This window comes from Halopseudomonas salina, assembly GCF_008641105.1.
This window is the reverse complement of the sequence record NZ_VTTI01000012.1, coordinates 1-56953: the sequence shown is the minus strand read 5'-3', so window position 1 is coordinate 56953 and position 56953 is coordinate 1. Positions and strand designations below refer to the sequence as shown.

Here is a 56953-nt window from a genome sequence, read left to right as displayed (position 1 = left end):
AATGAAGCCACCGGCCTCATCGACGCCTTCAGTTTCAACGCAGGCGGATACCACCTGCTTGAGCCGGTCGCGCTCGGCTTCATCTTCTATCTTGAGGGAAATGCCCACATGGGGCGTGCGCGGCATGTAAACCAGAAAACGCGAGGGAATCGACAGATGGGTAGTCAGGCGAGCACCCTTGGTGCCTATCGGGTCCTTGGTTACCTGAACTACCAGACCTTGGCCCTCATGCAGCAAAGCCGTTATCGCCTCGACAGCCTGGCCCTCGCGGTCGGACACTTCGGATGCGTGAATAAATGCAGCGCGCTCCAGTCCGATATCGACAAAGGCTGCCTGCATTCCAGGCAATACTCTGACCACCTTGCCCTTGTAGATGTTGCCGACAATGCCTCGGCGCAATGTACGCTCGATATGCACTTCCTGCAGCACGCCATTCTCCACCAGGGCGACCCGGGTTTCCATCGGCGTGATATTGATCAGTATCTCTTCGCTCACAGGCTCTGCTCTCCACACCAGATCACCAGGAAGCGGTGTTGATCGCGGTACTCTGACGACCTGGATTTATGCTTGCGTTAGTCCGGATGGGGACTCCGCCTGACGCCCCTGCCAACAATCGACGCCAAAGCTGGACAAAAGCTGTGCCGTCTCCGCCAGAGGCAGCCCGACTACTGCGCTGTAACTCCCCTGAATCATAGCTACAAAAACCGCCCCCAGGCCCTGAATGGCATAACCACCAGCCTTGTCTGCGGGCTCACCTGTCATCCAGTAAGCCTGGATTTCGGCTGCCGCGATCGGTCGGAAACTGACATCAGTATCCACCCGAATCACTTCGATTCGCTCACCGCAGGCTACAGCAACTGCCGTGATCACCCGGTGCGTCCGCCCGGACAGGGACCGAAGCATGACCGCTGCGTCATCGGCATCCATCGGCTTGCCCAGGATCCTGTCGTCTATTACGACCGCCGTATCGGCAGCCAACACTACCGCCCCATCGGGGGCCTGGTGCTGCCCCGCCAGGGCCTTGGCCCGGGTGACGCGCTCCACATAGTCCACAGCCCCCTCTCCAGCTCGCACGCTTTCGTCGATACTGCAGGCAAACTGACGGTGTACTACGCCGATCTGGGTCAACAACTCACTACGACGCGGTGAGGCCGACGCCAGATAGAATGGTGCAGTCTTGGGTTCAGAGTACATGAAACCGCTTCCTGACGCCGCGCAGTACCGAATATACCCATGGCCAGAGAATGGCGCTGACAAAGGCCGGTAACAGAAAGAGTAATGTTGGTGGACGATTGCCGGTCAGGCTGTTGAGCCAAAGCAGCAACATCTGGGCGATACCCAGTACCGGCAGCATCACCAGACTCTGTTGCCACAGGGGGAATCGACGAATGCGCTGATGTAATAACAGCATCATCCAGGCAACCATTGTCATGACCAACGCATGCTGGCCGAACAACTGGCCATAAAGCACATCGGTTGCCAGCCCCATGATCCAGGCAGTCAACAGGCCTACCCGATGTGGCAGGGCCATTACCCAATAGGCCAATACCATGGCCAACCACATAGGGCGGCCCAGCTCCAGCATGGTGGACATGGGCATCACACTGAGCAGAAGTGCGACGACAAAGGTAAGGCCGATAATAAGACTATTGCGCATCTGCACCCTCCCCGGAGACGGGTGCGACGGTATCAGCGTCTGCTTTCTCGGCTGCAGCGCTCTCATCCGGAGCGGTTGCTTCAGACTGCGGCTCATCCAGCTCGAGAGCGGGCACAATCTCCCCGTATCCGGACTCGGCACTGAAGACCAGCAGCATGTATCGACTGCGATTGAGCTGAGCAGTAGGAGCCACACGCACATCAGCGAATGGCTGAGCCGGATCCTGGCTGACCGAAACCACTCTACCTACCGGATAACCTGCAGGGAAACGTTGACCCAGACCCGAACTGACCACTATGTCGCCTTCACGAATATCCGCGGTATCGCCGATAAAACGCAACTCGAGCAACTCGTTATTGCCGGTACCGCTGGCAATCGCGCGCAATCCGTTCCGATTGACCTGAACCGGCAGACTATGGGTGGCGTCGGTAATCAGCAGCACGCGTGCTGAATAAGGCATGACTTCTACCACCTGCCCCATCAGACCAGTGGCATCAAGCACTGGCTGACCAAGGAATACTCCGTCACTTTCACCCTTGTTGATCAGGATACGCTGGGTAAAAGGATTGGGATCAACGCCTACCAGCTCGGATACCAGCACCCTTTCATCGACCAGGGAGGAAGAGTTGAGCAATTCGCGCAGCCGCACGTTCTGCTCCGTAAGGGTAGCCAGTTTCTGCAGTTTGCGCTTGGTCAGCAGAGCCTCGGCGCGCAAGCGCTCATTCTCGGCAAGCAGGTCAAGCCGACTGGCGACCAACTGGTAACCGGTATCCCAGGCGCGCACGGGTAAGTCGGCCATGTAATAGACCGGCGTCAGTAGCAGGCTCAGATTCGAGCGTAGCGGCTGCAGGGCAGCCACACGAGCATCGACCACCATCAGCGCAATCGAGAGCACTGAGAGGACCAAAACTCTTACGCCCAGTGAAGGACCTTTGATAAACAGCGGTTTGATGGCGAGCTCCTCGCAGCTGCAAACCTTGGCCCGTCAACAGCAGACCAGGCAGGTAGGGGCTACCTGCAGGTGCGTTGACCGGCTTCCGGTCACTCGGTAGAGAGCAGATCCATGGTGTGCTGGTCCATCATTTCCAGTGCCTTGCCACCACCACGGGCAACACAGGTCAAAGGTTCTTCAGCAACAATCACCGGCAGTCCGGTTTCCTGGGTCAGGAGCTTGTCCAGGTCACGCAGCAAGGCACCACCACCAGTAAGGATCAGGCCACGCTCGGCAATATCGGAAGCCAGCTCTGGCGGAGACTGCTCAAGTGCGCTCTTGACTGCCTGAACGATAGTCGCCAGCGACTCCTGCAGTGCTTCGAGAACTTCGTTGGAGTTCAGGGTAAAGGCGCGAGGTACGCCCTCGGCCAGATTCCGGCCGCGAACGTCGACTTCAAGCACTTCACCACCGGGGAATGCAACGCCGATTTCCTGCTTGATGCGCTCGGCAGTGGACTCACCGATCAGGCTGCCATAGTTGCGGCGCACGTAGGTCACGATCGCTTCATCGAAGCGGTCGCCGCCCACCCTGACGGACTCGGCGTAAACCACACCGTTCAAGGAAATCAATGCGATTTCGGTAGTACCACCACCGATATCCACAACCATCGAGCCACGTGCTTCTTCCACCGGCAAGCCAGCACCGATAGCTGCGGCCATGGGCTCCTCGATCAGAAACACCTCACGGGCACCGGCACCGAGTGCCGACTCGCGAATGGCGCGGCGCTCGACCTGGGTAGACTTGCACGGCACACAGATGAGAACCCGCGGGCTGGGCTGAATGAAGCTGTTCTCGTGCACCTTGTTGATGAAGTACTGCAGCATCTTTTCACAGACACTGAAGTCGGCTATGACGCCGTCCTTCATGGGACGAATGGCCTGGATATTCCCTGGCGTGCGGCCCAGCATGCGTTTGGCGTCGGTACCGACGGCCACGACGCTTTTCTGGTTGCCATGACTACGAATAGCCACTACGGAGGGTTCATTGAGTACAATGCCGCGGTCGCGGACATAGATAAGCGTGTTGGCAGTGCCCAGGTCGATGGACAAATCACTGGAAAACATGCCACGAATTTTTTTGAACATGCGTTGAGTACACCCTAGGACGCGTGGGTTAAATGAAAAAGAAACACTGATAAGCAACCTGCTTCAGCGCTTGACCAGCCGCGGAATCGATCCGGGGCGACGAGCGGCCGAACTGGCAGGGCGGCGGTGATGAATGCACTCGCAGGTAACTGATCGGTACTTCCAGAAGTGTCGCAACTCTAACAACGGCGGGGTTTTTGGGCAAGGCGAGACTGTGGTAAATTCGTCCCTTTGTCCGGTTTTGCGCGACAAAACCCCCTTATGTTGAGCACATCGGGTAAATTCACTCCGCTCAGCCTTGTTTCACGGAGAACAGTACCATGGCATTAGACCGCAAAGCGGTGGAAGACATTGCCCACCTGGCCCGGATCGCTCTGAATGAAGAAGATATCCCCGCCACCACAACCAAGCTCTCCGGCATTCTCGATCTGATCGACAAGATGCAGGCGGTCAACACAGACGGCGTCGCGCCTTTGGCACATCCGCTGGAAACCACGCAGCGCTTGCGGAGCGACGCAGTGACCGAGTCCAACCAGCGCGACGCGTTGCAGGCCATCGCGCCCGCGACCGAGGACGGGCTCTATCTCGTGCCCAGAGTTATAGAGTGAAGTGCTCCAGGACCCATCGAGCCACAGTCAGCAAAGCCATGCCATTACGCATCCGGCCAAGCCCAGCAATGAGATCATCCCATGCATGAGAATACCCTGGCCCAGCTCTCGAAGGCCTTGCAGAGCAAGACGCTATCCAGCGTCGAACTGACCGAACATTACCTCAAGCGTATCGAACAATTGGATCCGCTGCTCAACAGTTTCATCACCGTGTCACCCGAGCTGGCCCTGGCCCAGGCCAAGGCAGCCGATGCCCGTATCGCCGGTGGCACAGCCACTGCGCTGACCGGCATTCCGCTGGCGCACAAGGATCTGTTCTGCACTACCGGCCTGCGCACCAGCTGCGGGTCGAAGATGCTCGACAATTTCACAGCGCCCTATGAATCCAGCGTCACCTCGCGCTTTATCGATGCGGGCGCAGTCACCTTGGGCAAGACCAATATGGATGAGTTCGCGATGGGCTCCTCCACCGAGTCGAGCTTCTACGGTCCAACGCGAAATCCCTGGAACACTGAACACGTACCGGGTGGCTCCTCTGGCGGTTCGGCCGCGGCTGTGGCTGCACGCCTGTGCGCCGCATCGACCGGCACAGACACCGGCGGCTCGATCCGCCAGCCCGCCGGCTTTACCGCCCTGACCGGGCTCAAGCCGACCTACGGCCGTGTATCTCGCTGGGGCATGATCGCCTACGCTTCCAGCCTGGATCAGGCCGGGCCGATGGCGCGCACCGCAGAGGATTGCGCCCTGATGATGCAGGTCATGGCCGGGTTCGACGAGCGTGATTCGACCAGCGTTGACGAGCCAGTCGCCGATTACAGCGAGGGCCTGAACGACTCGTTGAAAGGCCTGCGCATCGGCCTGCCCAAGGAGTATTTCAGTGATGGTCTGGACGCCTCCACCGCCGATGCTATCCATGCCGCGGTAAAACAATTCCAATCCCTGGGCGCTGAAGTGAAAGAAATCAGCCTGCCCAATGCCGAACTGGCAATTCCCGCCTATTACGTTATTGCTCCGGCGGAAGCCTCCTCCAACCTCTCGCGCTTTGATGGCGTGCGCTTCGGTTACCGCTGCGAAAACCCGGCGGATCTGACCGATCTGTACAAACGCTCGCGCGGTGAAGGCTTCGGACCGGAAGTCAAACGGCGCATCATGGTCGGCGCGTACGCGCTATCGGCAGGTTATTACGATGCCTACTACCTGCAGGCACAGAAGATTCGAAGGCTGATCAAGAACGACTTCATGGCGGCCTATGAGCAGGTTGATGTGATCCTCTGTCCGACGTCCCCCACCCCCCCCTTCAGGATTGGTGAGAAGATCGACGACCCCGTCAGCCTGTATCTGACCGACATTTACACTATCACCGCAAACCTGGCCGGCGTGCCGGGAATCGCGTTGCCAGCCGGCTTTGCCAACGGGCTGCCATTGGGCATGCAGTTGCTGGGGCCCTACTTCAGCGAAGCGCGCCTGCTGAACATCGCACACCAGTACCAGCAAGTGACTGACTGGCACAGCCGCGCCCCAGCGGGCTACTGAGAGGATCGAGAACAGACTATGCAATGGGAAATTGTTATCGGCCTGGAAATCCACGCCCAGCTCACTACCGCTTCGAAGATTTTCTCCGGCAGCGCCACCACCTTCGGTGCCGAACCCAACACTCAGGCCAGCCTGATTGACCTCGGCATGCCAGGCACACTACCGGTTCTCAACGCCCAGGCCGTGCGCAATGCGGTCAAGTTCGGCCTGGCGATCAATGCCGAGATTGCGCCGACCAACGTCTTTGCACGCAAGAACTACTTTTATCCGGACCTGCCAAAGGGCTACCAGATCAGCCAGATGGACCTGCCGATTGTCGGCAAGGGCTTCGTTGATATCACCCTGGACGACGGTACCATCAAGCGCGTAGGCGTAACCCGCGCACACCTGGAAGAGGATGCCGGCAAGAGTCTGCACGAAGACTTCCAGGGCATGAGCGGCATCGATCTGAACCGCGCCGGCACGCCCTTGCTGGAGATCGTTTCAGAGCCGGACATGCGCAGTGCCAAGGAAGCGGTAGCGTACGCCAAGACCATTCACTCGCTGGTGCGCTATCTGGGCATCTGTGACGGCAACATGGCGGAAGGCTCGCTGCGTTGCGATTGCAACGTCTCAGTCCGCCCCAAGGGTCAGGACGAATACGGCACACGCTGCGAGATCAAGAACGTCAACTCCTTCCGCTTTATCGAAAAGGCGATCAACACCGAAGTCCAACGCCAGATCGAGCTGATCGAGGATGGCGGCACAGTGACTCAGGAAACCCGCCTGTACGATCCGAACAAGGACGAGACCCGGTCGATGCGCAGCAAGGAGGAAGCCAACGATTACCGCTACTTCCCCGATCCAGATCTGCTGCCAGTGATAATCGAACCTGCGTTCCTGGAAGAGATCCGCAGCGAGCTTCCGGAGCTGCCGCAACAGAAACGTGAGCGTTTCGAAAGCCAGTTTGGCCTGTCCGCCTATGATGCCAGCGTTTTGTCTGCCCAGCGTGAGCTGGCCGATTACTTCGAGCAGGTGCAGCAGGAGTGCGGCGACGCCAAGCTGGCCGCCAACTGGGTCATGGGCGAGCTGTCCAGCCTGCTCAACCGCGAGGATCTGGATATCAGCCAGTCACCTGTCACCGCTTCCCAACTGGGCGGCATGATTGCGCGAATCAAGGACAACACCATTTCAGGCAAGATCGCCAAAACGGTTTTCGAAGCCATGGCCGCTGGCGAAGGTGGTGCCGATCAGATCATCGAGAAGCGCGGCCTCAAGCAGGTGACCGACACGGGCGCGATCGATGCCATGCTCGATGATGTGTTGACAGCCAATGCCGAGCAGGTCGAGCAGTACCGCGCCAGCGACGAAAACAAGCGCGGCAAGATGTTCGGCTTCTTTGTTGGCCAGGCAATGAAGGCATCGAAGGGCAAGGCCAACCCACAACAGGTCAACGAGCTGCTGCGCAAGAAGCTGGAGGGCTGACCGGCATTCAATCGTCAGGCTCTCGCCCCCGGCGCAGAGCCTGCTTTCCTGTCCAGGCATTCCCTTTTTTTCGCGTACACCTGGCCTCAGAAACAGCCCTCCACTTGTCGCGTTAAGCGAATCAATGTCTATACTCAACTGCGAATTGATTCAGATAACCCCCTCGCGTTACCGGTGTCGCCGGCTCGAACGCCGCCCTCCGCAACAACCACAAGGACAGCGTCATGACCGAAAAAAAACGACTGTGGAACAACACGATTCTGGTTCCCGTCTTCGCTCCCGCGGTATTGATCATTCTTCTTCTGGTGATCGGCACCGCGAGTAACCCGGAACTGGCCGGCAGCGCCTTTTCCTCTATTTTGAGCTATATCACGACAACTTTTGGCTGGTTCTACATGCTGGCCGTCGCCATGTTCCTGGTGTTCGTGGTCATGGTCGCTTTCAGTGACTGGGGCAACATCAAACTGGGGCCTGACCATTCCGACCCCCAGTACAGCTTCCCGGCCTGGTTCGCTATGCTATTTTCGGCCGGCTACGGCATCGCACTGCTCTTCTTCGGCGTCGCCGAGCCGGTGCTGCACTATGCTGCACCGCCCGCTGGCGGAGCCGAAACGGTGGACGCTGCAAAACAGGCACTGCAGATTGCATTCTTCCATTGGGGCTTTCATATCTGGGCGATATACGGGCTGGTCGGTCTGGTTCTGGCCTATTTTTCCTTTCGCCACGGTTTGCCATTATCCATGCGCTCAGCGCTATATCCGTTGATAGGTGACCGTATCTACGGCCCCATCGGTCATACCGTCGATGTATTCGCCATTCTCGGCACCATGTTCGGCATAGCAACCACCCTTGGTCTGTCGGTAGCCCAGATCAACGCGGGCCTGAACTATCTCTGGCCCGAGATACCGGTCAACGTAACCGTGCAGATCATTACCATTGCCGGCGTCACCGGGCTCGCACTGTTTTCTGTGGTGGCAGGCCTGGACAAGGGTGTAAAGAACCTGTCGATTCTCAACATGGTGTTAGCAGTCACCCTGATGGTTTTCGTCTTTCTGGTGGGCCCGTCGATCTTCATTCTCGAGACCTTCCTGCAGAACACGGGTAGCTATCTGAACAACATTGTAGAGCGGACCTTCAATTTACAGGCCTACACCCGAAGCGACTGGATAGGTAACTGGACGCTGTTCATCTTCGGCTGGACAATCGCCTGGGCCCCATTTGTCGGGCTCTTTATCGCCAAGATCAGCCGGGGAAGGACAATTCGTCAATTTGTGGTCGGCGTCATGTTCGTGCCCACGATCTTTACCTTCATGTGGTTCTCAGTCTTTGGCGACACCGCCCTGCATCTGATCATGAATGAGGGCTATACGGCGCTGATAACCGAGGTGCAGAACGACCATGCTGTGGCCCTGTTCAAACTCTTCGAGCGGCTACCGTTCACTTCGGTTGTCTCGTTTATCACGGTAATTCTGATCATCACCTTCTTTGTTACATCATCGGATTCGGGGTCGCTGGTAATCGATTCGCTGGCGTCCGGTGGCGCCATGACCACCCCCGCCTGGCAGCGAGCCTTCTGGGCGATTCTCGAAGGGGTGGTCGCTTCAGTATTGCTGCTTGCCGGGGGACTTGGCGCGTTACAAACCATGACCATTGCATCGGCGCTGCCCTTCTCGATCATCATGATCATCGCTGCGGTGGGTATGTGGCGCGCTCTGGTAATCGAGGGCCATCGTGATGCCAGTCTGGTTCATCACATGCAGGCGGCGCGTTACTCAGGCGGTAACGCCACCACTATGTGGAAAAAACGGCTTGCGGGTATTGTCAATTTCCCGAACCGGGAGAAGGTCGAAAACTTCATTTCTGGCACGGCGATAGAGGCCATGAAGAGTCTGCAACAGAGCCTGGTACAACAGGACTGGCCGACCGAGGTGCAGTTTGACGTAGACCATGGACGTGCCTATATCGAAGTTATCAAACCTGGGCAGGTCAACTTTCTGTATGAGATCCGCCTGCGCGAATATACCCGGCCCAGCTTTGCCTTTCCGGAAATGAGCCGCTCTAACAAACCTGAGGATCATTATTATCGGGCGGAGGTATTTCTCAGCCGCGGGGGCCAGACTTACGATGTCTACGGCTATGACCAGCAGGAGATCATTGGCGACATTCTCGATCACTTCGAGAAGTACCTGCACTTCCTGCACATCAGTCCAGGCCAGCTTCCATGGAATATGGCCGAGCATGATGAAATGCTCCATGACCAGGGTCCGGCAGTGGTCAAGGACTGACCACGCCTCAGGCTAGGCTGGATCGCTGATCCAGCCTCGGTCCACTCTAGCGTTGCAATACCCGGACTATTTCCGGATCCTTGAAAACCCGTGTCAGAGCATCGCTCATCACTTCGCTGACCAAGCGGGTGTTAGTCGCCTGATTGGGCGCATAGCCAAACCGATGCTGCGCAGTAGCGCCGTAGCGCCCTTGATAACGGGTGTTGGCTGCTTGCGCCTCGGCCACAAAGGTTGCCCCGATATTAGCTTCAGTTACATAGGTAGTAGCTGTGGGGGACTGATACTTCAATTCCGCCAGACTGACAGTCAGATTATTCGCATTGGGTGTCCCCTCAGGCACCACGTTGAAACCCAGTTGGCGCAAACCCTGCTCTACCTGCTGTCGAACCTTGGGCAACGTCTGTTCGCTCACAGTGATACTGCTGGAGTCGGGATAGATGCCGCCACGCGTACCAAGGACCTTGGATGAACGGGTATCGCGGACAGTGACAATCACCGGCTGCTGACGGGCAACCGGGTTGAGCGGTACCAGCAATTCTGGCTGCACACTGAGCTGCTGGGGGCTGTGGGCGCAACCTACAAGCACCAGGGCGAGGCCCGCAACAACCAGCATGGACAGACGATTGATCATTTTGATACTCCTGCAAGAAACCAGTGAAACAACAAGTGGTGGGGCCGCATATCGGCTCCCACAATGTTTAGCATATCGCGGTTAAAGCTGGGAGAGCAGCGCTAGCTACTGTCATCTCACTGCAATAAATAAAGGGCAAACTTGGGTAAGACCACTGAGGAGCCAAAGATGTTCATTGCACGATGGTTAGGGCGCACACAACCCCGATTTTATGCCAGGCTAGATGAAATGGATCGTTGCGAAACCCTGTGGGCCACTACCAGCAGACCTGATAAGGGCAGATGGGTGGAGGTAACCGAGCTTAATCAGTTCTGGATTGGCAGGCCCTTGCCGCCCTCGGCCAGATGCCATACAAGCACCACCAAAGGGGCGACGGCCCTGCGCGTCTAGCGCGCCCCAGCACGCTCCAACACTGCAACATAATCTTCGCCCTGTGCGTGTCCACGAACGGTCTGCAGGAAACTGTTGCCCTGTGCATCCGTGGCATTCAGATCGAAACCCTCCTGCTTGAACAAATCGACGAATCGTTCAAAGTCATGGGCACGCAATCCACGATAAGCGCGGGTCAGAATATGCTGCTCGACCGATTCGCCCGTGTAGGGGCGCGCGCTCAAGAACGCGGCAATCTGCTCATCTGTCATCGGCTCGCCGATAACTTTCTCTTTGTCTTTACGCACTCGCCACCCCTTTATCTGCCATTAACTCTTTCAATAGCCCATTGTACCTACGCCGGGCCGGCGCCACTAGGGCTGCTGCTCCGTATAAATGCATCTAAACGACCCATGCGTCATTTGGTCCGATACCCCTGTGGCCCGGCTTGTGCTATGACTGTGACGTGAGCTCATGCCCACCGCCCCCGTCACCCGAGGGAATGCGGCAATCGGCTCCTCTCCCGGGAATACAGCATGGCTTCAAACAATCAGCGCAGTCCGGTATTTTTCGCAGCTCTGCGCGACAGCTTTCGACACGGCTACAACCGCAAGATGCTACGAGGCGACCTCGTGGCCGGGCTCACAGTGGGCATCATCGCCATACCCCTGGCCATGGCGCTGGCCATCGCCGTGGGCGTCGCCCCTCAACATGGCCTGTACACCGGTATCGTGGGCGGACTGATCATCGCTCTTGCCGGCGGCTCGCGCTTCAACATATCAGGACCCACTGCGGCCTTCGTGGTCATTCTGTTGCCGATTACCCAGCAATACGGCATTGGCGGGCTTCTTCTGGTTACCGGCATGTCGGGAGTGATTCTGCTGGCACTGGGCTTTGCACGTATGGGCAATCTGATTCAGTTCGTTCCCTACCCGGTGGTGCTGGGATTTACTGCCGGAATCGGGATTGTCATTGCTACCCTGCAGATCAAGGACTTCCTCGGACTGCAGGGGGTAGGTCAGCATGACAGTTACCTGGATCAATTACAGGCGCTGGCGTCGGCACTCCCCACTGTGCAGGCAGGTGACGCCCTGGTAGGCGGGGTGACCCTGGGAGTGCTTGTTGCCTGGCCCTATGTGACCCGGCGGGTACCGGGTCACCTGATAGCACTGCTGATCGGCAGTGTTCTGGCCGCACTGGCATTGCATCTGGATATGCAGGTCAGCACTTTGGGGTCACGCTTCAGCTATGAGCTAGATGGCGTGACGTACGGCGGCATCCCTCCATTTGCACCCCAATGGCTGCTTCCCTGGACACTACCCGGCGCTGACGGACTCCCTCTGCAGATCGACTTCAATCTGTTCCGCGAACTGCTGCCTTTTGCCCTTACAGTTGCGATGCTAGGCGCAATAGAATCACTGCTATGTGCCGTTGTGGCCGACGGCATGGCGAACACGCGCCATGATCCCAATGCCGAGCTGATGGGCCAGGGGCTGGGCAACCTGGTGGTGCCATTCTTCGGCGGCATTCCCGCCACTGCAGCGATTGCCCGCACCGCAGCCAGCGTGCGCTCCGGAGCGCGAACGCCGATTGCCGCGGTAGTCCATGCCATCGTGATTGTGCTGGCAGTGGTTCTGCTGGCCGATCTGTTTTCCTACCTGCCTATGGCATCGCTGGCGGCCATGCTGCTGATGGTTGCCTGGAACATGAGCGAGCTTCCCCATGTGGTACGCATGCTGCGCATCGGTCCACGCCAGGATACCTGGGTTCTGATTACCTGCCTGGTACTCACAGTGCTGTTTGATATGGTGCTGGCGGTAGGAGTTGGGCTGCTACTGGCTTCTGCCCTGTTTATCAAACGCATGGTCGACCTGAGCCAGGGTAGCGCCGTACCGCACCAGAGCCACAAGGCACTTTCAGGCTTACCCGACAGTGTTGGCCTCTATCGGATAGGCGGCCCGCTTTTCTTTGCCGCAGCCGACAAGGCTCTGAGTGCAATGGCTCGGCATGGTGAGAATGTCCGCTACATGGTGATCGACATGCAGGCGGTGCCAAGCATGGACATGAGTGCCCAAGTGATGTTCACCAAGGCGCTGGAGGAGCTTGAGCGCAGGGAAATTGAAGTCTACTTTGTCGGCGTTAACGCTCGAGTGCGCCAGAAGCTGAGCCGCGCCGGTACAGGGTCGGCCGCAGGCAAGCGGTTGTTCGTTGCCAGTGCTGAGCGAGCTGCAACGCTTATCAGACAAAAGCTCGGCGAGCCTGCGGCGCAGAAAGTCCCGGTCAAGGACGCAGATACATAGGCCAACTGTGACCTATTCAGGAATGGCAAAAATCCCCGCGGCGTTGCGCCAGTAGCCCTTGTAATCGAGGCCGTAACCAAAGATATAGCGGTCGACCACATCAAGTCCCGTAAAGTCGGCACGCATCCCCTTGTAGGCCTTGCGATCATGCTGTTTGTCCAGCAGTACGGCAGTGAGGACTTGCGCCGCACCTGCATCTCGACAGTACTCGGTTATCGCGTCCAGGGTGTGACCTTCATCGAGGATATCGTCAATGATAAGCACTGTGCGGCCCACCAGGGAGTGTTCGGCACGGGCTTTCCAGAACAGTTCGCCACCGGAGAGCTTGTTTCGATAACGAGTGGCGTGCAGATAACCGACCTCCATTGGAAAGTCCAGACGGGTTACCAGCTGCCCAGCGATCACCAGCCCGCCGTTCATCACGCTGTAGACGATCGGGTTACTGTCGGCCAGCGAGCGGTTGATTTCTACGGCCATGCGATCCATCGCTGCTTCTACCTGGGCGGCGGTGAACAGACAATCGGCTTCTGCCATTACCTGCTTGATATGTTCCAGATCGACGGACATGGGTAATCTCCAAAAGAGGGGCGGTTCAAGGCTGGGCAAAATACTGATCTTGGCGCGCAAAGGCAAGCAAACCGAGGCCGGCCGCTGCAATCGGGTGACCCCAATGACTCATTGGTTTAGGCTATAGCGCATTTCCCGCGCCCCGCATGAGAGCACAAGCCATGAACGTCAAAGAGATACGCCATCCCCTGATTCGCCACAAACTCGGCCTGATGCGCCGCGCTGATATAAGTACGAAGAATTTTCGGGAATTGGCCCAGGAGGTCGCGTCCCTACTGACCTATGAAGCAACCCAGGACATGCTGCTGGAACCCCAACAGATCGAAGGCTGGTGTGGAACTGTAGAAGTAGAGAAGCTCTCGGGCAAGAAGGTGACCGTAGTCCCTATCCTGCGAGCCGGTCTGGGTATGCTCGATGGCGTGCTAAGCCTGATACCCAGCGCCAAGGTAAGCGTGATCGGCCTGGTACGCAACGAGCAGACCCTGCAGGCCGATACCTATCTGGAAAAGCTGGTTGACAACATGAATCAGCGCACCGCGCTGATTATCGATCCAATGCTGGCGACCGGTGGCTCCATGGTCGCCACAATCGACATGCTAAAGCGTGCCGGCGCACGGGAGATACGCGCCCTGGTGCTGGTCGCTGCGCCTGAAGGAATCAAGCGCGTGTACGATACCCACCCGGACGTACAGATCTTCACTGCCTCAATCGATGATCACCTGAACGAGCAGGGTTACATCATCCCGGGCCTTGGCGATGCCGGCGACAAGATATTCGGCACCAAACAGAAGGACGTGCACTGATGGAACCAATCAACACCACCGGCTGGCGATCAGCATTGGCTGGGTCGCAAATGTTGTTCGTTGCGTTCGGCGCCCTGGTGCTGATGCCCTTGATCACCGGCATGGACCCGAACGTGGCCCTCTTCACCGCCGGTCTGGGCACCCTGATGTTCCAGTTCACCACCCAGCGCCAGGTGCCGGTATTTCTGGCTTCCAGCTTCGCTTTCATCGCCCCCATTCTTTACAGCAACCAGACCTGGGGCCTGGCAGCGACACTGGGTGGGTTACTGGCCGCCGGTGTGATGTATATCTTATTGAGCCTGCTGGTGCGTCTGCGTGGACCCGGCTTTATTCGTCGACTGCTACCCCCTGTGGTGGTCGGGCCGGTAATCATGGTGATCGGCCTGGGACTGGCCTCGGTCGCAGTCAATATGGCGATGGGCAAAGCCGGCGATGGCAGCGCCCAATTGGTCGACTATCCGCTGGCCATCCTGATCTCGATGGCATCCTTGATAACGACCATCATCGTTGCCGTATTTGCCCGGGGCATTTTCCGCCTAGTGCCGATTCTGGCGGGTGTGGCCGTAGGCTACGCGCTTTCCTGGCTGCTCGGGGTAGTCGACTTCAACGCTGTCGGGGAGGCGAGCTGGCTTGCCGTTCCGGCCTTTGTCACTCCCGAATTCAAACTGGCGGCAATTCTGTTCATGATCCCTGTAGCCATCGCGCCAGCCATCGAGCATATCGGCGATGTGCTGGCTATTGGTTCTGTAACCGGCAAGGATTACATCCGCAAGCCCGGCTTGCAGCGAACATTGCTTGGGGACGGGCTAGCGACCTCAGCCGCCGCCTTGCTTGGCGGCCCCCCCAATACCACCTACTCCGAGGTCACCGGTGCGGTCATGCTGACGCGCAACTTCAACCCTAACGTCATGATATGGGCAGCGTTTTTCGCCATGGCGCTGGCGTTTATCGACAAGTTCGGCGCTGCACTGCTGAGCATGCCAGTCCCCGTAATGGGCGGTATTCTTTGCCTGCTGTTTGGGTCGATTGCGGTGGTTGGCATGAATACCCTGATTCAGAACCAGGTGGATCTGTCACGACCACGCAACCTGTGTATCGTCTCGGTGACTCTGGTATTCGGCATTGGCGGACTGATGATAGGTAATCAGGATTTCAGTCTGCAGGGCATAAGCCTCTGTGGTGTCGTGGCTATCGTGCTCAACCTGCTGCTGCCAGATGCCGACAAGGTGGAACCCGCAGCCGCTTGATCGCATGGCTTGCTGTTCAACGGCGCCAGCATCGAGCATCTGCTGGCGTACGTTGGCCCACCTGGTTGAAGGTATAAATCGCGCAGGTGTCGCCCGCCATCAAACCGCCGGAGACCGCGGCGGCCGTCAGCGTGTAGGTATCTGCCCCCCGCACCGCGGCGATGGTGTAAATCGCTGCGCCACTGGTGGGGCTCTGCGTCGCGAGTACCACCGCTCCGGTGTCGTAGGCACCATGGCGTGTGAAGTGGCGTTCAAGCAGCTGTGCATTCTCCAGCAGCGCACTGGCCACTTCAGCCCTGCGGGTCTGACGAACCTGCTCCTGATATGACGGATACGCAATCGCGGCCAGAATACCGACCACCGCCACCGCTATCATCAGCTCGATCAGCGTGAAACCTGCCTGCCTCCATTCGTTCATCCTGCCTCCCTATTGTCCTTACGAGCAGCTACATCAACTGCCGCCACATGATTCGGCTGAAACTGCACTGCCCTGAACCTGCGACCAGTTCCAACGTGTTTGTAGACTGGCTGTAATTGAATTCCTTGCCACAGTAGATATTCTTGCAGCTGGCATCTGCCGGGTCGCATACGCAGTCGTCCACGCTGGGGTCACAGGGGCAGAATTCCACCGAAGGATCACAACTACCCGTCGCCAAGGGATTGGCCGGGGCAAGTGGCTTGATGCGCGGCAGCTCCAATACGATCAGATCACCGGGTAGCCCCCCGGACAGGTTTACGCCTGCGCTCAACGGATCCCGGGAATCCACCAGCCCATCACCATCGCTGTCCAGGGTTGCCACCGGTAGCATCCCTCCGGAAAAGCTGTCAATCGACATCAACCAGCCGGCACCGGCACTAACGCAGGGGTCCGCGCCGGGCATGATCAGTCCTGTATTGAACAGAACCCGCCCCCCACGCGTTACGATATTGCGGGTTACACGCTCCCCCGTGGGGTTGCCGTATATCAAAGGCAGGTACCAGCCATTGGTTGAATACCAGTTCACGCGGTGCGAACTCAGCGTGCGCACCTTCCGGCCGCCCGCGGTCGTTTCGCTCAGAATGGCCTGGGGCTGCAGGCTACCGGAGTCCAGATTGCCGGTTGCACCCGGCTTGTCCAAGACTGCGTAGAAAGCCTGTACATCGGTGTCCAGGCGGTCAGCCGCCTCAAGAAACTGACCGGTACCAAACAACACCAGCTTCCCGCCTTGGGGATGATCCAGCAATACAGGCCGGGTAGTAATTGGTTGCTCGGGACTGACGGCAATGCCGGCACGAAACAGAGGGTCTCCGGCAAATGCTACCCGCCAGTCAACGGGAGGGCCTGCAAGATCGAATTTCCACAGCCTGCCTTGCAGATCGCCTGCGTAGGCGGCTACGACCTGGCCGCTGCCATTGGTAGCCACCCGCGGAGCCGACAAGCCGTTACCACTGGCAGGATCGGCAGCGCCGGCAGCCAGGCTTTTAATCAGACTTCCATCAGCCAGATCGATTACATAGAGCTCGGGCTGCCCGGCGGTATTGCCATAACCATTACCGGCGACTGCCACCCAACGTCCATCCAACTGGGTAATGACCGCTTCACCGTAAACATGGCCAAGGTTGGCATAGCCAGAAGTCGTCGGGCCGATCTCCCACAGAGCGCCCAGGGCGCCGTTTCCTGCGCTCTGATCATACAACCGGATGCCGGTCAGGCCTTTGCCGCCTGCACCGTAGCCTGCTACAGCCATAGTGGTCCAGGTACTGTTCAATACCGCATCTCCGACTACTATAGGGCCATCCATGCCCGACTGATGACCGTTACGAACCAGGTCCACGCTGGCTCTGGCACCTAAACCTTCCTGCAATGCGGCGGGCAGAAAGGCCAGTCGATGCGCGCCGTCACGGGCTGCCAACACATGTACGAAGCCGTCATTGGCGCCAGCAAGCAGCGATGAGACCATATTCTGATGCTTGTCCGCCCTGTAGGCCGCGTAGCCTGTATGGCTGCTGGACGCTAGCGCCTCGCCGGCGCGCGCCAGTACCAGTGAGGAGTTCACCACATCCCCCATTAGCCGCGTGCGGATGCGATAGCCTGGAACAGCCTGCCCCATACTCCAGTCCAGCAGATCCTGGCCGCTGTTGGAGCCCGAGGCGAGGTCCAGTACAGCCTTCTGCGCCGGGCCCAGGCCCGAATAGGTATTGCCGCCCAACGGAACAACCGCGCCCTGGTTCGCGCCCGAGGGCAACCTCCATGTCTGGAAAAGCGCATTGCTGTTTGCGGTGACGGTAGTGTCAGTTGACCAGATACGAGCCCCGGCACTCCCGTCACTGTCGATCCCATGGGCTTCCACCGCTCCGCTCCAGTCAGAGGGATCATAAAGGGAACGATAGAACCGCGAACCAGAAGCCAGCTCCGGTCCACTGGCAACGCTTGCCCCGCCGGAGGCCGAGGTCGAGTTGATTTCACCCAGTGCGCTATTCAGCGCCCTGTCGAGCTCCTGCCGATTGGCCGCGGTATAATAGCGACCACCACCCAGCGTCGCGGCGCGCTGCAGGTTGGCATCGTTGAGCGCAAAGCCCACCGTAAAGGTACGCATATTCTGTATCGCGAAGGCAGGATCGTCCCAGTCCATGCCCGCCAGGTCGGTCGAGACTCCACTGCGGCCGGCGTTGCGCATATCAACGTCAAACGCGAATCTGGCAATATCATCCAGGTAAAAGGTGCTTCCCTCATCACTCGGATCAGTGCTGTTTACATCTCCTGCCCCATCCCAGTCAGGTAGATTGATACTGCCGACCACGCCTGGATTATTGATATCGGGTTCAGTTCCAATATCAACTGGAAACTGGCTGTCATAGGTAGGCAGGCCATCGGTAATGACCAGGCCGAAGTTTTGCTGGCAGCGATACTCCACGGGGCTGACGAATTGCTGACGATTGGCCGCGGGCGTGGATTGCGGATAGAACGCGCGTAGCCCTCGCAAGTAACGGGTCATCTCATAGTAGGTCTCAGCAAGGGGCGTATAGGTGTATGGCGCAGACGCGCGGGGATTGATGTTGTCGAGGCGGTTGATAAGTGTGGTGAACCGGGCCGCACCAGAGGCGGTACCCGGAGCGATATCGCCCACCTCAACCAGCAGCTCGCCGCCTGGCGCATCGCGAGCGGCTCCGCTACCCACAGTGTCTCGAAATCCGAACAGTCCAAAACGCACCTGGCGATTATTGATTATTACGTCCTTGGCCACATCGCGGGCGATAGTCAGCCGCGTCTCGTTGCCAACACGGTTGAGTACCATGCTGGAGGAGTTGTCGAACAGCATCAGTACGTTGGGTGCAACAGCCGGGGCAGATAATATCGGCCCGCTGAGCGGATTGAATGCCGCCTGCGCCGGTAGTGCCAGGAAAATACCGGCGAAGACTCCCGACACGATGCCTGATACCAGGCGGCGCGGCTCAGACCGAATAATGCACATAGACACTCTCCAATACAGTCCGGGTGGGTCCGCTGAAGGTCACCACGACTATGCGGTACAGGTTGCCAGCGCCCTCATAGGGTGGATTTCTGTTCGCCGTATTGGCCGGCGCAAGGGTTTCACCCAGGCTGGTGATGCGATACCAGACCTGCATGTTATTGGTCGCGGCTGAGGTGGGTATCTGCACCCACCCAGCGCCTGGCGCGCCGGTCGAATCCAGATCGAACGCTGCATCCGGCGTATTGCATGTCACGCCAGCGCAAGGGTTGGGCAACGGCTTGTTGTTGTCGGCCGCCTGCGCCAATTGCCGCTGAATGTCACGCAGTGCGGACTCAGCTGCCTGCAGGCTGTCGGTCTTGAGCTTCAGATTGCCAGCCATACGTTCCTGACTGGTTGAAGATCGAATACCTGCCACACTCACCAGCGTAAGAAGCAAAAGAAACACCAGGCTGACAATCAGTGCCGATCCCTGCTGGTGCGGTGATCGTTTCCCTTTCATAGAGCAATGCTCCCGGTTTCAGTCAATCGTGTTACGGATGGCCACCACCTGTTTGACATTCCGCGCCTGGACGCTGCCGTTGGTCGGTGCCGACGGGTTATCGCTAAGCTGCCATTGCAGGTTGACGCTGCGGATGCGACTGCCATCGACTCCCGGTGCTGCAGCCACATAGCCTCCACTGATTCGGGTATCAGCCGCGGTTGCGGCCAGCCCGAAACTCACCTTCAGCTCGGCTACATTGTCGATCAGCGTCTGAAAGTTGCCTGCACCGTTGCTGCGTACCTGAATCGCATTTTTGCTGAAGCGGTACTCCATTTGCCGCAGCGGAATTACGATGTCTCCAGGCCGCACGACCACCGGCCCACCGGCAGAGAGTCGAAGGTCGCCAGTATCCCTGCAGTTGGTTACGATCAGCCAGTTGGCACCGTAATCACCGGGACTGCGCGTTTGTTGTGCAGTAAAGTTTTCGTGGTTCGGCACTGCCGTCACCAGCTTGAGGATGCTGGCACCCGCGCCATTGGAATAGCTGATGGGGTTGTTGAAGGCAGGGGGTATGCTGTTGCTGATGCTCGCCGGCAACCTTTGAAGGTCCACGCAACCGAACATGCTGACCATGCGCAGTTCGCGGCTCAGCCGACTGGTAACATAGCGGGCATCTTCGCTGAGGCCGGCCGCCGTGCGCTGCATCACAAACGTCTGTTTGCTGGCGATGAATACCTGCACTACCCCGAGCACCAGCACCAGGCCAAGCGTCAGAGCGATGAGCAACTCAATCAGCCCAAAACCCCGCTGCAGGGAAACCTGTATGCGTCTCATCTGATCACCGAGGAGACAACCAGGGTCGTGTCACCTGCGTTCGCCATTATTCGCGCCTCGGACCAGGAAATGGACACTGTCACTCGCCCACCGGCAATCACAATACTGGCGGTAGCCGAGGGCAACTGACAGGTAACTGCCTGGGTGAAATCTGCCATATCCTGCGCTGCAACATTGACCCCGCCTAGATTTGGCGAGCAAGCCCCGGTAACTGATGCGGCCGCATAACTGCCTAGCGCCGAAGGATTGGCCCGAATCCGATCAAGAACATCACGGGCGATCAGGGTAGCCCGGGTAGCATGATCAGCGCTGGCGCTATAACGGATGGCATTGAGCTGGAGTGATGCCGCGCCGAGCACCCCAACGGAGAGGACCAACACGGCAATCATCACCTCCAGGAGGCTGACCCCGCGCTGGTGGAGGCGCACCGTATTACTGCGCTGACACGCAGGGAGTTGCTCCCTGCGTTTTCCGGTGATCCATCGTAATGGCTTCCCAGCCTGCATGACCATCTCCTTGAGATCAGTCGCTTCCTTCACTGCAGCGATGCATAGGCCGAAAAGCCTACACCGGACCATGTGCCGCTGATATCGCCCGGTCAGGTGAGATAAAAGTTGCGCAATCGCGCAGCAGAGCATCGACCGCGGTGATGCGATACCGTTCCGGGCGAGGCCGCCGATGGGGTAAAATACGAATTTGCCGGAGGTAGCTGAATGCCGTACTTGAGCGAATTTCTGTTGGTGGCTGCGGCCCATCTGCTGGCCGTCATGAGTCCCGGACCCGATTTTGCGGTCGTGATACGTAACAGCGTTGGTATCGGACGCAAAGCAGGAATCCTGACCGCCCTGGGCGTGGGCTGTGGCATTACCCTGCACGTAGCATACTCACTGCTGGGCATCGGCCTGGTTATTTCCCAGTCGCTCTGGCTCTTCAACCTGATGAAGCTGCTGGCAGCCGGTTATCTCATTTATATCGGCGTCCGTGCATTGGGGGCCAGGCGCATGGGCACGGACCCTGCGGCCCTGAACACGGCTCCCATGTCAGATCGCCGGGCATTTACCAACGGGTTCATTACCAACGGCCTGAATCCCAAGGCAACGTTGTTTTTTCTGTCATTGTTCACTGTCGTGATCAGCCCAGGCACCCCTGTTGCGGTGCAGGCAGGCTACGGCGTGTACCTGGCAATCGCTACCGCAGCCTGGTTCTGCATGGTCGCAGTGCTCTTCAGTCAGGCCCGCGTACGCAGGACGTTTGTTCGCTTGGGACACTGGTTTGATCGAATCATGGGCGCGGTGCTGGTGGGGCTGGGCCTGCACCTGGCGCTTGGAGAGTGGCTCGGGCTGGGCACCCGGCCACAATGAGATATTTCAGGCTTGCCTGGGCTCGTTTTCACACCAGCTAGCCAGGGTTTCCACCCACTGCGGATGATCATTAAGACAGGGAACCAGCACCAACTCCTCCCCACCTGCCTCGATGAACTGCTCCCGGGCCCGGTCACCGATTTCCTCGAGGGTTTCGATGCAGTCGGATACAAACGCCGGGCACATTACCAAAAGACGTTTGACCCCCTGCTCCGCCAGCTCGTCGATCCGAGCCTCGGTGTAGGGCTCAATCCACTTGTCCTTACCGAGACGAGACTGGAATGCCAACGACCACTGATCATCACGCAAACCCATGCGGGAAGTGAACTCCCTGGTCACGGAAACGCACTGGGCACGATAGCAGGTCGCATGGGCTGGCGAGGGGCGGTCGCAACAATCTGGAAAAGCCAGGCAGTGCGATCCGGTTGGGTCTGCCTTGCGCAGATGGCGTTCCGGCAAACCGTGGTAACTGAACAACAGATGGTCAAAGCCCTGTTCCAGGTGCGGCTGCGCGCTGGCTACTAGAGCATCGATATAACCAGGTTTGTTGTGGAAAGCAGGCACTATGGTCAGTTTCAAGTCGAGCTTGTGCTCGGCGACTACCCTTTGCGCCTCTTTAATCGAGGTCGTGGTAGTACTATCAGCGTGCTGCGGGTACTGAGGCATGAATAGTACCTCTTTGATACCCGGCTTTGCCGCCAGCGCCAGTAAGCCATTCTCGATGGAAGGCTCGCCGTAGCGCATCGCCAACTCCACCGGCATGTCCAGGCGTGCTTGCAGAGCCTTCTGTACCCGCCGGCTAATTACCACCAAAGGAGACCCATCCTCCCACCAGATGGAGGCATAGGCCTCCGCCGATTTTTTCGGGCGCAGCAACAGGATCAGTCCCACCAGCAGCCGTCGCAGAGGCCAGGGAAGGTCGACCACATAGGGATCCATAAGGAACTGGTTGAGATAACGGCGCACATCGGCCACATCGGTGCTGGCGGGGGAACCTAGGTTGGCAAGCAATACCGCACGATCAGACATCGACAAAATACTCCTTCAGGATTTGATCACATCGGCCAATGCGGCCTGCAGATGTGTAAAGTGAAACCGGTAACCGGCTTCTTGTATTTTTTGTGGCAGGGCATTCTGACCGGTCAACAGCAAACGGGACATTTCCCCCAGTCCCAACTTCAGCAGGGGGGCCGGGAGCGGTATGACTGCCGGACGACCGAGAACGCTGCCGAGGGTCTTGACGAATTCGCGGTTGGTTGCCGGATTGGGCGCTGTCGCATTGAACGGCCCCTTACAGGCGGCATCTTGCAACAGCAACATTATAATGCCGACCATGTCATCGCGGTGCACCCAGGGCATGTATTGCTTGCCTGATCCAATAGGTCCGCCTAGACCCAATTTGAATGGCGGCAGCATGCGTTGCAAGAACCCACCCCCCGGCGCCAGCACCAGGCCTGTTCGCAGCAGACAAACGCGTACTCCGTGGGAGGCCGCACGCCTGGCCGCGGACTCCCATGCATCGCACAGCGTGTGGGTGTATTCCACCTGAGGGCTACTGTTCTCAGTAATGGTTATGGATCCGCCATCCCCGTACCAGCCCACCGCTGATCCGCTGATCAACACCTCCGGCTTGGCTGACCGCTGGCCAAGCCAGGCAACCAACTCCTCGGTCAGGGTCACACGGCTGTCCCAGAGCATCTGTTTGCGCTTTTTGGTCCATGGCCTGTCAGCTATCGGCGCTCCAGCCAGATTGACGACGGCGTCGATCTTTTCATTTCCAACTTCCGACAATTGGCGCACACCGCGGACTGTCGCGCCACAAATTCGAGCTACCTGTTGGGGCTGACGACTGAGCACGGTTACCTGATGATCTTGCGCAACCAACTCTTTGCTCAGCGCGCTACCGATCAACCCGGTACCGCCCGTAATGAGTACGTGCATTATGTGGACTCCATGCCTGAGGGTAAGGATTTCCCGTCGCTTTCAGCGCATCAGCACCGCAAGTGGAGCGACGCCTGGCAATTTGTCTGCTGTTCTAACAAGACCATAGTCCAACCAGCCTGGACTGGCACGATCGCCTTCTAACAATCTTCCTAGTAACAGGCAGGGGCGGATGAAAGCTCCTGATCAATAACTCAATGCTATACAACTAAAATCTAATGTACAACTTTTGTTGAAGAGCCTGACTGATACACATAAACTGTGAACCTACTTTTCGCTCACCACGAGACACGCTTCATGACTCACATGTTCAAAATCGCAATTATCGGCGCGGGTATGGCGGGGCTCAGTGCGGCCAGTGCGCTTACCGAGGCAGGCCACAGTGTAGTCCTCTTTGACAAGAGCCGTGGCAGCGGTGGCCGCATGAGCACGAAACGAACCGAATCGGGTGATCTGGATATGGGCGCACAGTATTTCACCGCCCGTGATCACCATTTCCGTAACGCGTTACAGACCTGGATCGCCAATGGCTGGGTAGCTGAATGGACCCCCCGCCTGTTCCTACGCAACGAGGATAAGCTCAGCGAGGCACCTGACGACCAGCAGCGTTATGTCGGATTTCCGCGGATGACGAGCCTTTCCCGCGGTTTGCTGGAAGGCCTGGAGCTCGTGAGTCAGACTCGTATTGATAGCCTGGAGCAGGATTCCGACAATCGTTGGGAGCTTAAAGACGATAACGGCACAGTACACGGGCCATTTGATCGCGTAGTTGTTGCCACTCCTGCGCCACAGGCAGTGCCACTCCTGGCGGCCGCCGGCCACCTCGAACAGGCAGCTTCACAGGTTGCCATGCAACCCGGTTGGACTCTTGCTCTGGCTTTCGCCGAACCTCTCGACACTGCCGTGGAGGCCTGCTTTGTCAGGGTCGGTGCTCTGGACTGGATTTCGCGCAACAGCAGCAAACCAGGGCGCCAGGGCCTGGATACCTGGGTTCTGCAATCCAATCCACGCTGGGCCATGGGCAACCTTGAGACTGACAAGACAGAAATCAAGCGACATCTGCTTGGGGAGTTTGCTGACGTTCTGGGTATCGATGTTCCGCAACCGGTTTTCGAGCATGCTCACCGTTGGCTGTATGCCCGTTCCGAGGGCGCTTGCAATTGGGGGGCCCTGGCAGCACCGGAAAAGGGCCTATATGTCTGTGGTGACTGGTGCCTCGGGGGCCGGCTGGAAAATGCGTGGCTGAGTGGGCGGCAGGCAGCCCATACGCTCATGGGACGCAAGTGAACCGGATCAACCCGGAAAAGCTGACGCTGTCCAAGTGGACAGCGACTCGTCCGCAAAACCGGGAGAAGCACTTTGTCGTAATCGGCTGCCAGCGTGACGAGGAAGACAATATCACCACGGTCGAAATCGAAGCAGTGCTGACCCGGCGCAGCGACATACTGCCCTGGCAAGATCTACAGGACTCCGACAAGTGGCGTATGGGCTGGAATTAAAAAACAGTTCGTCACAAATACTTGTACAACCTTAGAAGTTATGTACACTATTTCCTATACAGCCCCTACACACTGTACAAGGAAATAGTGCCATGTACGTGAGATTCCACTCAATCATTATCGCTGCGGCCTCCCCCGACTCAAGGGGACTGGCATGACCGCGGGCGAAATGATCCCTATCAGGGAAGTGTGCAAAGCCACCGGGGTCAACCCGGTCACCCTGCGTGCCTGGGAACGTCGGTATGGGCTTATAACCCCTCATCGCACGGAGAAGGGGCATCGGCTCTACACCGAGGCGAACATTCGCCAGATCCAGGACATCCTCCTGTGGTTGAGTCGCGGCGTCACCGTCAGCCAGGTAAAACCATTACTCGATAACCCGATACCTACCGAAAATGACCTGGATTCGCCTTGGGGTGCCCTGCGGCAAACCTTGCTCGAGGCCATCATTGCCTTTGATGTGGCAGTGTTGAACCAGCATATTGATCGCGCATTTCGTCTCTACAGCACGGCAGAGCTCTGCATCAATATGCTCGAGCCCGTGCTACTGCAGCTGCAGCAGCGCTGGCAGGGTCAGTTCGGCAGCCAGCTGGAAGAGGTCTTCTGCAACAGCTGGCTACGCACCAAGCTGGCCGTTGCACTGGAACAGGGTAACGCCAGAGCGACCTGCGGGCCGGTTATACTCGCCAGCCTGTCGGATGAGCATTGCGAGATGGGGCTGTGGCTGTTGGCGCTGATGTTGAGCGCAGATGGTTACCGCATCGATATTTTGGAGTGGGATGTTCCAGCCAGTGAATTATCCTTGTTCAGTGATCAGCGTCTCCCCGTGGCGCTGGTCCTGTTCAGCAGTCAGGCATTATCTGGGGCTCAGTTGCGCAGGCAACTGCCACGCCTTGGGCAACACCTGCCGAACATCCTGATGATGGCTGGTCCTGCGGCAATGATTCACGCCGATGAACTGAGTGAGCTCGACATTCACACCCTGCCCGAGCGCGCAACATTGGCCTATGGCGCGCTGGTCGAGCGATTGGGAGCAAGATCATGAGCGACAATCAATTGTACTGGCTGCGAAATGATCTGCGCATACGCGACAACCATGCACTCTGGCATGCTTGCGACAAGGGCAACGTGATCGCCGTCTGCCTCATTACCCCTGATACCTGGCAAGACCATGATGATGCCGGGGTAAAAATCGATTTCTGGCTGCGTAGCCTGAGAACTCTGAAGGCAAGTTTCGACGAGCTCGGCATTCCTCTCCGAATCGTTCACTGCAAGCGCTTTTCCGACTCACCCCAAGCGTTATTACAGCTGGCCCGGGAAACAGATGCTCAGGGTATCTTCTTTAACGACGAATACGGCATTCATGAGCAGGATCGCGATGACGCCGTCTCCGAGGCCTTTGCTGATGCCTCACTCACCTGCCATCGCTACGCCGATCAGGTCCTGTTCATGCCCGGCTCCCTGCGAACCCAGGAAGGCAGCATGTACAAGGTCTTCAGCCAGTTTCGCAAGCAAGCTAACCAACGCCTCCACGACAGTCTTCCAGAGTGTCTGCCGGCGCCGAACAGGCAAACACTGTCCGGTGTTACCTCAGACACCGTTCCCGAATCGATTCCCGGCTTTGCCCCAGCCAGTAAGGAACAGCAGGAGACCTGGCCAGCCGGCGAGCAGGCTGCAAACTCACGCCTGAAGCTATTCGCAGAAGAGATCCTTTTTGACTACAAGGACTTGCGCGATCAACCTGCAGTCGATGGCACCAGCCGCCTATCAGCCTACCTGACCATCGGCGTGCTCTCTGCACGCCAATGTCTGCACGCAGCCGTTGCAGCCAACCAGGGGGAGCTCGATAGCGGCAATCCCGGTGCTGTAGCTTGGGTAAGCGAACTGCTCTGGCGGGAATTCTACAAGCACATTCTGGTTTGCTACCCGCGTGTCTCGCGCAGCCGCGCCTTCCGCCCGGAAACAGAGGCCGTACCATGGCGCGACGATCCCGAAGGCCTGGCGGCATGGCAGCAGGGCCGAACAGGAATTCCCATTGTCGACGCCGCCATGCGCCAGTTGCTGGCCACAGGCTGGATGCATAATCGTCTGCGGATGATCAGCGCGATGTTCCTGACCAAGAATCTGCTGATCGACTGGCGCGAGGGCGAGAGCTGGTTCATGCGCCATCTGATAGATGGGGACCTGGCGTCCAACAACGGCGGCTGGCAGTGGAGTGCGTCCACTGGAACCGATTCAGCACCCTACTTTCGGGTATTCAATCCGGTTACGCAGTCTCAGCGCTTTGATCCCGAAGGCCACTTCATACGTACCTGGATTCCGGAACTGCGCGACCTCGATGCCAAGCAGATACATCAACCACCGGCGGGTGACCTGTTTGGCACAGCGGATTATCCGCGCCCGATCGTTGATCTGGGCGATTCGCGCAAGCGTGCAATAGCCGCCTTCAAGAGTCTGGGAGACCAATCATGAGCAGCGACTTTCCAACCCGCTTCGCCCAGATATTCGCCAGCCTGGACAAAACCAACTTGAGTCGTGTGGGTGAGATTTATACCCCCGACGTGCATTTCACCGACCCATTGCATGAAGTGCATGGCCTGCGAGCCATGCAAGCGTACTTCGGGGAGCTGTATGCCAACGTTGAGGATCTGCAATTTGAATTTCATCAGTGCCAGTCAGTCACAGAGGGTCAGGGGCTATTACGCTGGACCATGACCTACCGGCATCCGCGGCTGGCGGGCGGTGGTCCGATCAGCGTCGAGGGCTGCAGCTGCATCTATTTCCGTGACGACCTCGTATATCGGCATATCGACTATTTCGACGCCGGCGCGTTGCTTTACGAGCATGTGCCGCTGCTTGGCAAGATTATCCGCTGGCTCAAAGGGAGGCTCGCATGAGCACCAAGAAACGTATCTGGTTGACCGGTGCATCCAGCGGCATTGGTCGCACCCTCGCAGAAAAACTTGCAGCTCAGGGCCATCTGCTGGCGCTCAGTGCACGCAGCGCAGAGCCACTGCAGGAAATGGCTGAGCGCTTTCCAGGCCAGATTCTCGTGCTTCCCGCCGACCTGACCGACGCTGCGGCAGTCGCCGCGGTAGGCCAAACCATATCGCAGGAATGGGGCGCCCTGGACTGGGCCATACTCAACGCAGGCAATTGCGAATATGTGGATGTCGATCAGTTCGAAGCGGCAATGTTCGAACGCGTCATGCGTATTAACGTGCTGGGCACTGCCAATTGTATACAAGCCGCGCTGCCCTTGCTGCGCAAGGGTGCTGAGCCCCGGCTGGTTGGTGTCGGCAGCAGCGTGACTTTTTGCCCACTGCCACGCGCCGAGGCGTACGGGGCTTCCAAGGCAGCGGTACGTTATCTGTTCCAGGCCCTGGAGCTTGATCTGGCTCGCTGGAATATCGGCGTGACGCTGGTCAGTCCGGGTTTTGTTGAAACTCCGCTGACTGCGCAAAATGACTTTCCCATGCCGATGCAGGTCACCAGCGACAAGGCTGCTGATACGATCATCAAAGGCATCCATAAAGGCAAGCGTGAAATCAGCTTTCCCGGTCCGTTTATCGCCGTATTGAAACTTCTTGGGGCGCTACCCAATGCACTGCGCTTTGCGCTGACCAAGGGCATGGCCCGTGACGCTGCACAGAGGAATGACGCCTGATGCGTATTGCCATCATCGGTTCCGGCATCTCCGGTCTGGTATGTGCCCACATCCTGGGGCGCCACAACGAGATCACCGTCTTCGAGGCAGCCGACTGGGTTGGCGGCCACACGCATACCGTTGACGTGGAAGTTGCCGGTAGGCAATACGCGGTTGACACCGGCTTTATCGTATTCAACGACTGGACCTATCCGAACTTCATCAAGTTGATGGACCAACTGGGTGTGGGCTCACGCCCCACCGAGATGAGCTTCTCCGTCAACGAACCTTCCAGTGGTCTGGAATACAACGGCAACAACCTCAACAGTTTGTTTGCCCAGCGGAAAAATCTTATATCCCCCGGCTTCCTCGGCATGGTGCGCGACATCCTGCGCTTTAACCGCGAGGCCGCCAGGGATCTCGACAGTGGAGTGATAGCGGCTGATATCACGCTTGGCGAGTATCTGAATGCCAAGGGCTATGGCCAGCGCTTTACCGACCATTACATCATCCCCATGGGCGCGGCCATCTGGTCGATGTCACTGGCTGACATGCTGGCATTTCCCCTGCAGTTCTTTATCCGGTTTTTCCGCAATCACGGTCTGCTTTCCGTCAGCGACAGGCCACAGTGGCGGGTAATCAAGGGGGGCTCAAGCGCTTACATCGAACCGCTGACGGCTACGTTCAGGGATTCAATACGCCTTAATTGTCCGGTAACCAGCATCCGTCGCGACGACGACGGCGTGACCGTCGTCAGCCCCCGTGGCGAGGAGCGCTTCGACAAGGTCATTCTTGCCTGTCACAGCGATCAGGCCCTGGATCTGCTGGCAAAGCCCACGGAACAGGAGCGGTCAATTCTCGGCGCCATCGGCTATGCCGATAACGACGTGGTCCTGCACACCGATACCCGCCTGCTACCCAAACGCAAACTGGCCTGGGCGAGCTGGAATTATCGCCTGGGCAAGGATCGGCAGCAGCCTGCGGCCGTGACCTACAACATGAATATTCTCCAGGGCATTGAATCCGATACCACCTTTTGCGTCAGTCTGAATCAGACTGAAGCCATCGATCCCGCCAAGATACTGCGTCGGTTCACCTATGCGCATCCCCAATTCAGCCTCGCCGCTGCAGCTGCACAGGCACGCTGGAGTGAGCTTGCCGGTGCCAACCACACGTTCTTCTGTGGCGCCTACTGGGCCAACGGCTTTCACGAGGATGGCGTCGTCAGTGCTCTGCGGGTAACCACTGCGCTGGGCGAGGGACTCGATAATGCTCAATAGCGCCATGTACAGCGGCATCATTCGCCATCGCCGACACGCACCGAGAAAGCACGCTTTTCGCTACCGTATCAGCATGCTGTGGCTTGACTTGCAGGAGCAGCCACAGGTGTTTGGCATGAGCGGCTTGTGGTCAGGCCGGTGGTGGTCGCCCATGCGATTCCGCGAGAGCGATTATCTGAATATGCATCGTCGTGAAGGCGAACTTCTGGCAGATACCGCCCGCCGCCTGGTACGCGAGGAGCTAGACCTGACTCTTGCCGGTCCGGTGCGCATGCTGACTCAGGTGCGCAGCTTCGGCATGCTGTTCAATCCGGTGTCCTTCTACTACTGCCACGACGACGACAATCAATTACGCGCCATCATCGCCGAAGTATCCAACACCCCCTGGCGCGAGCGTTTTTGCTATGTCATGGCAACCGATCCGGCTCAGGCAGCCCAGCAGTTCGAGCTGAACAAGGCATTTCATGTATCACCTTTCCTCCCCCAGGAGCTCAGGTATCGCATGCGCTTCACCCTGCCCGGTGAAACCCTGCTGGTGCACATGGAAGACTGGCAGGCCGAGTCACGCCTTTTTGATGCAACTCTGACCCTGAACCGACGAGCCCTGAGCCCACACATGCTCCGTAACGAAGCCCTGTCGTTTCCCTTCATGGTTGCCAAGACGGTCGCTGGTATTTACTGGCAGGCATTGCGCTTGGCGCTCAAACGCATCCCTTTTTTCGATCATCATGCACCGCGGCACAACACCGTGGGCACTACCGCCATCAAGGCAAAGGAGCATTACGATGAAGAACACCAGGCCTGACGCAGCCGCCTGCTGTGATTCAACCAAGTCCGATGTCCACGAGCGGACCATGGCGCTGATGGGCGACACTCGCAATATCGACGCGCAAGACAAGACCCGGCGCAATTGGATGGTGCGTCTCAGCCGCGGCTTGGTGCTGAAACAGCTTGGGGCGATCAACAGGGGAACGATCACCGTGTACGACGGAGACGAGGTGATGCAATTTGGTCAACCTGACACCGATGGTCTGCATGCCGATATCCATGTACACAACCACGCGGCCTATCCAATGATTGCCTCAAACGGCAGCATCGGCTCAGGCGAAGCCTATATCAATGGTTTCTGGACCACCCCGGACCTGACCTCCGTGACCAAGATCTTCGTGCGCAACCTGGATGTGCTCGACGGCATGGAAAAGGGTCTGGCGCGCCTCGGGCGGCCTGCACTCAAGGTATTGCAATGGCTAAACCGCAACACGCTCTCCGGGGCCAGACGTAACATTCAGGCTCACTACGACCTGGGCAACGACCTGTTCGAGAACTTTCTCGATCCGACGATGATGTACTCGGCCGCCATTTTTCCGCCCCAGAGCGACAGCCTCGAACAGGCACAGTTACATAAACTGGAGCGTATCTGTCGCAAACTGGAGCTGAGTGCCGAGGATCACCTGCTGGAAATCGGCACCGGCTGGGGCACGATGGCGATCTACGCCGCTCAGCATTACGGCTGCAAGGTCACCACCACTACGCTTTCCAAGGAACAACTTGCCTACGCCAAAGCCAGGGTCGAGGAGCTGGGGTTACAGGACCAGGTGACCCTGCTGTTGCAGGATTACCGCGAGCTAACAGGCTCCTATGACAAACTCGTCTCGATCGAGATGGTGGAAGCTGTGGGTCATGAGTATTTCAGAACCTACTTTGAAACCTGTGCCAAGCTGCTGAAACCCCACGGCATGATGCTGCTCCAGGCGATCACCATCCGCGATCAGCGATATGAGCAAGCCAAAAGCAGCGTCGATTTCATTCAGCGCTATATCTTTCCCGGCGGATCCCTGCCTTCTGTGAGCCTGATCGGCGAAATCACACGCAAACACACCGACCTGTCGATGCTGCATCTCGAAGATATTGGTACCCACTACGCCCGGACGCTACGCTTCTGGCACGAGAATCTGAAGACTGCCCGAAGCCACCTGGAACAGCTGGGGTATGATGATTACTTCTTCAGGCTATGGGAGTTCTATCTGTGCTATTGCGAAGGAGGCTTCATGGAAAGGTCCATTGGCACGGCGCAGATTCTGCTGACCAAGCCGGAAGCTCGGCCGCAGTTGAACCTCTTCAGCCTCGGAGCCTGACATGCAGGAAAAAACGCCCCTGACCAAACTGATCGCCAATGCAGTAATGTTTCAGATCGGCTGGTTTGCCTGCGTGCTCGGAGGGACCGGGCCCTGGCTGCTGATACCGGCAGCAGTGCTGTGCATCCATTTTTTCTGGATCAGCTCCTGGGCTGCTGAAGGTAAGCTGGTGGTCTCTGTGGTACTTGCCGGCGCTGCCGTCGACTCTTTTTTAATGCAGGTAGGCGTATTTGATTTTCCCGGAAATTCGAAACTGGTGCCTCTATGGCTGGCGGTGCTCTGGGCAATGCTGGCCATTACCCTGAATCACTGCCTGGCCTGGACAGCTCGCCCGGTGTGGCTTGCCTGCCTGCTTGGCGCCGTGGCCGGGCCGGTGTCCTATTTCGCCGGGGCGGCATTGTCTGATGTGCAGCTCCCGCTGGAGCAGTTCTGGACATTCCTGATACTGGCGGCGGTATGGGCTGTGGTTTACCCCTTGATGCACGGGTTTGCGCACATTTACCGACAGCAGTTCCTGATCAGGCAGATGGCCCAGAAGCACTGAGCGGCAGCTCCCGAGTCGGGAACTGCTCAGCCAGGACAGCTTCAGATTGCCATGCGGTAGTAAAGCGCAACCTTGTTGATCCCCTGATTGGGCTCTTTCAGGCCGGCGTTGGAATAATGATAAAGCCGAATGCCCGCCTGGGTTCCGGAATCAAACCGGAGCCCGGCGCCAATCAGATCCTCGAACTGGAAAGCCGAACCCAGATCCCGGTCCGCTTCCTTGAACTCGGTCTCGGAAAACACGGCAGCGCCAATTCCCGCCTCAATGAAGGGGATGGGCCCCGCCCCCTGGCCAAACCGCATCTGGAATATCGGTGTTATGGATGCGGAGGTGGCATTCTCGCCGCCCCAACGAGTAATCCCTGCATCCCAGTACCCCTCGAGCTGAACACTACCCGAGTCGCTTTGCCAGATCGGCTTGCCAAAATCAAATTGCATACCCAAACGATAAACCATGTCCGAACCGGACGTCTGGCCCAGCTCGGCGGTCAATCCTCTCTCAGCGAGCGCCGGTTGAAAAGCCATCGCGCCCAGTATTGCCGAGCCAAGCCACAGTCTGCATTTTTTCATTTTCTATTCCTGGATAATTATTCCTGGATACTTCTACATTAGCCCATAAAACGCCCACAAAGTCGGAGCACATGACTTTGTCACCTCAGAAGGGCAACAGTTCCACACCGCCCGGTTCACCCCAAAGGGTCGGCAATACGCGGCGCAGAGCCTGCGGATCACCGCTGGACCAGAATTGGCAGGGCAGGGCCGGGCCAGCTGCCGTCATTTCCAATGTAGCCAAACGTGCCTGCAACTGCCTGGCTACGGCAGCTCCCGTGTCGATCAGGGTTATACCGGCTGGCAGCACAGACTGCAGCGCAGGCCGCACATAGGGATAATGCGTGCAGCCAAGGATCAGTGTGTCGCAACCAGCTGCCAGCAAAGGCCGAGTAAAGCCCCGCAACAGATCAAGAACACGGGGGCTGTCCAGCTCGCCCTGCTCAATGTACTCGACCAGCCCCGGGCACGGCTGGGTTATCACCCTGACCGAGCCGGCGAACCTGTCAAGCAATGCCGCGAAGCGAGCGCTCTGCAGGGTACCCGTGGTCGCCAGTACTCCTACGACGCCCGTACGGGTAGCCCGAGCCGCAGGCTTGACCGCCGGCTCCATGCCAATGATCGGAAGATCATGGCGCTCACGCAGGTCAGCGACCGCAGCCGCGGTCGCCGTATTGCAGGCAACCACCAGTGCCTTGGCGCCCCGGCCCAACAGAAACTGGGCGATGCTGCGACTGCGTTCGCGTATCTGCTCCGATGTTTTTTCGCCGTAGGGTACGTGACCGCTGTCAGCGACATACAAAAGCGATTCATCAGGCAAGGTCTGACGAATTTCCCGCAGCACCGAAAGCCCGCCTACTCCTGAATCGAACACTCCAATGGGCGCATTATTCATCAGCTACACCACCGCAGTGCCGCAGCAACTGCACGCAGGGTCGCGGCGCACTCGCATCTCACGGAAACGACTGCCAAGCGCATCCACCAGAAGCAAGCGCCCGATAAGAGGCTCACCGAATCCGGCAAGCAGCTTGAGCGCCTCCAGCGCCTGAAGACTACCGATAACGCCCACCAGAGGTCCAACCACGCCGGCCTCACTGCAACTCAGCGCTGTTTCTTCCCCGCTGCCGTACAGGCATTGGTAACAGGGGCTGTCCTCGCGCCGGGAGTCGAACACACTGAGCTGACCCTCGAGCCGGATCGCAGCACCCGAAACCAAAGGCCGGCGCAGGGCAACACAAGCAGCGTTCACTGCCTGTCGCGTAGCGAAGTTGTCACAGCAATCAATAACCAGATCGACACTGGATACGGCATCCACCAGCGCCTGTCCCGTCAGGGACCGCTCGAGCAGAACGGTTTCTACCCCTGGATTAAGCGCCTTAACGCGCTGCGCGGCCGATGACACCTTTGGTTGCCCGACACTGTCAGTCTGGTGGATGATCTGACGCTGCAGGTTGGTCAGGTCCACATGATCGTGGTCTGCCAATAGCAGGGTGCCCACGCCGGCAGCTGCGAGATATAACGCAACGGGCGCGCCCAGCCCCCCCAGACCGACGATCAGAACGCGACTATCGAGCAGGCGCTGCTGGCCGTCGATATCGATCTGCGCCAGCAATATCTGGCGGCTATAACGCAGCAATTGAAGATCATCCACCCCATTGCCCTCCACTGATACGTTGCTGGCCACCCAGATCCTGCCAGGAGCGGGTCTGCTGGAACCCGCGCCTGACCAGCAGCTCAACTACCGCATCAGCCTGCTGCCAACCGTGCTCGAGCAACAGCCAACCGCCGCTGTTCAGATGATTCGGAGCCTGCTGGACAATATGCCGGATGGCGTCCAGACCGTCAGCGCCACTCACCAGCGCAGTAGCGGGTTCGTAACGCACATCGCCACATTGCAGATGCGGGTCGTCGGTGCTGATGTAGGGCGGATTGGAGACGATCAGGTCAAAATGCTCGTACTCCAGCGCGGCAAACCAGTCACTGGTCTTGAGCTGTACATTGCCGAGTCCCAGACGCTGGCGATTGACCTCGGCCAATTCGACCGCTGCCGGCACCAGATCGGTCGCAGTAATCTCCCAGTCACCCCGTTCACTCGCCAACGCCAGCGCAACAGCCCCCGTACCCGTGCCCATGTCCAGTACCCGCGCCCTACCCTCAGGCCCGAGCTCCAGGGCCAGCTCCACCAGACGTTCGGTATCCGGTCGCGGAATCAAGGTGGCATCGCTGACCTGCAAATCCAGACTCCAGAAACCTTGCGCGCCCAGCAGGTAGGCCACAGGTTCACCGGCTCTGCGGCGCCTCATCAGCCGCTGGAACTGCTCAAGCTTCTGAGACTCGATCTCATATTCAGGCCAGGTACGCAGAAAAGTGCGAGGTTTGCCCAGCACATGGCCAAGCAGCAACTCGGCGTCCAGCGCCGGAGTGGGTGAGTCCGGCAGCTCGAGGCCTGCCAGTAACTGCGCCAGGGTCGGCATCAAACGTGTTCCAGGGCCGCCAGCTGGTCCGCCTGATATTCGCGCAGCAGTGGATCGATCACCTGATCGAGATTGCCCTGCACGACATCATCCAGGCTGTATAACGTCAGATTGATACGGTGATCAGTCACTCTTCCCTGGGGAAAATTGTAGGTGCGTATGCGCTCTGACCGGTCACCGGATCCAACCAACGAACGCCGCGTATCGGACATCTCCTTTTCCTGCGCTTCACGCTGCAGGTTATCCAGCTTTGCCTGCAGCAGACTCATGGCACGAGCCCGGTTCTTGTGCTGGGAGCGTTCTTCCTGACACTCGACCACAATCCCCGTGGGCAGGTGGGTCAGTCGAATGGCCGAATCGGTCTTGTTCACGTGCTGCCCGCCAGCACCCGAGGAGCGATAGGTATCCACCCGCAGGTCGCCGGCATTGATCTCGATCTGCGCCTGCTCATCGAGCTCCGGCATGATGGCAACGGTGCAGGCCGACGTATGAATCCGACCCTGGGATTCAGTTTCCGGCACACGCTGTACCCGATGCGCGCCAGACTCGAACTTGAGCCTTGAATACACGTTCTGGCCCTCGATCCGAGCAATTACTTCCTTGAAACCGCCGTGCTCGCCCTGGCTCTCGGAAAGAATCTCGACACGCCAGCCCTGACGCTCTGCGTATTTGCCATACATGCGGAACAGGTCACCGGCGAAAATCGCAGCTTCATCACCGCCAGCGCCTGCGCGAACCTCGAGAAATACGTTGCGTTCGTCATTGGGGTCCTTGGGTAGCAGCAGAAAGTTAAGCCGCTCTTCCAGTTCCTCCAGTTTATCCGCGCACAGAACCGCATCTTCTTCAGCCATCTCGCGCAGGTCCGGATCAGCATCCTTCAGCAGGCTGCGCGCCTCATCAAGATCCGCGCGCACTTTCTGCCAGTCGATATAGCAGTCGATGGTTTCGCCCAGCTCGGCATATTCCCGGGAATAGGCGCGGAAGCGTTTCTGATCGCTGATCACCTCTGCATCGCTGAGCAGCGCCGACAGCTCTTCGTGGCGCTCCTGCATGATATCCAGGCGGTTCAACAGGGAAGATTTCATGGTTCGCCTTGTATGGTAGTAACGTCGTCAAGCGCAAATAGTTCTTGCGCCAGCGCCAAAGCCTCGGCTCGACCCTCGGCGGTCATCTGCTTGAGCTGGACACTGGGGTCGTGAAGTAATTTGTTGGTCAATGCCCGGGCCATTTCCGCCATGACTACCGAGGGATCTGCGCCGCGCTCCAGCCGAGACTGAGCCTTGGCAAGTTCCTGGTCTCTAAGGGATTCAGCCTTCACCCGGTAACGGCGCAGTACATCGACCGCTGCAAGCGCACGTAAGCGCTGCATGAATTCGGCAGTACCCTGAACAATCATGCGTTCCGCCGCCTCGGCAGCATCCTGGCGCGATCGCATATTGTCTTCGATGACTTCGTGCAGATCGTCCACCGAATACAGATACACATCAGCCAGCGCGCCGACTTCCGGTTCGATATCCCGCGGCACGGCAATATCGACCATGAACATGGGTTTGCGCCGCCGCTGCTTGAGAGCGCGCTCCACGGCTCCCTTGCCAAGGATCGGCAAGGGACTGGCGGTAGAGCTGATGACGATATCGCACTGCGAGAGAAAGTCGGGTATCTGATTGAGCACGATCGCCTGACCACCCAGCGGACCGCTGAGCAGCTCGGCGCGCTCCAAGGTACGGTTGGCCACAATAATCCGCCCTACCCCCTGTTCAAACAGGTGTCTGGCCACCAGTGCAATGGTTTCTCCGGCACCAATCAGCAGGGCTGTACTGCGGCGCAAGTCGGAGAATATCTGCTTGGCCAGACTGACGGCAGCAAAGGCAACTGAAACCGGGTTTTCACCAATGGCCGTGTCGGTACGCACCTGCTTTGCGGTATTGAACGTGCTCTGAAACAGCCTGTCCAGATAGGGGCCCAGGGTTCCGGCGCTGCGTGCCGATTGCCAGGCATCTTTCATCTGCCCGAAAATCTGTGGCTCACCCAGCACCATCGAATCCAGTCCCGCCGCGACCCGCATCATGTGCGCCACGGCTTGCTCATCACTATGTTGATAGCTACAGGCCCGCAACTCTTCAACGGCTATGCAGTGGTAAGCCGCGAACCAGACCAGAATACCATCGACGTCGAGTTGATCCTGGGAACAATAGATCTCGGTACGATTGCAGGTTGAGAGAATGGCCACTTCCTGGGTGCCGGTCTCATCACGCAGGCGCTGCAGCGCACCGGATAGTTGGTCGGGCGCGAATGCCAGGCGCTCACGAACATCGACGGCGGCGGTTTTGTGATTTATCCCGAATGCGAGAAAGCCCATGGTGCCCTGTTTATCTGAACATAGTGCGCAATTGTCCTATGTATGCCAGTGCCGATCAATTCCCTTGACCCTGTGGGTTTGCAACAGATCCTGTGTCATGATGAATATCTTCGCCGAACACCATCAGAGTGCCCATGAGCGCAACCATCAAGGCTGTATTTCATCGACTGCCAATGCCCGGCGCACTGGTACTGGCTCTGGCGCTGGCCGGATGCGCCAGCACTGAGCGCGAGAGTCCGGCGCCCGCCATTGCCGCGCCACCGGCAGCAGAAACTGTGGAAGAACCCGTTGTCTACGGGCAGTTCACCCCCGACACGCTCTTCGACCTGATGGTCGCGGAAATCGCTGGCCAGCGGAATCGATACGATATCGCTCTGGACAACTATCTATCGCAGGCACGAAAAACACGTGATGCTGCCGTGGTGGAACGCGCGATGCGTGTGGCCGAGTTTCTTGGCGCCCATCAGCCTGCCCTGGAAATGGCTATGCTCTGGACCGAGGTCGACGGCAAGAACCCCGAGGCCTTCCGTGCTGCCGCTCTGCATCAGGCAAGAGCGGGCCAGCATGAGCTCGCTATGCAGTCCATGCAACAGGTTCTGAACATGCAGGGCGAAACCCATTTTGATTTTCTTGCCCTTGCCGCAGCACAGACCGACGACGCTACGCGCGCGGCGATGCTGGAAAGCATCGGTCAACTGCTGGAAAAAAACCCGCAAAATGCCCAGCTGGTATTCTCAAAGGCGCTGCTTTTGCAACAGGGTGGTGATGACGAGGCAGCACTGGCAGTGCTTGACCAACACCCCCAAGCCGCTACCGCTCCGCCGGCGCTCATGCTGCGCGCCCGCGTGCTGGCAGGAGATGGCCACAACCAGGACGCCATCGATATATTGCAGCAGGGACTGCTCGAACATCCTGGCGACACCCGTATGCGCTTGTTGCTCGCCCGACTGCTGGTTGCCACAGGCGACCTCGAAGCTGCCAGCAGCCAGTTTTCCACCCTGATAGAACAGAACCCCGGCGATAGTGACCTGTTGTTATCTCTGGCCCTGGTCCATCTGGAAAATAACCAGTTTACGCAGGCCGCCCGACACCTCGAACATCTCGTCGAGGCAGAACCAGAGAACGACACCGCCCTGTACCACCTGGGCATCGCCTATCGGGAGCTTGAGCGCAGTGACGCCGCACTGCGCGCATGGCTCCAGGTCCAGGCGGGACGCGAGTATCTCGGCTCTCGGCTGCTGACCAGCCAACTTCTGATGGAGCAGAAGAAGTACGAGGAGCTGGCGCAGATCATGCTCAACGAGCGGGCTTCCAATCCGGATATGGCGCTGCAACTCTATCTGATCGAGATCGAGACGCTGGCCGAAAAAGCGCCTGAAATTGCCCGAACCCGCGTTGATCAGGCACTTGAAACCTTCACGCTGGATGCCAGTCTTCTGTATGCCCGTGCCATGCTGGCCGAGAAAGCCGGTGATATTGTCGCGATGGAAACAGACCTGCGCCGTATTCTGCAGAACGAGCCAGACAACGCAATGGTGCTGAACGCCCTGGGTTACACCCTGGCCGACCGCAATGAAAAGCTCGATGAAGCATTACAACTCATTGAGCAGGCCGTAGCACTGGAGCCCGACGATCCGGCCATCATCGACAGCCTTGGCTGGGTACACTATCGACTGGGTAACCTTGATCTGGCTGAAACCTATCTACGCAAAGCCTATCTGCTATATCCCGATCATGAAGTTGCCGCCCATCTCGGCGAGGTTTTGTGGATGCGCGGCAAGCGAAAAGAAGCGCTGAAAATATGGGCTGAGGCGCTGCAGGACAACCCGCAGAGCCAACTTATCCGCTCTACCCGCCAACGTATGGAAGCCAACTGACATATGCATTTGCTGCGCCCCCTTCTACTGATCATTCTGAGCACTCTCCTGGCTGCCTGTAGCAGCCTGCATCAACGTGAAACACTCGATTTTGGTGGCGATGGCGCTGCCTGGCAGGCGCATCGCGCCACAGTCCTGCCGATTCAGAGCTGGACCTTGCACGGCAAGATCGGCTTACGCTCACCAGAGGAGTCAGGCAGCGGCACACTGACCTGGCTACAGCAGGAAGGGGCCTACGATATCCGCATTTCAGGCCCGCTGGGCCGAGGCGCCACCCGACTGCAGGGCAACGAGCTAGGCGTGACTCTCGACATGGCCGGCCAGCCGACGCTGCAGGCCCGCTCTGCCGAGGAACTCCTGGAACAACAGACCGGTTGGCGCCTCCCTGTGGAACATCTGCTGTGGTGGGTCCGCGGGCTGCCTGCACCTGACAGCGCCAGCCGCCTGCAACTGGATCCGCAAAGTCGCCTTGCACGCCTTGCCCAGGCAGGCTGGACGGTCGAGTACAGCCGTTACCAGGAGGTCGCTGGGCTGCAGTTACCTCAACGCCTGCAGATGTCAGCCGGTGACATCCTGCTGACCATGGTAGTAACCCAGTGGAATCTGCCAGCCCAACCATGAATCAGCTGCAGCCCCAAGCACTATTTACCAGCCAACTGAGCCTGCCGGCGCCAGCCAAGCTCAATCTGTTCCTGCACGTCACCGGGCGACGACCAGATGGCTACCACACACTGCAAACTGTCTTTCAGTTCATGGACAGATGCGACACCCTGCATTTCGGGCTCAGGGCAGACAGCAGCCTTGTCCTTCACAGCCCCCTGCCCGGCGTCGCGGCCGAGGACAACCTGATCATCCGCGCTGCACGCCTTCTTCAACAGGCCAGCCGCTGCAAACTGGGCGCAGATATCAGCCTCGACAAGTCCCTGCCCATGGGCGGCGGCCTGGGCGGCGGCAGCTCTGACGCGGCAACCACCCTTGTCGGTCTCAATCATCTGTGGCAAACCGGACTGACCCTGGAGCAACTGGCAGACCTGGGCCTGACCCTCGGTGCGGATGTGCCGGTATTCGTACTCGGCAAGGCTGCCTGGGCCGAAGGCGTTGGCGAAGAATTGACACCGGTAGCCCTGGAGGAGCCATGGTATGTCGTCGCCGTACCGGCCTGTCAGGTGAGTACTGCACAGATTTTTTCCGATGAGAGGTTGACGCGTGACACCCAGCCCATTACATTAGCGGCCTTCCGTGATGGCGGCGGTCATAATGATTGTCTCCCGGTAGCGGAAGCGTGTTATCCAGAAATACGTAACACGTTGATCTTGCTTAACAATTATTGTGAGGCTAAGATGACAGGAACTGGCAGTTGTGTGTTTGGGGCCTTCCCAAACGAACGTGAAGCTGATAAAGTTCGCGCCCGGTTGCCAGCCACTCTGCAAACCTTTGTTGCACGCGGTTGTAACGTTTCACCGTTACATCAGGCGCTCTTCAAAGAGGCGTAAAAAGGATGCAACCGAGCATCCGGACAGTTATTACAGGGGCGTAGCCAAGCGGTAAGGCAGCGGGTTTTGATCCCGCCATGCGTTGGTTCGAATCCAGCCGCCCCTGCCATTTTCTCCGGCAGCAATCATTACACCTTGAATCCGGTTGTGACTGGATCGAGTGCTTTAATGCATCCGACCCGCCAACGGTTTCAATCGCACCGACCACTACCCAAATAAGGTAATGCAGCGTGTCCAAGATGATGGTTTTCGCGGGGAACGCCAACCCCGATCTGGCACGACGCGTCGTGCGTCAATTGCACATTCCCCTGGGCGACGCCTCCGTCGGCCGGTTCAGCGACGGCGAAGTGACCGTCGAACTGAATGAGAACGTACGCGGCAAGGATGTATTCATCATCCAGCCCACCTGTGCACCGACCAACGACAATCTGATGGAACTGGTGATCATGGCCGATGCGCTGCGCCGCTCCTCGGCTTCGCGCGTCACCGCAGTCATGCCTTATTTCGGGTATGCACGCCAGGATCGTCGCCCACGCTCGGCCCGCGTTGCGATCAGCGCCAAAGTGGTTGCCGACATGCTCGACACCGTCGGAGTCGATCGCGTGCTCACGGTCGACCTGCACGCCGACCAGATCCAGGGCTTTTTCGACATTCCAGTAGATAACATCTACGGCTCCCCTGTTCTGGTAGATGACCTGATCGCCCAGCGGCACGACAATCTGATGATTGTGTCTCCGGACATCGGCGGCGTAGTCCGCGCCCGTGCGGTAGCCAAGCAGCTGAGCGTTGACCTGGCCATTATCGACAAGCGTCGTCCCAAGGCCAACCAGTCGGAAGTAATGCATATCATCGGTGACGTTGAAGGTCGCAATTGCATTCTGATCGACGACATGGTCGATACCGCCGGCACGCTGTGCCACGCGGCCACCGCCCTGAAGGACCACGGCGCAGCCAAGGTCTTTGCCTATGCCACGCATCCCGTGCTGTCGGGCAAGGCCATAGAAAACATCCTCAATTCCAAACTGGACGAGCTGGTGGTCACCAACACCATTCCGCTGTCAGGTCCGGCTGCTGCCTGTGACCGCATTCGCCAGTTGGATATGGCGCCGCTAATCGCCGAGGCGATGCGCCGCATTAGCAACGAAGAATCCATTAGCGCCATGTTCCGCTAGGAACGCGGCACTGGGTAAACATCCCGGTTGATAGCAACCGGGTTTATATCAATCATCCGATGCGCTGGTCGCAAGTGCCCGGATGTTCAGCAAGGAGACTAACTATGGTCGACTTCACATTAAGAGCGATAGCGCGTGACGATTTGGGGAAAGGTGCGAGCCGCCGCCTGCGTCGTAACGCCGATATGGTACCGGCAATCATCTATGGTGGTTCCAAGGCCCCCCAGAGCGTTTCCCTGGAAGCCCGCGAACTGAAAAAGGCGTTGGAAAACGAAGCGTTCTTCTCGCACGTCATCAAGGTCGATGTCGATGGCAAGAACAACAACGTGTTGATCAAGGCCCTCCAGCGTCATCCGGCAAAGGGTCACGTCATGCACGTCGACCTGCTGCGTGTGATCGCAGGCCATGAAGTAACCGTTCTGGTGCCGCTGCACTTCCTCAACGAGAAGAGCTGCGTTGGCGTCAAACAGGGTGGCGGGATCATCTCCCACACCATGACCGAAGTCGAAGTTCACTGTCTGCCCAAGGATCTGCCCGAGTTTATCGAGGTTGATATGGCAGAAGTCGAACTCAACGGCATCGTTCACCTGACCGATCTGAAGCTGCCCAAGGGTGTGAGCCTTACCGCTCTGGCTCAGGGCGCAGACCACGATCTGCCCGTTGCCAACGTTCATGCTCCTCGTGTAGCTGTTGACGACGAAGAAGCTGGCGAAGAAGCACCGAAGGATGAAGGCGAGGAATCAGCGGAGTAATTGACCGCTGAGACCCATAAGGGGCGCCCCGTTGTGACACAGGGAATCAAGTTGATCGTCGGTCTGGGAAATCCCGGACCTGAATATGAACTGACCCGTCACAACGCGGGCGCCCTTTTTGTTGCCCGTCTGGCAGACAAGCACAATGTGCAACTGCGCCAGGAGAGCAAGTTTTACGGCCTAACCGGCCGGCTGACCCTTGAGGGTCAGGATGTACGTCTACTGATCCCCACCACCTTCATGAACCGCAGTGGTCAGGCTGTTGCCGCACTAGCCGGTTTTTACCGTATTGAGCCGCAAGAGATTCTGGTTGCCCACGATGAACTCGATCTGCCCCCGGGCGTGGTCAAGTGCAAGCAGGGCGGCGGGACCGGCGGACATAACGGGTTGAAGGACATACTTGCCCGCATGGGCAATCAGAACACCTTTTATCGCCTGCGCCTTGGCATTGGCCACCCCGGCCACAGCTCGCAGGTGACCGGCTTTGTACTCGGCCGTGCGCCAAAAGCCGAACAGGAAGCCCTGGAAGCCTGCGTTGATGAAGCTATCCGCGAACTTCCAGGCATCATCAATGGCGACTGGACCAAGGTCATGCAGCGCCTGCACAGCTTCAAAGCCTGATCACACTATTCGCCGCCGTGCGGCAGAGGACACCAGTATGGGATTCAATTGCGGTATCGTCGGTCTGCCCAACGTAGGCAAATCCACCCTGTTCAATGCGCTGACCAAGTCAGGCATCGCCGCGGAGAACTTTCCGTTTTGTACGATCGAGCCTAACAGCGGCATCGTACCCATGCCTGATCCGCGTCTGGACGCCCTGGAAGCTATCGTCAAGCCGCAGAAGACCATCCCCACCACCATGGAGTTCGTGGACATCGCCGGCCTGGTAGCGGGCGCCTCCAAGGGCGAGGGGCTGGGCAACAAGTTCCTGGCCAACATCCGCGAAACTGATGCCATCGCCCACGTGGTGCGCTGCTTTGAAGATGAGAATGTGATTCACGTATCCAACAGCGTGGATCCTAAACGGGATATAGAGATCATTGATCTGGAACTGATCTTCGCTGACCTGGATAGCTGCGAGAAACAGCTGTACAAGGTCACCCGCAACGCCAAGGGCGGCGACAAGGATGCCGTTGCGCAGAAAGCGCTGCTGGAAAAACTCATCCCGCACTTCAGCGAAGGCAAGCCGGCCCGCTCGCTGCTCAAGAGCCTGAGCCCGGAAGAGAAGCAATTGGCCAGGAGCTTTCACCTGCTGACCAGCAAACCGGTCATGTACATCGCCAACGTTGCTGAAGACGGCTTCGAGAACAACCCGCACCTGGATGTGGTCAGTGCCATCGCCGCCGAGGAAGGCGCGCTGGTGGTCCCGGTCTGCAACAAGATCGAAGCCGAGATTGCCGAGCTCGACGATGGCGAGGAAAAGGAAATGTTCCTCGAGTCCCTTGGGCTCGAGGAGCCGGGGCTCAATCGCGTGATCCGTGCGGGTTACAGCCTCTTGGACCTGCAGACCTACTTCACCGCCGGCGTGAAGGAAGTCCGCGCCTGGACCGTCAAGGTCGGCGCGACCGCCCCGCAGTCCGCTGCCGCCATTCACACCGACTTCGAGAAAGGTTTCATCCGCGCCGAAGTGATCGCCTACGATGACTTCATCAAGTACAACGGCGAAGCAGGCGCCAAGGAGGCCGGAAAATGGCGTCTGGAAGGCAAGGAATATATAGTCAAGGACGGCGACGTGATGCATTTCCGCTTCAACGTCTGACTTTTCAATAGATATATCCGCCCCCCGCCTGCCATTGCAGCCGGGGGATTTTTTTGCCTGACAATAACGCACAGGAACTTCCTGGCGCGGAAAACGACTGAAAAAGGTATGAGTGCCGCGGTACAACCACGGACCTGACACTTTTCACGGAGAATCGAAGCGATGCAGTGGGATGCTTTCCTGGATCAGGAACTGCTCACAAACCTGGCCATAGTCACGGGCGTGACACTGACCATCTATCTGGTCCTGACGAGTGCGCTACGCATCATAAGCAGTCGCCTCTATGCCAAGGCCAGCCATTCGCACTCACGGTTTTACCGCATTGCCGCGAAGATGCTTAAACACACCAGCCGGCTCCTGGTTCTAGCGTTCGCGATATTGATGAGCCTCAAAGTGGTGGATCTGGGGCCCCGCTGGGAAGCCATCATGGCCCACGGATGGTTCATTGCACTGGCTTTCCAGATTGCCCTGTGGCTCGACATGGGCGTGCGCATGTGGACCGATAGCCTCACGCGTGATGGCAAGACCCGCAACCCTGTCACTACGACCATTTTTGGCATCATGATACGAATGGTCGTCTGGACCATGATGCTGTTATCCATATTGGCCAACCTCGGAGTCAACATTACCGCGCTGGTGGCCAGCCTGGGAGTGGGGGGGATTGCGATAGCGCTGGCGGTGCAAACCCTGCTCAGCGACATATTTGCCTCGATGTCTATCGGCATCGACAAACCCTTCGAAATTGGCGACTTTGTGGTATTCGACGACGTGGCGGGCAATATCGAGCATATCGGCTTGAAAACCACACGCATCCGTAGTTTGAGCGGCGAGCAGATCGTCTGTGGAAACTCCCAGTTGCTTGCCCGCACGCTGCACAACTACAAACGCATGAATACGCGGCGCATCGTCTTCACGTTCGGCATCAGTTACGACACCCCTGCTGCAAAAATAACCGAAGTTTCAGCTCTGGTTCGGCGCGTCATCGAGAAGGTAGAGAAGACTCATTTTGACCGTGCGCATTTTTTGTCCTTCTCGGAAAGCCAGCTGACCTTCGAGGTAGTGCACATCGTGCAAACCTCGGATTACAATCTGTACATGGATATTCAGCAGGAAATCAATCTGGGACTCCTCGAAGGGATGCGCGAACTGGATGTGCGTTTTGCCTTCCCGCGCCGCAGTGTCGAATTCAACGGCGGCCAGATTCCCGAAATCAAGGTCGCTGGTGTCGCCGGCAATTCTGGCGGCGGAGCAACCAGGGGCGATATATCCGGCAACTAGCTGCGGTACAGCAGCACTGGCACCGCTGGTAGCCCATGCCATACTGGGTGACAAAGCTATCAGGTGCCTCTAATCCAATGTCAAAACGCAATAAGTCCCTGACCGTCGGTTTGCTTTCGGCTGTCTTCATCTATTGCCTACTGGGCTTTCTGGTTCTGCCCGGAATTGCGCTGCATGTAGTTAACAGCCAACTGGAACAACGTGTCAGCGTGCCCACTCGGCTCGATAGTCTGGAGTTCAACCCTTTCAGTCTGGAACTGTCTCTGGGAGAACTGGAGATCGGTCAGCCCGGGAATCCGGTCCTGAGCTTCCAGCGGCTTTACGCCAACCTGGAGATCACCAGCCTGTGGCGCGGCGCGTTGGAGCTTGAGAGCCTCACCATTGAGCGGGCCTGGGTAGCTGCCACACTTCAGGAGTCCGGCGAGCTGAATTTGTCCCGACTGTTAAACAGACCAGAAGGGGCGCAGCAACTCGCTGATGAGGAAGCTGCAACGCCCTTTCCTGTTCGCATAGCCCACCTGAAATTGGTTGAAAGCCGTCTGTATTTTCAGGACCTGCAACCAACCAACGCGGTGCAGGCCCGCCTTGAGCGGATTAACATGGAAATCCGGCAGTTCAGCACATTGCCCGGCGAGCGCTCGGAGCTCCTTGTGAGCGCTGAAGGACCATCGAATTCACAACTGCAGGTTCAAGGCAGCATGGGCATGCTGCCCCTCAGCTCCGCTGGCACGCTGAGCATCGACGGACTGCCCCTCTCGCCCTTCTGGCCTTATGTGCGCGACCAGATTGACCTTGCACTGCAGGACGGTGTGCTCAGCACCCGTTTTGATTATCAAATGGATTTGGCGCAAGACCTCAGCGTGAATCTTGATAAAGCCAGCGCGACCCTGTCGGCATTCGATATTACTTCTCCCCAGGGCGACTCCCTGGCAAGACTGTCACACCTGCATATCGATGACGCCTCCCTCGATCTGGCCGCGCGCTCCATACGTGTAGGTACCGTACGCAGCCGACAACTGGAAGCCTGGATAAGTCGGGCAGAGAACGGCAAGGTAAACTGGCAAGCGATACTTCCCGCCGCGCAAGATAACTCACAACCGGAGCAGCAAGCCGCCTGGCAAATTCGTCTGCCCGATGTTCAATTGCGCGAATACCGTGTCAATCTCACCGACAGGCAGCCAGACTCACCCCTCGATCTGACGCTCAGCTCTTTGGAGCTGGACCTTACCGGGTTTGACAGTGCCACCAGTGCCCCCTTCGGCCTGAGCGTCAAAACGCAGATCAACGAAGAAGGTTTCCTTAGCGCAAAGGGACAGGCCAGTCTGGAGCCGATCAGCCTGGATCTTCAGGTCGCGGCCCAGAACCTGGCATTAGCTCAGGCCCAGACTTATCTGGATCCTTTCGTTCGTATAGATATTCGCGATGGCAAACTCAACACCACAGCCCACGTCCAGCTCGAGGCACTCGACCCGCTGGCATTGCACGTGGACGCCAAAGCAGACATTACCGATCTTCACATAGTTGATTCCCTGGAAAATCGTGATCTGGTTCGCTGGGAAAGCCTGAGTCTTGACGGTATCGTCTACCGCGATAACAGTCTGTCCGTGGAGCAGGCCCAGTTACTGAAACCCTATGCACGCATCATCATCAATCAGGATCTGTCGACCAACATTGGTAACCTGGTAATCGAGCAACCCGTCGATGATAACCAGACCGATCAAGCCCCAATGGCCATTCGCATTGGTGCGGTAGGCATAGAAAAGGGCTCCTTGAATTTCGCTGATTTCAGCCTGCAACCCAATGTTGCACTCACCGTGGAGGAGCTGACCGGCCGGATCGGCACGCTGGACAATCAGAATACTGATCCCGCAGAGCTCAATCTGAGCGGCCAGGTCGACCGTTACGCTCCCGTACAGGTCCAGGGCACCCTTACCCCCTTCGATCCTCTCAACAGTCTAGATGTCCAGGCCAGCTTCAAGGATATCGAGCTCACCACATTGAGCCCCTATGCCAGAAAGTTTGCCGGGTACCGCATCCGTAAAGGGCGACTTGATCTGGACCTGCACTACCAGATCAACGCTGGCAATCTGGAAGCAGACAACCAGGTACTTTTGCGTGACCTGCAACTGGGCGAACGAGTCGATAGCCCCAATGCTGTGGATCTGCCTATACGCCTGGCTGTAGCGTTGTTGAAGGATGGCAAGGGCAATATCAATATCACGCTGCCGGTGCAGGGCGATCTGAGCAACCCGGACTTCGATATCATGCCGGTGATCTGGCAAAGCCTCGGGAACCTGCTTTCACGCGCCGCCACCGCGCCCTTCCGTTTTATCGCCAACCTGTTTGGTGGTGATGATGCCGACCTCAGCCACGTGCTTTTTGCACCGGGGGCGGCAGCACTTGATGCGCAAGCCAGAAAACAACTCGATACCCTGGCCAGCGCACTGAATGATCGACCAGCCCTGCGACTAGAGGTTGAAGGTATGAGTTCGCCCGCGGAGGACGGCCTGCTGGTTGCGCAACAACGCCTCGACCGGGAGCTCAACCGCCGCTGGAAGAAAGCTGTGGATCAAGGTCAGGCCGAGCCCTCCGCTACCCAGAGCGGAGTGCCACAAGAAGCGATAGCCGGGCTGCTGGGAGGCATATACCAGGAGCGAACAAAAAAAGAGGTCCCTGCAGAGTGGTCAGAGCTGGACGCCCAGGCAAGAAACGAGCGTATGCGCAATGCCATCCTTGAGACCTGGCAGGGCAGTGAAGCCCTACTCAGACGCCTCGCACAGGAGCGCAACGAGAGCATCAAGGCTTACCTGGTCGACAATGCCGGTTTGTCGGCCCAGCGCGTGCAACTTCTGGACGTGGGCGTTGAGGCAGTTGCCGATAACGGTGAAGTACCCACAACCCTGCACCTGAGCGCCGAATAGGCGCCCAGGGCTCTTACTCGCTTGAAAGTTAACCGGTTGATAAGACAGGCAAATAAATCTCGCCGAGTGCTTGACTTTAGACCCGCGCAACTGAATAATGCGCAGCCTCGGATGGCTACATAGCTCAGTTGGTTAGAGCACAGCATTCATAATGCTGGGGTCCCTGGTTCAAGTCCAGGTGTAGCCACCAACCTTTTCAAGGACTTAGCTTCGGCTAGGCCCTTTTTTATGCCCGCATGAATGACTACAGACGCAATAATAATTCCTGCTCGATTCTCTGCGTCGTTTCGCCACCCATCTCGGCGATAGATATTTCTGCCAGCAGACGCTCCACCGCACCCTCAAGCTGATCAGCCAGCGCTCCGGCATGCCAGTGGTAGCGCAGCAACAGCGCAGAACTGAGTATCGCTGCAAGCGGATTGGCTTTGCCTGTCCCCGCGATATCCGGAGCGCTGCCGTGTACCGGTTCAGCGAGCGCAATACCCTGCCCCCAGTTGAGCGACGGTGCCATGCCCAGGCCCCCGGACCAATGGCTGGCCAGATCTGACAATATATCGCCGAACAGATTGGTGGTTACCAGTAGATCAAATTCCTCAGGGCATTCGATCAGCTGCAATGCGGCAACATCCACCAACCGCTCGTCGACTATGTCCCGGAGCCCAGCTTCTTCCAGTACTCGTCGGCAACTGTCACGAAACAGGCCACAGGTCAGGGGCAATACATTAGCCTTGTGCACCAGCGTAACGCGCCTGCTTGTGCGCAGCACTGCCACTTCGACCGCCCGGCGGGCGATATCTTCACTGGCCTGCCTGCTGATATGGGCTTCCGCGATCGCCAGGTTGCCAGACTGCTGCATGTACTCACGGCCGATATATAGCCCTTCGCTGTTTTCGCGCAGAATCAACAAATCGACATCGGAGCGCGGAGAAATCCGGGGCCAACTGCGGACCGGTCGCAGGTTCACGTTCAGTTGCAGACTTTGCCGCAACGCCAGAATGGCGCTGCGATAGCCCTCTACCTGCCAAGATGGCGAGGATACGGCCCCGAAGAGCCCCGCGCCGCATTCGCGCATCTGTTGCAGGGTCGTTTCGGGCACTGACGTCCCCTGGCGCCGAAAACACTCCCAGCCGGCCTCGGCCTCTGTCACTTCAAGCCCAGGGAGTAATTTTTCCAGTACTCTGACAGCCGAAGGAACCACTTCCTGCCCGATGCCATCGCCGGGAATAACACAGAGTCGCATCATCTCTTCCGGATCTCCCAGGTGGCCAGCAGCAAGCCGAGGAAAGTCAGGCTGCCGCCCACAAGATGGTACCAGCGCAAAACCTCTCCGAGCAGGAGCACCCCGAGTAGCGCAGTAAAAACCGGCATGAGGTAGCTGAACAGGGAGGCGGTCCCCGGCCCGAGCACCTTCACCCCATTGTTCCAGGCCATATAGGCCACCAACGACGCCATGACTGCAGTATAGGCAATCGCCCCCAGGGTATGCAGGGTCAGGGGCATCGCGCCTGTATAGCTGAATTCCCATAAGTAAAAGGGCAACAGCATCGGCACGCCACACAACAGCATGGCCGCCAACTGAACGAAACCTGGAACCGGCAGCATCCACCTTCGCAGCAACACGGAATAAAGTCCCCAGGCAAGCACCGCGACGACCATGATCAGATCGCCCGGATTGAACTGCAGCCCGAGCAGCGACTGTGGATCCCCACGACCAAGAATCACAAGCAAACCACAAAAAGACAGCATTGCCCCACACACTGTCGCACGGCTAGGCCATTCGCGAAGGATAATCAGGGTCCAGATGAAAGCGGCAACGGGCAGCCCTGTATTGACCAGGGTAATGTTGATCGCCGTGGTGCTCTGCGCGGCGAGGTACAGCAGCGTGTTGTATGTCGAAATGCTCAGCCCCGCGAGAACCAGTACCTGCCAACGATGGGCCATCAGGATGCGACGGTGGCGCCAGAGACCGACTGCGGTAAAAGGTAGCAACAACAAGAGCGCCGTGGTCCAGCGCCAGAAAGACAGCCCCACGGGAGGCAGTAGCCCGGCACTTGCGCGGGCTATGAGGGCATTGCCGGCCCAAGCCAGGGTGCCCACCACCAGTCCGGCCATAGCCAGATAGCGTGGACTTACATTCAAGGAGGACTCAGCCGATACTGTTCGGGGATCTGCTCGGGACTGTCGACTGTTACATCGAGATCTTTCAGGTGTCCGTCCTTGATGCCATAAATGAAACCATGAACGGTCAGTGGCTGCCCACGATGCCAGGCGTTCTGAACAATACTGGTATGACTGACGTTGCCGACCTGGCGGATCACGTTCAGTTCGCACATACGATCGACCTGCTCTTCCTCATTGGCGATGAGTTTTAGGGTATTGCGTTTTTCATAATAGAGATCGCGAATCGAGCGCAGCCAGCCATCGCTGAGGCCGAGCTGATCATTGCGCATTGCCGCCTTTACCCCACCGCAGCCATAGTGCCCAGTCACGATGATATGTTTGACCTTCAATACGTCCACTGCAAACTGCATGACCGACAGGCAGTTGAGGTCAGTATGCAAGACCACATTGGCGATATTGCGATGTACAAATAGCTCGCCGGGCAGCAAGCCAACAATCTCATTGGCGGGCACCCTTGAATCCGCACAGCCGATCCACAGATACTCCGGCGCCTGCTGTCTGGCAAGCTTGGTAAAGAACGCAGGATCCTCCTCTTTAATCGCCTCGGCCCACTGGCGGTTATTGGCAAACAGTTGTTGCAGATCGTTCATGGTTAGTCCCTGTAAAGTAATCGTCCTGGTCAATCGACGAGGGAGTACGCCATTACCAGGGCATCTTCCCTGCCGCTGGCGGCGGGATAATAATTGGGACGCCTGCCTAGCTCGTTGAAGCCAAAACGCTCGTAAAGCCGCGACGCTGAGAGGTTCGATGCTCTGACCTCGAGAAAGGTCACCTCGGCGCCCTGCTCACGCGCCCGGTCGATGATGAATTCAAGCAAGGCCGCACCGAGACCGGCTTTCTGAGCCTGTGGGTGGATGGTGATGTTCAGCAGATGCGATTCATCTCCGGCAACTGACAGCACAGTATGACCGACCTGCTTATCGCCACGAAATAAAAGCCAGCATTCGTAGCCGGGCTTGATGCAATCGAGAAAGATACCGCGGGTCCAGGGATGGCTGAATGCAGCAAGCTCGACCTCCAAAACCGCGTCCACATCCTCAGGCAACATCGGCTGATAGCGCAACTCGCTCATTACGCCTCTACCCAGCGCGGCATCACACGTTTCAGCAGTTGCCATAATCTGGCTTTCTCCTCTGGCTCGCGCAAAATGATTTCGAGGCCCGGCGCAAACCACCCGCTACCGAGCTCTTCCAGCGCTTCTTCGCGCCCCTTGAGCGCGCCTGCTTCTTCTGGATCGCCGGAGGCCAACAACCCCGTCATAGCGCCGAAGCAACCGATGGATTTCACCTGCTGCAGCTCAAGGCGTGCCTGCATGAAGACTTGCAGTGCTTCACTGGCCGCCTGGGCGCTGCGTGCTACCTGCGGATTGCGACTCAGCGGCCAGCGGAAATCAGCCAGAAGCTTAGGCGCTGCTGGCAATCTCGCTGCGCGCAGAATATCGCACAATAAATTGTGCTCGGGGGTCCCTTTCTCCAGTCCAGGATCGGAAATCTCGACCAACAAGGCGCAAGGTCCAGCAACCCATAACTGCATATAAAATGGAGCAACAGCTCGACCGGTTTGCTCTATCTGGGTTGGCGCGACGGTGGCTTGCAGTGGTGCTGGCGTCAGAGCTTTGGCTGGCAATTCTTGTCTGGATGCCTTGGCAGCTGTCTGCTCCCTGCGTTGCTGCACGAGTCTGGCAGAGGGAGACTCAACTGCGACAGCCAGCGTATCGCTTGTTACCGGCGAGCTCGAAGTCTCTTGCCTGCTATCGGAAACAACCGGATTAGCTGGCGCTGCGTGCTGACCGGGCAATAAAAGCTCGGGCTCCGGCTCAGGAGACAGACGCATGGCAGCATGAGCCAAGGGCCGGCGCGGTACCCAGCCCGTAACACCAACTGCCTGCAGGTAGGCTAGACGCTGCGACTCTCGCATTACACGTCAGCAGCTTGCGGATGCGCGCGATACGCACCCTCACGCATCAGATTCAGCGCGTTGATGTAGGCCTTGGCAGATGCCACCACGATGTCAGTGTCCGCTCCATTTCCGTTGACAATTCGACCCGCCTTCTCCAAACGCACGGTCACCTCTCCCTGAGAGTCGGTACCCTGGGTAATGGCATTTACCGAATACAGTTGCAGGACAGAATCAGAATGTACAATCTGTTCTATTGCCTTGAAGGTTGCGTCTACGGGCCCGGAACCAGGAGCCGTTGCCTCGGTCTCCTGGCCCTCGATACTCAGCACAACGCGGGCCTGTGGAATCTCGCCCATACGCGAAGCCACCTCCAGATACACCAGCTTGGTGTGCTCGACTACCTCAGTCAGGGTTTCCGAAACCAGGGCCTGGAGATCCTCATCAAAGATTTCATGCTTCTTGTCTGCCAGCTCCTTGAACCGGGCGAAGGCAATGTTCAGGTCGGCCTCGCTCCCAAGCTCGATACCCAATTCCTGCAACCTGGAGCGAAACGCATTGCGACCTGACAACTTGCCCAGAGACAGTCGGTTGGTATGCCAACCAACGGACTGCGCACTCATGATTTCATAGGTTTCACGATGTTTGAGCACGCCGTCCTGGTGGATGCCGGATTCATGGGCAAAAGCGTTGGCGCCGACAATAGCTTTGTTAGGCTGTACAGCAAAACCGGTAATCCCGGAGACCAGCCGCGATGCACTGAGAATATTTTCGGTGATAATGCCGGTATGTACACCCAGCACATCCTCGCGGGTCTTGATCGCCATCACGATCTCTTCGAGAGCGGCATTGCCTGCCCGCTCGCCGAGACCATTGATGGTGCACTCAACCTGACGAGCTCCAGCGTTAACCGCTGCGAGCGAGTTAGCCACCGCCAGCCCGAGATCATTGTGGCAATGCACCGAAAATACCGCCTTGTCGGCGTTGGGCACGCGCTGAATGATCTGACCGATCATCTCGCCAAACTGATGAGGGATCGCATAGCCAACGGTATCGGGAATGTTGATAGTCCGCGCACCTGCGTCGATGGCGGCTTCAATAATACGGCACAAAAAATCCAGCTCCGAGCGACCGGCATCCTCACAGGAAAATTCCACGTCTGCGCATAGGTTACGGGCACGCTTGACCGCTCTGACTGCCTGCTCGACAACCTGATCAGGCTCCAGCCGCAGTTTGTGTTGCATATGAATCGGGCTTGTTGCGATAAACGTATGTATACGCCCACTATTCGCGCCCGCCAACGCTTCGGCAGCTCTATCGATATCTGCGTCCATAGCCCGCGACAGACTGCAGACAGTGCTGTCGCGGATCGTATCGGCAATCTGCTTTACGGCTGCAAAATCACCCGGGCTGGCAATGGCAAAACCTGCCTCGATAACATCCACACCAAGCTTTTCCAGGGCACGGGCGATGCGCAACTTTTCATCTTTGGTCATCGATGCGCCAGGGCTCTGTTCCCCATCACGCAATGTTGTGTCAAATATGATGACGCGATCATTGTTCATCGGCTGTTTCCTATGTGCTTGTTACCTGAGAGAGAGGTGCTCAGTCTGCTGCTCGTTGAGCACCTCTCTGCCAAAACTGTTGTTCATAGGCATACTATAACGCATAGGCTGCCCGGCTGGCTTCGCTGGCGGTGAACATGTTTGAAGAGCAAGGGTTCGCTTATAGCGACACAACACCACAACAACTGCCTGTTTTCAGCATCATTTCCTGGGGCTAAGCTGAGAGTACGAAATACAAAAACAACAGCCAAAGGTACCCTGCATATGTTCGATCGTCATTTCCAGGTATGGCCTGACCAGGTCCCTCATAAACTGGAGCTTCCCTCTACCAGCGTGTTCCATAACCTGACAGTTTCTGCCCTGCGTTATGGGGACCATCCTGCTATCCACTACTACGGTACCGATATTACTTACGCCCGCTTCTTGCAGGAGGCTGAAGCACTGGCCGGCCACCTGCGACAGGCTGGAGTAAAAAAGGGTGATCGTGTGCTGCTGTATATGCAGAACAGCCCGCAGTACATCATCGGTTTTTTCGCAATACTGCGCGCCAACGCAGTGGTAGTTCCTGTCAACCCGATGAACCGTAGCGCCGAGCTGGAATACCTGATCGCTGATACACAGGCTCCCGTAGCACTCTGTGCGCAGGAGCTACTGGAAAATATCGCCCCCCATCTTGGCGTCGGCCATCTGCGTGAGATCGTGGTAACAGCTTATTCGCAATACGTAACCGAGCCGACAAACCTAGATTTACCCGAGGCAGTTCGCGAGCCCCTTGCCCAGCACAACCTTTCCGGTGTTACACCATGGCAGGCGGCGTTGAGTGCCGGTGTTGCGCCAGGTGATTTGACCGTAGGCCCGGATGATCTATGTGTTATCCCCTACAGTTCCGGCACAACGGGTAACCCCAAGGGCTGTGCACATACCCACCACAGCGTGATGGCGACAGCAGTCTACGGAGCGGTATGGACCAACGCTCAACATGACATCGTACATTTGGTATCGGTGCCCATGTTTCATGTTACCGGCATGCAATCATGCATGAACAGCACACTCTATGCCGGTGGCACCCTTGTCGTCATGACCCGCTGGGATCGCAAGGTAGCTGCCCAGCTTATTCAACGCTGCAAGGTTAATACCTGGCGGAATATATCTACGATGGTTGTGGACATGCTCTCGGATCCGGAGATCGACCAGTACGATATAAGCTCTCTCACCAGTATTGGCGGAGGTGGCGCAGCCATGCCTGCTGCAGTTGCAGCCAAGCTCGCTAACAAAACCGGTCTGGTTTATATGGAAGGATATGGCCTGTCAGAAACCATGGCGCCCACCCACGTCAATCCACCCCAGGCAAGCAAGGCTCAATGCCTCGGTATACCTATCATCGGTGTTGACTCACGGGTCATCAATGTAGATACGCTGGAAGAGGTCGAGCCAGGCGTAACAGGTGAGATCATCATGCGTGGGGAACAGATTTTCCAGGGTTACTGGAACCGTCCTGATGCAACGGAGGAAGCATTCGTTGAGGTAGACGGGCACCGTTTCTTCCGTTCAGGCGATCTGGGCTACTACGACGAAGAGGGTTATTTCTTCCTGGTAGATCGCGTCAAACGCATGATTAATGCCTCAGGTTACAAGGTATGGCCTGCCGAGGTGGAATCATTGATGTACGCTCATCCGGCGATCCGTGAAGTCTGTATTGTATCGACCCCACATCCACGTCGCGGTGAAACGGTAAAAGCTTTCGTGGTGTTATCTGCCGGCAATGAAAAAACCACCGCCGAAGACATCATGACTTGGTGCCAGGAAAATATGGCGGCCTACAAGTGTCCGGTAGTAATCGAGTTCACCGATAGCATTCCGAAATCACCCACTGGCAAGATCATGTGGCGGCTATTGCAGGAAGAGGAATGGAAGGACACGCAGTAGCTGCAAGCTGCAAGCTGCAAGCTGCAAGCTGCAAGC

At 57.8% G+C, this 56953-nt stretch carries 55 protein-coding genes and 2 tRNA genes (1 of these 57 cut by a window edge); 30 read left to right on the top strand and 27 right to left on the bottom strand.

The window, feature by feature from the left end:
- The 5 genes from rng to mreB form a co-directional block, all read right to left on the bottom strand.
- A protein-coding gene (gene rng / locus FZF01_RS16570) for a ribonuclease G (RefSeq protein ID WP_150279187.1) crosses the window boundary here: on the bottom strand, window positions 1-495 show its 5' end (the start). Its footprint begins 963 nt before the window's first position; the window shows 495 of its 1458 coding nt (coding positions 1-495); it begins with the start codon at window positions 493-495; the stop codon falls past the left edge of the window.
- A gap of 66 nt (window positions 496-561) precedes the next feature.
- On the bottom strand, window positions 562-1194 hold the full coding sequence (locus tag FZF01_RS16565; RefSeq protein WP_150279186.1) for a Maf family protein: 633 nt from the start codon (window positions 1192-1194) through the stop codon (window positions 562-564).
- A complete protein-coding gene (gene mreD, locus FZF01_RS16560; protein ID WP_150279185.1) occupies window positions 1184-1657 on the bottom strand; it encodes a rod shape-determining protein MreD in 474 nt (157 codons plus the stop codon). The genes FZF01_RS16565 and mreD overlap by 11 nt, the downstream gene beginning before the upstream one ends.
- The gene (gene mreC, locus FZF01_RS16555) at window positions 1647-2564 is read right to left on the bottom strand and encodes a rod shape-determining protein MreC (RefSeq protein ID WP_373286455.1); all 918 of its coding nucleotides are present in this window, start codon (window positions 2562-2564) and stop codon (window positions 1647-1649) included. Before mreC ends, mreD begins: the two co-directional genes overlap by 11 nt.
- A gap of 134 nt (window positions 2565-2698) precedes the next feature.
- Complete coding sequence (gene mreB, locus FZF01_RS16550; RefSeq protein WP_150279183.1) at window positions 2699-3736, bottom strand: rod shape-determining protein MreB; 1038 nt, start codon at window positions 3734-3736, stop codon at window positions 2699-2701.
- A gap of 320 nt (window positions 3737-4056) precedes the next feature.
- Here mreB and gatC point away from each other — a divergent pair, with 320 nt between their 5' ends.
- The 4 genes from gatC to FZF01_RS16530 all read left to right on the top strand — a co-directional run bounded on the left by gatC (window position 4057) and on the right by FZF01_RS16530 (window position 9626).
- Complete coding sequence (gatC, locus tag FZF01_RS16545) at window positions 4057-4344, top strand: Asp-tRNA(Asn)/Glu-tRNA(Gln) amidotransferase subunit GatC (protein ID WP_150279182.1); 288 nt, start codon at window positions 4057-4059, stop codon at window positions 4342-4344.
- Between the two features lie 81 nt (window positions 4345-4425).
- Complete coding sequence (gatA, locus tag FZF01_RS16540) at window positions 4426-5877, top strand: Asp-tRNA(Asn)/Glu-tRNA(Gln) amidotransferase subunit GatA (RefSeq protein ID WP_150279181.1); 1452 nt, start codon at window positions 4426-4428, stop codon at window positions 5875-5877.
- An 18-nt stretch (window positions 5878-5895) separates the two neighbouring features.
- On the top strand, window positions 5896-7341 hold the full coding sequence (gatB, locus tag FZF01_RS16535; protein ID WP_150279180.1) for an Asp-tRNA(Asn)/Glu-tRNA(Gln) amidotransferase subunit GatB: 1446 nt from the start codon (window positions 5896-5898) through the stop codon (window positions 7339-7341).
- 224 nt (window positions 7342-7565) lie between these two features.
- Complete coding sequence (locus tag FZF01_RS16530; protein WP_150279179.1) at window positions 7566-9626, top strand: BCCT family transporter; 2061 nt, start codon at window positions 7566-7568, stop codon at window positions 9624-9626.
- A gap of 46 nt (window positions 9627-9672) precedes the next feature.
- Here FZF01_RS16530 and FZF01_RS16525 read toward each other — a convergent pair whose 3' ends face one another.
- On the bottom strand, window positions 9673-10257 hold the full coding sequence (locus tag FZF01_RS16525; protein ID WP_150279178.1) for a YajG family lipoprotein: 585 nt from the start codon (window positions 10255-10257) through the stop codon (window positions 9673-9675).
- 386 nt (window positions 10258-10643) lie between these two features.
- A complete protein-coding gene (locus FZF01_RS16515; RefSeq protein WP_188434487.1) occupies window positions 10644-10934 on the bottom strand; it encodes a PA4642 family protein in 291 nt (96 codons plus the stop codon).
- A gap of 228 nt (window positions 10935-11162) precedes the next feature.
- On the opposite strand from FZF01_RS16515, the gene dauA reads away from it, so the two are divergent.
- Window positions 11163-12926: a C4-dicarboxylic acid transporter DauA gene (gene dauA, locus FZF01_RS16510; RefSeq protein ID WP_150279176.1), complete on the top strand. Its 1764-nt coding sequence runs from the start codon at window positions 11163-11165 to the stop codon at window positions 12924-12926.
- A gap of 12 nt (window positions 12927-12938) precedes the next feature.
- On the opposite strand, the gene FZF01_RS16505 is transcribed toward dauA, so the two are convergent.
- The gene (locus FZF01_RS16505; RefSeq protein ID WP_150279175.1) at window positions 12939-13493 is read right to left on the bottom strand and encodes a hypoxanthine-guanine phosphoribosyltransferase; all 555 of its coding nucleotides are present in this window, start codon (window positions 13491-13493) and stop codon (window positions 12939-12941) included.
- A 161-nt stretch (window positions 13494-13654) separates the two neighbouring features.
- Between FZF01_RS16505 and upp the strand changes: the two genes are divergently transcribed.
- Together upp and FZF01_RS16495 are read left to right on the top strand one after the other, a co-directional pair.
- Window positions 13655-14296, top strand: coding sequence for a uracil phosphoribosyltransferase (gene upp / locus FZF01_RS16500; RefSeq protein WP_150279174.1), 642 nt, complete (start codon window positions 13655-13657; stop codon window positions 14294-14296).
- Complete coding sequence (locus tag FZF01_RS16495) at window positions 14296-15543, top strand: uracil-xanthine permease family protein (RefSeq protein WP_150279173.1); 1248 nt, start codon at window positions 14296-14298, stop codon at window positions 15541-15543. The genes upp and FZF01_RS16495 overlap by 1 nt, the downstream gene beginning before the upstream one ends.
- A 16-nt stretch (window positions 15544-15559) precedes the next feature.
- Here the strand turns inward: FZF01_RS16495 and FZF01_RS16490 are convergent, their stop codons facing one another.
- Genes FZF01_RS16490 through pilV form a run of 5 tightly spaced genes read right to left on the bottom strand, consistent with a single transcriptional unit; the run spans window position 15560 to window position 20816 of the window.
- A complete protein-coding gene (locus tag FZF01_RS16490) occupies window positions 15560-15961 on the bottom strand; it encodes a type IV pilin protein (protein WP_150279172.1) in 402 nt (133 codons plus the stop codon).
- 28 nt (window positions 15962-15989) lie between these two features.
- Complete coding sequence (locus FZF01_RS16485; RefSeq protein ID WP_150279171.1) at window positions 15990-18995, bottom strand: PilC/PilY family type IV pilus protein; 3006 nt, start codon at window positions 18993-18995, stop codon at window positions 15990-15992.
- Window positions 18976-19494 (bottom strand): pilus assembly PilX family protein, encoded by a 519-nt coding sequence (locus FZF01_RS16480; protein ID WP_150279170.1) that lies wholly within the window; start codon window positions 19492-19494, stop codon window positions 18976-18978. Before FZF01_RS16480 ends, FZF01_RS16485 begins: the two co-directional genes overlap by 20 nt.
- Before the next feature lie 18 nt (window positions 19495-19512).
- Entirely contained in the window at window positions 19513-20310 is a 798-nt protein-coding gene (locus FZF01_RS16475) for a PilW family protein (protein ID WP_150279169.1), read from the bottom strand.
- Window positions 20307-20816, bottom strand: a complete 510-nt coding sequence (pilV, locus tag FZF01_RS16470; RefSeq protein WP_188434488.1) for a type IV pilus modification protein PilV — start codon at window positions 20814-20816, stop codon at window positions 20307-20309. Before pilV ends, FZF01_RS16475 begins: the two co-directional genes overlap by 4 nt.
- A gap of 207 nt (window positions 20817-21023) precedes the next feature.
- Here pilV and FZF01_RS16465 point away from each other — a divergent pair, with 207 nt between their 5' ends.
- Window positions 21024-21671, top strand: a complete 648-nt coding sequence (locus tag FZF01_RS16465; RefSeq protein WP_150279167.1) for a LysE family transporter — start codon at window positions 21024-21026, stop codon at window positions 21669-21671.
- Window positions 21672-21677: 6 nt separating this feature from the next.
- On the opposite strand, the gene hemH is transcribed toward FZF01_RS16465, so the two are convergent.
- Both hemH and FZF01_RS16455 read right to left on the bottom strand, forming a co-directional pair.
- Window positions 21678-22700: a ferrochelatase gene (gene hemH / locus FZF01_RS16460; RefSeq protein ID WP_150279166.1), complete on the bottom strand. Its 1023-nt coding sequence runs from the start codon at window positions 22698-22700 to the stop codon at window positions 21678-21680.
- A gap of 15 nt (window positions 22701-22715) precedes the next feature.
- The gene (locus FZF01_RS16455; protein WP_150279165.1) at window positions 22716-23612 is read right to left on the bottom strand and encodes a TIGR01777 family oxidoreductase; all 897 of its coding nucleotides are present in this window, start codon (window positions 23610-23612) and stop codon (window positions 22716-22718) included.
- A 306-nt stretch (window positions 23613-23918) separates the two neighbouring features.
- On the opposite strand from FZF01_RS16455, the gene FZF01_RS16450 reads away from it, so the two are divergent.
- The 10 genes from FZF01_RS16450 (at window position 23919) to FZF01_RS16405 (ending at window position 32716) form a co-directional block, all read left to right on the top strand.
- A complete protein-coding gene (locus FZF01_RS16450) occupies window positions 23919-24899 on the top strand; it encodes an NAD(P)/FAD-dependent oxidoreductase (RefSeq protein WP_150279268.1) in 981 nt (326 codons plus the stop codon).
- Window positions 24896-25111, top strand: coding sequence for a TIGR02450 family Trp-rich protein (locus FZF01_RS16445; RefSeq protein ID WP_150279164.1), 216 nt, complete (start codon window positions 24896-24898; stop codon window positions 25109-25111). The genes FZF01_RS16450 and FZF01_RS16445 overlap by 4 nt, the downstream gene beginning before the upstream one ends.
- Window positions 25112-25265: 154 nt before the next feature.
- Window positions 25266-26156 carry a MerR family transcriptional regulator gene (locus FZF01_RS16440; protein ID WP_150279163.1) on the top strand — a complete coding sequence of 297 codons (891 nt, stop codon included), beginning with the start codon at window positions 25266-25268 and terminating at the stop codon, window positions 26154-26156.
- Window positions 26153-27583 carry a deoxyribodipyrimidine photo-lyase gene (phrB, locus tag FZF01_RS16435; protein WP_150279162.1) on the top strand — a complete coding sequence of 477 codons (1431 nt, stop codon included), beginning with the start codon at window positions 26153-26155 and terminating at the stop codon, window positions 27581-27583. The genes FZF01_RS16440 and phrB overlap by 4 nt, the downstream gene beginning before the upstream one ends.
- Window positions 27580-28008, top strand: a complete 429-nt coding sequence (locus FZF01_RS16430) for a nuclear transport factor 2 family protein (RefSeq protein WP_150279161.1) — start codon at window positions 27580-27582, stop codon at window positions 28006-28008. Before phrB ends, FZF01_RS16430 begins: the two co-directional genes overlap by 4 nt.
- Complete coding sequence (locus FZF01_RS16425; protein ID WP_150279160.1) at window positions 28005-28778, top strand: SDR family NAD(P)-dependent oxidoreductase; 774 nt, start codon at window positions 28005-28007, stop codon at window positions 28776-28778. Before FZF01_RS16430 ends, FZF01_RS16425 begins: the two co-directional genes overlap by 4 nt.
- The gene (locus FZF01_RS16420; RefSeq protein ID WP_150279159.1) at window positions 28778-30037 is read left to right on the top strand and encodes an NAD(P)/FAD-dependent oxidoreductase; all 1260 of its coding nucleotides are present in this window, start codon (window positions 28778-28780) and stop codon (window positions 30035-30037) included. Before FZF01_RS16425 ends, FZF01_RS16420 begins: the two co-directional genes overlap by 1 nt.
- Window positions 30027-30842 carry a DUF1365 domain-containing protein gene (locus FZF01_RS16415; RefSeq protein WP_150279158.1) on the top strand — a complete coding sequence of 272 codons (816 nt, stop codon included), beginning with the start codon at window positions 30027-30029 and terminating at the stop codon, window positions 30840-30842. Before FZF01_RS16420 ends, FZF01_RS16415 begins: the two co-directional genes overlap by 11 nt.
- A gap of 58 nt (window positions 30843-30900) precedes the next feature.
- Window positions 30901-32172, top strand: a complete 1272-nt coding sequence (locus FZF01_RS16410) for a class I SAM-dependent methyltransferase (RefSeq protein WP_150279267.1) — start codon at window positions 30901-30903, stop codon at window positions 32170-32172.
- Between the two features lie 19 nt (window positions 32173-32191).
- A complete protein-coding gene (locus tag FZF01_RS16405; RefSeq protein ID WP_150279266.1) occupies window positions 32192-32716 on the top strand; it encodes a DUF2878 domain-containing protein in 525 nt (174 codons plus the stop codon).
- Window positions 32717-32757: 41 nt separating this feature from the next.
- Here FZF01_RS16405 and FZF01_RS16400 read toward each other — a convergent pair whose 3' ends face one another.
- The 6 genes from FZF01_RS16400 to hemA all read right to left on the bottom strand — a co-directional run bounded on the left by FZF01_RS16400 (window position 32758) and on the right by hemA (window position 38097).
- Entirely contained in the window at window positions 32758-33285 is a 528-nt protein-coding gene (locus FZF01_RS16400) for an acyloxyacyl hydrolase (RefSeq protein WP_150279157.1), read from the bottom strand.
- An 85-nt stretch (window positions 33286-33370) separates the two neighbouring features.
- The gene (gene murI, locus FZF01_RS16395; protein ID WP_373286456.1) at window positions 33371-34159 is read right to left on the bottom strand and encodes a glutamate racemase; all 789 of its coding nucleotides are present in this window, start codon (window positions 34157-34159) and stop codon (window positions 33371-33373) included.
- A 3-nt stretch (window positions 34160-34162) separates the two neighbouring features.
- Entirely contained in the window at window positions 34163-34915 is a 753-nt protein-coding gene (locus FZF01_RS16390) for a molybdopterin-synthase adenylyltransferase MoeB (RefSeq protein ID WP_150279265.1), read from the bottom strand.
- Window positions 34908-35738 (bottom strand): peptide chain release factor N(5)-glutamine methyltransferase, encoded by an 831-nt coding sequence (gene prmC, locus FZF01_RS16385; protein WP_150279155.1) that lies wholly within the window; start codon window positions 35736-35738, stop codon window positions 34908-34910. The genes FZF01_RS16390 and prmC overlap by 8 nt, the downstream gene beginning before the upstream one ends.
- Window positions 35738-36823, bottom strand: coding sequence for a peptide chain release factor 1 (prfA, locus tag FZF01_RS16380; RefSeq protein ID WP_150279154.1), 1086 nt, complete (start codon window positions 36821-36823; stop codon window positions 35738-35740). The genes prmC and prfA overlap by 1 nt, the downstream gene beginning before the upstream one ends.
- Window positions 36820-38097 carry a glutamyl-tRNA reductase gene (gene hemA, locus FZF01_RS16375; protein WP_150279153.1) on the bottom strand — a complete coding sequence of 426 codons (1278 nt, stop codon included), beginning with the start codon at window positions 38095-38097 and terminating at the stop codon, window positions 36820-36822. The genes prfA and hemA overlap by 4 nt, the downstream gene beginning before the upstream one ends.
- Before the next feature lie 134 nt (window positions 38098-38231).
- Here hemA and FZF01_RS16370 point away from each other — a divergent pair, with 134 nt between their 5' ends.
- From FZF01_RS16370 to FZF01_RS16320, 11 genes are all read left to right on the top strand, one after another.
- The gene (locus FZF01_RS16370; RefSeq protein WP_223825546.1) at window positions 38232-39974 is read left to right on the top strand and encodes a tetratricopeptide repeat protein; all 1743 of its coding nucleotides are present in this window, start codon (window positions 38232-38234) and stop codon (window positions 39972-39974) included.
- A gap of 3 nt (window positions 39975-39977) precedes the next feature.
- Entirely contained in the window at window positions 39978-40595 is a 618-nt protein-coding gene (gene lolB / locus FZF01_RS16365) for a lipoprotein insertase outer membrane protein LolB (protein ID WP_150279152.1), read from the top strand.
- Complete coding sequence (gene ispE / locus FZF01_RS16360; RefSeq protein WP_150279151.1) at window positions 40592-41467, top strand: 4-(cytidine 5'-diphospho)-2-C-methyl-D-erythritol kinase; 876 nt, start codon at window positions 40592-40594, stop codon at window positions 41465-41467. The genes lolB and ispE overlap by 4 nt, the downstream gene beginning before the upstream one ends.
- Before the next feature lie 34 nt (window positions 41468-41501).
- Window positions 41502-41576: transfer RNA gene (locus FZF01_RS16355), tRNA-Gln, on the top strand.
- A 121-nt stretch (window positions 41577-41697) separates the two neighbouring features.
- On the top strand, window positions 41698-42639 hold the full coding sequence (locus FZF01_RS16350) for a ribose-phosphate pyrophosphokinase (protein WP_150279150.1): 942 nt from the start codon (window positions 41698-41700) through the stop codon (window positions 42637-42639).
- 104 nt (window positions 42640-42743) lie between these two features.
- Window positions 42744-43391: a 50S ribosomal protein L25/general stress protein Ctc gene (locus FZF01_RS16345; RefSeq protein ID WP_150279149.1), complete on the top strand. Its 648-nt coding sequence runs from the start codon at window positions 42744-42746 to the stop codon at window positions 43389-43391.
- Between the two features lie 33 nt (window positions 43392-43424).
- Window positions 43425-44012, top strand: coding sequence for an aminoacyl-tRNA hydrolase (gene pth / locus FZF01_RS16340; RefSeq protein WP_223825545.1), 588 nt, complete (start codon window positions 43425-43427; stop codon window positions 44010-44012).
- 37 nt (window positions 44013-44049) lie between these two features.
- Entirely contained in the window at window positions 44050-45150 is a 1101-nt protein-coding gene (gene ychF / locus FZF01_RS16335) for a redox-regulated ATPase YchF (RefSeq protein ID WP_150279148.1), read from the top strand.
- Between the two features lie 162 nt (window positions 45151-45312).
- Window positions 45313-46428 carry a mechanosensitive ion channel family protein gene (locus tag FZF01_RS16330; RefSeq protein WP_150279147.1) on the top strand — a complete coding sequence of 372 codons (1116 nt, stop codon included), beginning with the start codon at window positions 45313-45315 and terminating at the stop codon, window positions 46426-46428.
- A gap of 77 nt (window positions 46429-46505) precedes the next feature.
- On the top strand, window positions 46506-49349 hold the full coding sequence (locus tag FZF01_RS16325) for a DUF748 domain-containing protein (protein ID WP_188434489.1): 2844 nt from the start codon (window positions 46506-46508) through the stop codon (window positions 49347-49349).
- 113 nt (window positions 49350-49462) lie between these two features.
- Window positions 49463-49539 (top strand) — tRNA-Met (locus FZF01_RS16320).
- Between the two features lie 54 nt (window positions 49540-49593).
- Here the strand turns inward: FZF01_RS16320 and FZF01_RS16315 are convergent.
- From FZF01_RS16315 to FZF01_RS16290, 6 genes are read right to left on the bottom strand one after another with little or no spacing between them, the layout of a single operon-like run.
- Window positions 49594-50592 (bottom strand): isocitrate/isopropylmalate dehydrogenase family protein, encoded by a 999-nt coding sequence (locus tag FZF01_RS16315; RefSeq protein WP_188434490.1) that lies wholly within the window; start codon window positions 50590-50592, stop codon window positions 49594-49596.
- Window positions 50589-51461: a DMT family transporter gene (locus FZF01_RS16310; protein ID WP_150279261.1), complete on the bottom strand. Its 873-nt coding sequence runs from the start codon at window positions 51459-51461 to the stop codon at window positions 50589-50591. Before FZF01_RS16310 ends, FZF01_RS16315 begins: the two co-directional genes overlap by 4 nt.
- Window positions 51462-51484: 23 nt before the next feature.
- On the bottom strand, window positions 51485-52120 hold the full coding sequence (gene can / locus FZF01_RS16305) for a carbonate dehydratase (protein WP_150279145.1): 636 nt from the start codon (window positions 52118-52120) through the stop codon (window positions 51485-51487).
- A gap of 29 nt (window positions 52121-52149) precedes the next feature.
- On the bottom strand, window positions 52150-52602 hold the full coding sequence (rimI, locus tag FZF01_RS16300; protein ID WP_150279144.1) for a ribosomal protein S18-alanine N-acetyltransferase: 453 nt from the start codon (window positions 52600-52602) through the stop codon (window positions 52150-52152).
- Window positions 52602-53447: a hypothetical protein gene (locus tag FZF01_RS16295; protein ID WP_150279143.1), complete on the bottom strand. Its 846-nt coding sequence runs from the start codon at window positions 53445-53447 to the stop codon at window positions 52602-52604. The genes rimI and FZF01_RS16295 overlap by 1 nt, the downstream gene beginning before the upstream one ends.
- A complete protein-coding gene (locus tag FZF01_RS16290; RefSeq protein WP_150279142.1) occupies window positions 53447-54991 on the bottom strand; it encodes a 2-isopropylmalate synthase in 1545 nt (514 codons plus the stop codon). Before FZF01_RS16290 ends, FZF01_RS16295 begins: the two co-directional genes overlap by 1 nt.
- Window positions 54992-55255: 264 nt before the next feature.
- Between FZF01_RS16290 and FZF01_RS16285 the strand changes: the two genes are divergently transcribed.
- A complete protein-coding gene (locus tag FZF01_RS16285; protein ID WP_150279141.1) occupies window positions 55256-56917 on the top strand; it encodes a long-chain-fatty-acid--CoA ligase in 1662 nt (553 codons plus the stop codon).
- Window positions 56918-56953 lie beyond the last annotated feature (36 nt).

What these genes read in the sequence shown, in the direction of transcription:
- pilV (WP_188434488.1), bottom strand. Translation starts at nt 20,816, where the DNA reads ATGCAGGCTGGGAAGCCATTACGATGGATCACCGGAAAACGCAGGGAG.
- FZF01_RS16290 (WP_150279142.1), bottom strand. Translation starts at nt 54,991, where the DNA reads ATGAACAATGATCGCGTCATCATATTTGACACAACATTGCGTGATGGG.
- FZF01_RS16480 (WP_150279170.1), bottom strand. Translation starts at nt 19,494, where the DNA reads ATGAAAGGGAAACGATCACCGCACCAGCAGGGATCGGCACTGATTGTC.
- ispE (WP_150279151.1), top strand. Translation starts at nt 40,592, where the DNA reads ATGAATCAGCTGCAGCCCCAAGCACTATTTACCAGCCAACTGAGCCTG.
- mreB (WP_150279183.1), bottom strand. Translation starts at nt 3,736, where the DNA reads ATGTTCAAAAAAATTCGTGGCATGTTTTCCAGTGATTTGTCCATCGAC.
- FZF01_RS16490 (WP_150279172.1), bottom strand. Translation starts at nt 15,961, where the DNA reads ATGAACGAATGGAGGCAGGCAGGTTTCACGCTGATCGAGCTGATGATA.
- FZF01_RS16455 (WP_150279165.1), bottom strand. Translation starts at nt 23,612, where the DNA reads ATGCACGTACTCATTACGGGCGGTACCGGGTTGATCGGTAGCGCGCTG.
- rimI (WP_150279144.1), bottom strand. Translation starts at nt 52,602, where the DNA reads ATGAGCGAGTTGCGCTATCAGCCGATGTTGCCTGAGGATGTGGACGCG.
- prfA (WP_150279154.1), bottom strand. Translation starts at nt 36,823, where the DNA reads ATGAAATCTTCCCTGTTGAACCGCCTGGATATCATGCAGGAGCGCCAC.
- FZF01_RS16410 (WP_150279267.1), top strand. Translation starts at nt 30,901, where the DNA reads ATGGGCGACACTCGCAATATCGACGCGCAAGACAAGACCCGGCGCAAT.
- mreD (WP_150279185.1), bottom strand. Translation starts at nt 1,657, where the DNA reads ATGCGCAATAGTCTTATTATCGGCCTTACCTTTGTCGTCGCACTTCTG.
- FZF01_RS16495 (WP_150279173.1), top strand. Translation starts at nt 14,296, where the DNA reads ATGGAACCAATCAACACCACCGGCTGGCGATCAGCATTGGCTGGGTCG.
- hemH (WP_150279166.1), bottom strand. Translation starts at nt 22,700, where the DNA reads ATGTCTGATCGTGCGGTATTGCTTGCCAACCTAGGTTCCCCCGCCAGC.
- phrB (WP_150279162.1), top strand. Translation starts at nt 26,153, where the DNA reads ATGAGCGACAATCAATTGTACTGGCTGCGAAATGATCTGCGCATACGC.
- FZF01_RS16330 (WP_150279147.1), top strand. Translation starts at nt 45,313, where the DNA reads ATGCAGTGGGATGCTTTCCTGGATCAGGAACTGCTCACAAACCTGGCC.
- murI (WP_373286456.1), bottom strand. Translation starts at nt 34,159, where the DNA reads ATGAATAATGCGCCCATTGGAGTGTTCGATTCAGGAGTAGGCGGGCTT.
- hemA (WP_150279153.1), bottom strand. Translation starts at nt 38,097, where the DNA reads ATGGGCTTTCTCGCATTCGGGATAAATCACAAAACCGCCGCCGTCGAT.
- lolB (WP_150279152.1), top strand. Translation starts at nt 39,978, where the DNA reads ATGCATTTGCTGCGCCCCCTTCTACTGATCATTCTGAGCACTCTCCTG.
- FZF01_RS16440 (WP_150279163.1), top strand. Translation starts at nt 25,266, where the DNA reads ATGACCGCGGGCGAAATGATCCCTATCAGGGAAGTGTGCAAAGCCACC.
- gatB (WP_150279180.1), top strand. Translation starts at nt 5,896, where the DNA reads ATGCAATGGGAAATTGTTATCGGCCTGGAAATCCACGCCCAGCTCACT.
- FZF01_RS16475 (WP_150279169.1), bottom strand. Translation starts at nt 20,310, where the DNA reads ATGAGACGCATACAGGTTTCCCTGCAGCGGGGTTTTGGGCTGATTGAG.
- FZF01_RS16370 (WP_223825546.1), top strand. Translation starts at nt 38,232, where the DNA reads ATGAGCGCAACCATCAAGGCTGTATTTCATCGACTGCCAATGCCCGGC.
- FZF01_RS16285 (WP_150279141.1), top strand. Translation starts at nt 55,256, where the DNA reads ATGTTCGATCGTCATTTCCAGGTATGGCCTGACCAGGTCCCTCATAAA.
- FZF01_RS16485 (WP_150279171.1), bottom strand. Translation starts at nt 18,995, where the DNA reads ATGTGCATTATTCGGTCTGAGCCGCGCCGCCTGGTATCAGGCATCGTG.
- FZF01_RS16420 (WP_150279159.1), top strand. Translation starts at nt 28,778, where the DNA reads ATGCGTATTGCCATCATCGGTTCCGGCATCTCCGGTCTGGTATGTGCC.
- FZF01_RS16400 (WP_150279157.1), bottom strand. Translation starts at nt 33,285, where the DNA reads ATGAAAAAATGCAGACTGTGGCTTGGCTCGGCAATACTGGGCGCGATG.
- FZF01_RS16465 (WP_150279167.1), top strand. Translation starts at nt 21,024, where the DNA reads ATGCCGTACTTGAGCGAATTTCTGTTGGTGGCTGCGGCCCATCTGCTG.
- upp (WP_150279174.1), top strand. Translation starts at nt 13,655, where the DNA reads ATGAACGTCAAAGAGATACGCCATCCCCTGATTCGCCACAAACTCGGC.
- gatC (WP_150279182.1), top strand. Translation starts at nt 4,057, where the DNA reads ATGGCATTAGACCGCAAAGCGGTGGAAGACATTGCCCACCTGGCCCGG.
- FZF01_RS16530 (WP_150279179.1), top strand. Translation starts at nt 7,566, where the DNA reads ATGACCGAAAAAAAACGACTGTGGAACAACACGATTCTGGTTCCCGTC.
- FZF01_RS16315 (WP_188434490.1), bottom strand. Translation starts at nt 50,592, where the DNA reads ATGATGCGACTCTGTGTTATTCCCGGCGATGGCATCGGGCAGGAAGTG.
- gatA (WP_150279181.1), top strand. Translation starts at nt 4,426, where the DNA reads ATGCATGAGAATACCCTGGCCCAGCTCTCGAAGGCCTTGCAGAGCAAG.
- FZF01_RS16345 (WP_150279149.1), top strand. Translation starts at nt 42,744, where the DNA reads ATGGTCGACTTCACATTAAGAGCGATAGCGCGTGACGATTTGGGGAAA.
- dauA (WP_150279176.1), top strand. Translation starts at nt 11,163, where the DNA reads ATGGCTTCAAACAATCAGCGCAGTCCGGTATTTTTCGCAGCTCTGCGC.
- FZF01_RS16295 (WP_150279143.1), bottom strand. Translation starts at nt 53,447, where the DNA reads ATGCGAGAGTCGCAGCGTCTAGCCTACCTGCAGGCAGTTGGTGTTACG.
- FZF01_RS16525 (WP_150279178.1), bottom strand. Translation starts at nt 10,257, where the DNA reads ATGATCAATCGTCTGTCCATGCTGGTTGTTGCGGGCCTCGCCCTGGTG.
- FZF01_RS16565 (WP_150279186.1), bottom strand. Translation starts at nt 1,194, where the DNA reads ATGTACTCTGAACCCAAGACTGCACCATTCTATCTGGCGTCGGCCTCA.
- ychF (WP_150279148.1), top strand. Translation starts at nt 44,050, where the DNA reads ATGGGATTCAATTGCGGTATCGTCGGTCTGCCCAACGTAGGCAAATCC.
- FZF01_RS16425 (WP_150279160.1), top strand. Translation starts at nt 28,005, where the DNA reads ATGAGCACCAAGAAACGTATCTGGTTGACCGGTGCATCCAGCGGCATT.
- FZF01_RS16325 (WP_188434489.1), top strand. Translation starts at nt 46,506, where the DNA reads ATGTCAAAACGCAATAAGTCCCTGACCGTCGGTTTGCTTTCGGCTGTC.
- can (WP_150279145.1), bottom strand. Translation starts at nt 52,120, where the DNA reads ATGAACGATCTGCAACAACTGTTTGCCAATAACCGCCAGTGGGCCGAG.
- FZF01_RS16505 (WP_150279175.1), bottom strand. Translation starts at nt 13,493, where the DNA reads ATGTCCGTCGATCTGGAACATATCAAGCAGGTAATGGCAGAAGCCGAT.
- FZF01_RS16415 (WP_150279158.1), top strand. Translation starts at nt 30,027, where the DNA reads ATGCTCAATAGCGCCATGTACAGCGGCATCATTCGCCATCGCCGACAC.
- FZF01_RS16310 (WP_150279261.1), bottom strand. Translation starts at nt 51,461, where the DNA reads ATGGCCGGACTGGTGGTGGGCACCCTGGCTTGGGCCGGCAATGCCCTC.
- FZF01_RS16450 (WP_150279268.1), top strand. Translation starts at nt 23,919, where the DNA reads ATGTTCAAAATCGCAATTATCGGCGCGGGTATGGCGGGGCTCAGTGCG.
- FZF01_RS16430 (WP_150279161.1), top strand. Translation starts at nt 27,580, where the DNA reads ATGAGCAGCGACTTTCCAACCCGCTTCGCCCAGATATTCGCCAGCCTG.
- prmC (WP_150279155.1), bottom strand. Translation starts at nt 35,738, where the DNA reads ATGCCGACCCTGGCGCAGTTACTGGCAGGCCTCGAGCTGCCGGACTCA.